The sequence below is a fragment of the Longimicrobium sp. genome, assembly GCA_036389795.1.
Lineage (GTDB): Bacteria > Gemmatimonadota > Gemmatimonadetes > Longimicrobiales > Longimicrobiaceae > Longimicrobium.
In genome coordinates this window covers 1-57,407 of the sequence record DASVWD010000246.1, presented here as the reverse complement: position 1 = coordinate 57,407, position 57,407 = coordinate 1, and the positions used below count along the sequence as shown (strand labels likewise).

48 protein-coding genes (1 of these 48 running past the window's edge) are annotated in these 57,407 nt (G+C 72.1%); 8 read left to right on the top strand and 40 right to left on the bottom strand.

Annotated elements, in window-relative coordinates; genetic code table 11:
* Positions 1-2,277, bottom strand: partial view of a glycogen debranching protein GlgX gene (gene glgX / locus VF746_29245; GenBank protein ID HEX8696541.1) — the 5' portion only. The gene continues 87 nt to the left of window position 1, outside the view; 2,277 of the gene's 2,364 nt are visible here — the first part of the coding sequence; it begins with the start codon at positions 2,275-2,277; its stop codon lies beyond the left edge, outside the window.
* 281 nt (positions 2,278-2,558) lie between these two features.
* Here glgX and treY point away from each other — a divergent pair, with 281 nt between their 5' ends.
* The gene (treY, locus tag VF746_29240) at positions 2,559-5,453 is read left to right on the top strand and encodes a malto-oligosyltrehalose synthase (GenBank protein ID HEX8696540.1); all 2,895 of its coding nucleotides are present in this window, start codon (positions 2,559-2,561) and stop codon (positions 5,451-5,453) included.
* 106 nt (positions 5,454-5,559) lie between these two features.
* Entirely contained in the window at positions 5,560-6,285 is a 726-nt protein-coding gene (locus VF746_29235; protein HEX8696539.1) for a DUF3800 domain-containing protein, read from the top strand.
* A 152-nt stretch (positions 6,286-6,437) separates the two neighbouring features.
* On the opposite strand, the gene VF746_29230 is transcribed toward VF746_29235, so the two are convergent.
* The 24 genes from VF746_29230 to VF746_29115 form a co-directional block, all read right to left on the bottom strand.
* Positions 6,438-7,319, bottom strand: a complete 882-nt coding sequence (locus VF746_29230; protein ID HEX8696538.1) for an anti-sigma factor — start codon at positions 7,317-7,319, stop codon at positions 6,438-6,440.
* Positions 7,316-7,945: a sigma-70 family RNA polymerase sigma factor gene (locus VF746_29225; GenBank protein HEX8696537.1), complete on the bottom strand. Its 630-nt coding sequence runs from the start codon at positions 7,943-7,945 to the stop codon at positions 7,316-7,318. Before VF746_29225 ends, VF746_29230 begins: the two co-directional genes overlap by 4 nt.
* A 356-nt stretch (positions 7,946-8,301) precedes the next feature.
* Positions 8,302-8,811, bottom strand: a complete 510-nt coding sequence (locus tag VF746_29220; GenBank protein HEX8696536.1) for a hypothetical protein — start codon at positions 8,809-8,811, stop codon at positions 8,302-8,304.
* Positions 8,808-10,337: a tetratricopeptide repeat protein gene (locus VF746_29215; GenBank protein ID HEX8696535.1), complete on the bottom strand. Its 1,530-nt coding sequence runs from the start codon at positions 10,335-10,337 to the stop codon at positions 8,808-8,810. The genes VF746_29220 and VF746_29215 overlap by 4 nt, the downstream gene beginning before the upstream one ends.
* A gap of 133 nt (positions 10,338-10,470) precedes the next feature.
* Entirely contained in the window at positions 10,471-11,097 is a 627-nt protein-coding gene (locus VF746_29210; protein ID HEX8696534.1) for an IS630 family transposase, read from the bottom strand.
* On the bottom strand, positions 10,988-11,551 hold the full coding sequence (locus VF746_29205) for a winged helix-turn-helix domain-containing protein (GenBank protein ID HEX8696533.1): 564 nt from the start codon (positions 11,549-11,551) through the stop codon (positions 10,988-10,990). Before VF746_29205 ends, VF746_29210 begins: the two co-directional genes overlap by 110 nt.
* 122 nt (positions 11,552-11,673) lie before the next feature.
* Positions 11,674-12,219 carry a DUF4331 family protein gene (locus VF746_29200; GenBank protein ID HEX8696532.1) on the bottom strand — a complete coding sequence of 182 codons (546 nt, stop codon included), beginning with the start codon at positions 12,217-12,219 and terminating at the stop codon, positions 11,674-11,676.
* A gap of 51 nt (positions 12,220-12,270) precedes the next feature.
* Positions 12,271-13,005, bottom strand: coding sequence for a DUF4331 family protein (locus tag VF746_29195; protein ID HEX8696531.1), 735 nt, complete (start codon positions 13,003-13,005; stop codon positions 12,271-12,273).
* A 310-nt stretch (positions 13,006-13,315) separates the two neighbouring features.
* Positions 13,316-16,225: a putative LPS assembly protein LptD gene (locus VF746_29190; protein ID HEX8696530.1), complete on the bottom strand. Its 2,910-nt coding sequence runs from the start codon at positions 16,223-16,225 to the stop codon at positions 13,316-13,318.
* Between the two features lie 374 nt (positions 16,226-16,599).
* Positions 16,600-17,388: a twin-arginine translocase subunit TatC gene (gene tatC, locus VF746_29185; GenBank protein HEX8696529.1), complete on the bottom strand. Its 789-nt coding sequence runs from the start codon at positions 17,386-17,388 to the stop codon at positions 16,600-16,602.
* Between the two features lie 232 nt (positions 17,389-17,620).
* Positions 17,621-18,169 carry a transcriptional regulator NrdR gene (gene nrdR, locus VF746_29180; protein ID HEX8696528.1) on the bottom strand — a complete coding sequence of 183 codons (549 nt, stop codon included), beginning with the start codon at positions 18,167-18,169 and terminating at the stop codon, positions 17,621-17,623.
* Positions 18,170-18,187: 18 nt separating this feature from the next.
* Entirely contained in the window at positions 18,188-18,979 is a 792-nt protein-coding gene (locus VF746_29175) for a tetratricopeptide repeat protein (protein ID HEX8696527.1), read from the bottom strand.
* Complete coding sequence (pal, locus tag VF746_29170) at positions 18,976-19,590, bottom strand: peptidoglycan-associated lipoprotein Pal (protein ID HEX8696526.1); 615 nt, start codon at positions 19,588-19,590, stop codon at positions 18,976-18,978. The genes VF746_29175 and pal overlap by 4 nt, the downstream gene beginning before the upstream one ends.
* Before the next feature lie 139 nt (positions 19,591-19,729).
* Positions 19,730-20,143: a nuclear transport factor 2 family protein gene (locus tag VF746_29165; GenBank protein ID HEX8696525.1), complete on the bottom strand. Its 414-nt coding sequence runs from the start codon at positions 20,141-20,143 to the stop codon at positions 19,730-19,732.
* Between the two features lie 152 nt (positions 20,144-20,295).
* Positions 20,296-21,606, bottom strand: a complete 1,311-nt coding sequence (locus tag VF746_29160) for a hypothetical protein (GenBank protein HEX8696524.1) — start codon at positions 21,604-21,606, stop codon at positions 20,296-20,298.
* A 9-nt stretch (positions 21,607-21,615) separates the two neighbouring features.
* Positions 21,616-22,584, bottom strand: a complete 969-nt coding sequence (locus tag VF746_29155; GenBank protein HEX8696523.1) for a hypothetical protein — start codon at positions 22,582-22,584, stop codon at positions 21,616-21,618.
* A gap of 3 nt (positions 22,585-22,587) precedes the next feature.
* Positions 22,588-23,007: a biopolymer transporter ExbD gene (locus VF746_29150; GenBank protein ID HEX8696522.1), complete on the bottom strand. Its 420-nt coding sequence runs from the start codon at positions 23,005-23,007 to the stop codon at positions 22,588-22,590.
* Entirely contained in the window at positions 23,007-23,705 is a 699-nt protein-coding gene (locus VF746_29145; GenBank protein ID HEX8696521.1) for a MotA/TolQ/ExbB proton channel family protein, read from the bottom strand. The genes VF746_29150 and VF746_29145 overlap by 1 nt, the downstream gene beginning before the upstream one ends.
* Before the next feature lie 230 nt (positions 23,706-23,935).
* On the bottom strand, positions 23,936-25,237 hold the full coding sequence (gene hemA / locus VF746_29140; protein ID HEX8696520.1) for a glutamyl-tRNA reductase: 1,302 nt from the start codon (positions 25,235-25,237) through the stop codon (positions 23,936-23,938).
* The gene (locus tag VF746_29135; GenBank protein HEX8696519.1) at positions 25,219-25,857 is read right to left on the bottom strand and encodes a bifunctional precorrin-2 dehydrogenase/sirohydrochlorin ferrochelatase; all 639 of its coding nucleotides are present in this window, start codon (positions 25,855-25,857) and stop codon (positions 25,219-25,221) included. The genes hemA and VF746_29135 overlap by 19 nt, the downstream gene beginning before the upstream one ends.
* A complete protein-coding gene (gene ccsA / locus VF746_29130) occupies positions 25,854-26,669 on the bottom strand; it encodes a cytochrome c biogenesis protein CcsA (GenBank protein HEX8696518.1) in 816 nt (271 codons plus the stop codon). Before ccsA ends, VF746_29135 begins: the two co-directional genes overlap by 4 nt.
* A 125-nt stretch (positions 26,670-26,794) precedes the next feature.
* A complete protein-coding gene (locus VF746_29125; protein HEX8696517.1) occupies positions 26,795-27,874 on the bottom strand; it encodes a LysM domain-containing protein in 1,080 nt (359 codons plus the stop codon).
* Between the two features lie 615 nt (positions 27,875-28,489).
* Positions 28,490-29,842, bottom strand: coding sequence for a hypothetical protein (locus VF746_29120; GenBank protein ID HEX8696516.1), 1,353 nt, complete (start codon positions 29,840-29,842; stop codon positions 28,490-28,492).
* Between the two features lie 240 nt (positions 29,843-30,082).
* Positions 30,083-30,484: a hypothetical protein gene (locus VF746_29115; protein HEX8696515.1), complete on the bottom strand. Its 402-nt coding sequence runs from the start codon at positions 30,482-30,484 to the stop codon at positions 30,083-30,085.
* 241 nt (positions 30,485-30,725) lie between these two features.
* On the opposite strand from VF746_29115, the gene VF746_29110 reads away from it, so the two are divergent.
* Positions 30,726-32,030 (top strand): family 10 glycosylhydrolase, encoded by a 1,305-nt coding sequence (locus VF746_29110; GenBank protein ID HEX8696514.1) that lies wholly within the window; start codon positions 30,726-30,728, stop codon positions 32,028-32,030.
* 308 nt (positions 32,031-32,338) lie between these two features.
* Here the strand turns inward: VF746_29110 and VF746_29105 are convergent, their stop codons facing one another.
* Positions 32,339-32,503 (bottom strand): hypothetical protein, encoded by a 165-nt coding sequence (locus VF746_29105; GenBank protein HEX8696513.1) that lies wholly within the window; start codon positions 32,501-32,503, stop codon positions 32,339-32,341.
* A gap of 221 nt (positions 32,504-32,724) precedes the next feature.
* On the opposite strand from VF746_29105, the gene VF746_29100 reads away from it, so the two are divergent.
* Entirely contained in the window at positions 32,725-33,513 is a 789-nt protein-coding gene (locus VF746_29100) for a hypothetical protein (protein HEX8696512.1), read from the top strand.
* 236 nt (positions 33,514-33,749) lie between these two features.
* On the opposite strand, the gene VF746_29095 is transcribed toward VF746_29100, so the two are convergent.
* A complete protein-coding gene (locus VF746_29095) occupies positions 33,750-35,087 on the bottom strand; it encodes a hypothetical protein (GenBank protein HEX8696511.1) in 1,338 nt (445 codons plus the stop codon).
* Positions 35,088-35,379: 292 nt separating this feature from the next.
* Between VF746_29095 and VF746_29090 the strand changes: the two genes are divergently transcribed.
* A complete protein-coding gene (locus tag VF746_29090; protein ID HEX8696510.1) occupies positions 35,380-36,357 on the top strand; it encodes an SIR2 family protein in 978 nt (325 codons plus the stop codon).
* A gap of 145 nt (positions 36,358-36,502) precedes the next feature.
* A complete protein-coding gene (locus VF746_29085) occupies positions 36,503-38,896 on the top strand; it encodes a hypothetical protein (GenBank protein HEX8696509.1) in 2,394 nt (797 codons plus the stop codon).
* A gap of 64 nt (positions 38,897-38,960) precedes the next feature.
* Here the strand turns inward: VF746_29085 and VF746_29080 are convergent, their stop codons facing one another.
* The 10 genes from VF746_29080 to VF746_29035 form a co-directional block, all read right to left on the bottom strand.
* Complete coding sequence (locus tag VF746_29080; protein HEX8696508.1) at positions 38,961-40,037, bottom strand: glycosyltransferase; 1,077 nt, start codon at positions 40,035-40,037, stop codon at positions 38,961-38,963.
* Positions 40,034-41,119: a glycosyltransferase gene (locus tag VF746_29075; GenBank protein ID HEX8696507.1), complete on the bottom strand. Its 1,086-nt coding sequence runs from the start codon at positions 41,117-41,119 to the stop codon at positions 40,034-40,036. Before VF746_29075 ends, VF746_29080 begins: the two co-directional genes overlap by 4 nt.
* A gap of 25 nt (positions 41,120-41,144) precedes the next feature.
* Entirely contained in the window at positions 41,145-41,477 is a 333-nt protein-coding gene (locus VF746_29070; protein ID HEX8696506.1) for a hypothetical protein, read from the bottom strand.
* Complete coding sequence (locus VF746_29065) at positions 41,477-42,622, bottom strand: glycosyltransferase (GenBank protein ID HEX8696505.1); 1,146 nt, start codon at positions 42,620-42,622, stop codon at positions 41,477-41,479. The genes VF746_29070 and VF746_29065 overlap by 1 nt, the downstream gene beginning before the upstream one ends.
* A gap of 142 nt (positions 42,623-42,764) precedes the next feature.
* Positions 42,765-43,886 carry a glycosyltransferase family 4 protein gene (locus VF746_29060; GenBank protein HEX8696504.1) on the bottom strand — a complete coding sequence of 374 codons (1,122 nt, stop codon included), beginning with the start codon at positions 43,884-43,886 and terminating at the stop codon, positions 42,765-42,767.
* Positions 43,883-44,938 carry a Gfo/Idh/MocA family oxidoreductase gene (locus VF746_29055; protein ID HEX8696503.1) on the bottom strand — a complete coding sequence of 352 codons (1,056 nt, stop codon included), beginning with the start codon at positions 44,936-44,938 and terminating at the stop codon, positions 43,883-43,885. Before VF746_29055 ends, VF746_29060 begins: the two co-directional genes overlap by 4 nt.
* Positions 44,939-45,138: 200 nt before the next feature.
* Positions 45,139-46,125, bottom strand: a complete 987-nt coding sequence (locus VF746_29050; protein ID HEX8696502.1) for a zinc-binding dehydrogenase — start codon at positions 46,123-46,125, stop codon at positions 45,139-45,141.
* 37 nt (positions 46,126-46,162) lie between these two features.
* Positions 46,163-47,251, bottom strand: coding sequence for a GDP-mannose 4,6-dehydratase (locus VF746_29045; GenBank protein ID HEX8696501.1), 1,089 nt, complete (start codon positions 47,249-47,251; stop codon positions 46,163-46,165).
* Between the two features lie 11 nt (positions 47,252-47,262).
* The gene (locus VF746_29040; GenBank protein ID HEX8696500.1) at positions 47,263-48,387 is read right to left on the bottom strand and encodes an NAD-dependent epimerase/dehydratase family protein; all 1,125 of its coding nucleotides are present in this window, start codon (positions 48,385-48,387) and stop codon (positions 47,263-47,265) included.
* Positions 48,388-48,849: 462 nt separating this feature from the next.
* Positions 48,850-49,131: a hypothetical protein gene (locus VF746_29035; protein ID HEX8696499.1), complete on the bottom strand. Its 282-nt coding sequence runs from the start codon at positions 49,129-49,131 to the stop codon at positions 48,850-48,852.
* Between the two features lie 599 nt (positions 49,132-49,730).
* Between VF746_29035 and VF746_29030 the strand changes: the two genes are divergently transcribed.
* Together VF746_29030 and VF746_29025 are read left to right on the top strand one after the other, a co-directional pair.
* Complete coding sequence (locus tag VF746_29030; protein HEX8696498.1) at positions 49,731-51,734, top strand: amidohydrolase family protein; 2,004 nt, start codon at positions 49,731-49,733, stop codon at positions 51,732-51,734.
* A gap of 487 nt (positions 51,735-52,221) precedes the next feature.
* The gene (locus VF746_29025) at positions 52,222-53,409 is read left to right on the top strand and encodes a YbhN family protein (protein ID HEX8696497.1); all 1,188 of its coding nucleotides are present in this window, start codon (positions 52,222-52,224) and stop codon (positions 53,407-53,409) included.
* Positions 53,410-53,508: 99 nt separating this feature from the next.
* Here the strand turns inward: VF746_29025 and VF746_29020 are convergent, their stop codons facing one another.
* The 3 genes from VF746_29020 to VF746_29010 form a co-directional block, all read right to left on the bottom strand.
* Positions 53,509-54,987 carry an MBL fold metallo-hydrolase gene (locus VF746_29020; protein ID HEX8696496.1) on the bottom strand — a complete coding sequence of 493 codons (1,479 nt, stop codon included), beginning with the start codon at positions 54,985-54,987 and terminating at the stop codon, positions 53,509-53,511.
* 330 nt (positions 54,988-55,317) lie between these two features.
* Positions 55,318-56,550, bottom strand: coding sequence for a 2,3-bisphosphoglycerate-independent phosphoglycerate mutase (locus VF746_29015; protein HEX8696495.1), 1,233 nt, complete (start codon positions 56,548-56,550; stop codon positions 55,318-55,320).
* Positions 56,547-57,119 (bottom strand): GGDEF domain-containing protein, encoded by a 573-nt coding sequence (locus tag VF746_29010; protein HEX8696494.1) that lies wholly within the window; start codon positions 57,117-57,119, stop codon positions 56,547-56,549. Before VF746_29010 ends, VF746_29015 begins: the two co-directional genes overlap by 4 nt.
* Positions 57,120-57,407: the final 288 nt, after the last annotated feature.

The window sequence follows — 57,407 nt, the reverse complement described above, 5'->3', positions numbered from 1 at the left end:
GCCTTCTTCCAGCTCGGGCTCGTTGGTGTCGAGTACCACCGTCCACCCGCTCGCCGGGCCGAAGTCGGGGAGGGTGAAGTCGATGCAGGCCCCGTCGGCGTTGAAGAGGAGGAGGAAGGTGTCGTCGGTCACCTGGCGCCCCTCGTCGTCCCACTCCTCCATGGCCTCGCCCCCCAGCGCCATCCCGAAGGCGCGGATGAAGCCCGACATCCACTCCACGTCGGTCATCTCCATCCCGTCGGGGCGGTACCAGGCCACGTCCTTCACGTCGGAGCCGCGGATCGGGCGGCCGCGGAAGAACTTGCGCCGGCGGAAGGTGCGGTGCTCCTTGCGGATGCGGGCCACCTTGCGGGTGAACTCCAGCAGCGCGCGGTCGTGCTCCGACAGGTCCCAGTGGGTCCAGGAGATCTCGTTGTCCTGGCAGTAGGCGTTGTTGTTCCCCCCCTGCGTGCGCCCCATCTCGTCCCCACCGCAGATCATGGGCACGCCCTGGGACAGCAGCAGCGTCGCGATGAAGTTGCGCTTCTGCCGCTCGCGCTGGCGCACGATGTCGGCCCGGTCGGTGGGGCCCTCCACGCCGAAGTTGTAGGAGAGGTTGTGGTCGGCGCCGTCGTGGTTGTTCTCCTTGTTGGCCTCGTTGTGCTTGTGGTTGTAGCTCACCAGGTCGGCCAGCGTGAAGCCGTCGTGCGCGGTGATGAAGTTGATGCTGGCGTGGGGGCGCCGCCCGTCGCTCTCGTACAGGTCGCTGGAGCCGGTGAGGCGGAAGCCCAGCTCGCCCAGCGTCCCCTGGTCGCCCCGCCAGTAGGCGCGCACGGTGTCGCGGTACTTGCCGTTCCACTCGGCCCACAGCACGGGGAAGTTCCCCACCTGGTAGCCGCCCTCGCCCACGTCCCACGGCTCGGCGATCAGCTTCACGCGGCTGATCACCGGGTCCTGGTGGATCACGTCGAAGAAGGAGGAGAGCCGGTCCACCTCGTGGAGCTCGCGCGCCAGCGTGGCCGCCAGGTCGAAGCGGAACCCGTCCACGTGCATCTCCTGCACCCAGTAGCGCAGGGAGTCCATCACCAGCTGCAGCGTCTGCGGGTGCACCAGGTTCAGCGAGTTCCCGGTGCCCGTGTAGTCCATGTAGTAGCGGGGGTCGTCCAGCTTCAGGCGGTAGTAGGTGGGGTTGTCGATCCCCTTGAAGGAGAGGGTGGGCCCCAGGTGGTTCCCCTCGGCGGTGTGGTTGTAGACCACGTCCAGGATCACCTCGATCCCCGCCAGGTGGAGGCGGCGCACCATCTCCTTGAACTCGCGCACCTGCTCGCCGTAGTCGCGCGCGTGGGCGTAGCGGCCGTCGGGCGCGAAGAAGCCGATGGTGCTGTACCCCCAGTAGTTGCTGAGGCCCTTCTGGATCAGGAAGAAGTCGTCGATGAACTCGTGCACGGGGAGCAGCTCGATGGCCGTGACCCCCAGCGACTTCAGGTGCTCGACGACCGCGGGGTGCGCCACGGCCGCGTAGGTGCCGCGCAGCTCCTCGGGGACGTCGGGGTGCAGCTTCGTGAGCCCCTTCACGTGGGCCTCGTAGATCACCGTCTCGTGCCAGGGGATCATCGGCGGCTCGTCGCCCCGCCAGTCGAACGCGTCGTCGACCACCACGCCCTTGGGCACCCCCCAGTCGTCGCGCTCGTCGTCCAGCACCCAGTCTTCGCCCGGCTGGTCGAACGGGTAGGCGAAGGGGTGCGCCTCCCAGCGCACCGGGCCGGCCAGCGCGCGGGCGTAGGGGTCGACCAGCAGCTTGAAGGGGTTGCAGCGGAAGCCCCGGTGCGGCTCGTACGGCCCGTTGACGCGGTAGCCGTAGAAGGTGCCCGGCCCGAGCCCGGGGACGTAGCCGTGCCAGACGAACGCGGTGCGCTCGCGCAGCCGGAAGGTGCGCGAGGGCTCGTGGTCGTCGGGGCGGTCGTAGATGCAGAGCTCCACCTCGTAGGCGCGCTCGGAGTAGACGGCGAAGTTGGTCCCGTGCCCGTCCCAGTGCGCGCCCAGCGGGTACGGCTTCCCCGGCCACGCCGTCTGCGCGTGCTCCAGGAACCCCGGGACCTGCGGGAACGCCGGCTTCTTCGCCCGCGGCGCGTCCGGGTGGGCCGGGCGCCCCCCGTCCGGCGTCTCGCCCGCGGCCGGGGCGGGCGCGGCGCCCCGCGCCTCCTCCGCCTCGGCGACGGCCGCCTCTCCGCCGGCTTCCGCGTGCTGCGCGCCGGTCCCCGCCTGCTCGTCGATTCCCATCTCTGCGTCGATGCCCATGCGTGCGTCGATTCCCATCCGTGCGGTGAATTTTCCGTTCCGCCGCCGCTTCACCCCGGTCGAAACCGGGGGCTGCGACAGCACAAAGTCCGCCTGCGCGGACTCGCGTCGCGATCCGCGCGTCGCGGCAGGTGTCGGTGCTCTCTGGGAGTTGTGACGATCCCCTTCGGGTCCGGCGCCGTGCGGACTGCCCCCTGCCGCGCCCGCTTCTTGCGCCAGCGCCGGGGCCGCCCGCGCCGCCCGGTCCCCGCGCGGGCCCCAACCCGTAGACCAGCGGACGGATGCCGGACGACACCGAGCAGAAAGCGGCGGCGAGCGCGCGCCGCGTGCCCCGGGCCACCTACCGGCTCCAGCTCAACCGCGGCTTCACCTTCCGCGACGCCGCGGAGATCGTGCCCTACCTGGCCGAGCTGGGCGTGTCGGACCTGTACGCCTCGCCGTACCTGCAGGCGCGCCCCGGGAGCCTGCACGGCTACGACATCACCAGCCACGCGGCGCTCAATCCCGAGATCGGCAGCGAGGACGACCACGCGCGCATGGCGGGGCTGCTGCGTGAGCATGGACTGGGCCACCTGCTGGACATCGTCCCCAACCACATGGGGATCGGCGCCGACAACCCCTGGTGGTGGGACGTGCTCCAGAACGGCTCGGGGTCGCCGTACGCCGCCTGCTTCGACATCGACTGGCGCCCGCGCAAGCCCGAGCTGGAGGGGAAGGTGCTGCTCCCGGTGCTGGGCGACCAGTACGGGCGGGTGCTGGAGCGGGGGGAGCTCAGGCTGGTGTACGACGACGGCGCCTTCCGCGTCGACTACTTCGACCACCGCTTCCCCGCCGCGCCCGCCTCCACGGCCGCCGTGCTGCGCGAGGCGCTCGCCGGGCTGGACGGCGTGCTCGACGAGGAGCACCCCGACCGCATGGAGCTGGAGTCGGTCGCCGTGGCCCTGGAGCGGCTCCCCGCGCGGCGCCACACCGACCCGCAGAGCGTGGCCGAGCGCCGCCGCGAGCGCCTGGTCACCCAGCGCCGCCTCTCGGCCCTCTACGGCGCCTCGCGCGAGGCGGCGCGGGCGATCGACCGGGCGGTGGCGGCGTTCAACGGGTGTCCGGACGACCCGCATTCGTTCGACCGGCTGGACGCGCTCCTGGCCGAGCAGCACTGGCGCCCGGCGTTCTGGCGGGTGGCGGCCGAGGAGATCAACTACCGGCGCTTCTTCGACGTCAACGAGCTGGCCGGGGTGCGCGTGGAGGTGCCGCGGGTGTTCCAGGACACCCACCGGCTGATCCTGCGCCTGGTGCGCGAGGGGAAGGTCACGGGCCTCAGGATCGACCACCCCGACGGGCTCTTCCACCCGCGCGCCTACCTGCGCGACCTGCAGGCGGAAGCCGTGGGGGTGGGCGCGCAGGAGCGCTTCTACGTCGTCGTCGAGAAGATCCTCACCGGCGACGAGGAGCTCCCCGCGGACTGGGCCGTCGCCGGGACGGTGGGCTACGAGTTCCTGAACCGCGTGGGCGGCCTCTTCGTGGACACGGCGAACGAGGAGGCGATGGACCTCGTCTACCGCCGCTTCACGGGGGTGCGCGACCGCTTCGCCGACCTGGTCTACGAGAAGAAGCGGCTGATCCTGCGCTTCGCGCTGGTGAGCGAGCTGACGGTGCTCACCACCATGCTCTCGCGCATGTCGGAGGCGAACCGCTGCTCGCGCGACTTCACCTGGGGGGCGCTGCGCGACGCCCTGCGCGAGGTGGTGGCGTGCTTCCCCGTCTACCGCAACTACGCCGACGCCTTCGCCGGCGAGGTGAGCCCGCGCGACCGCGAGTACGTCGAGCAGGCCATCCGCCGCGCCAAGCGCCGCAACCCGGGGGTGAGCGGGTCGATCTTCGACTTCGTGCGCTCGATCCTCCTGCTGCAGTGGCCCGAGGGGCTGGACCAGGCGGCGCGCGAGGAGCACGCGCGCTTCGTGATGAAGCTGCAGCAGCTCACCGGGCCGGTGATGGCCAAGGGGGTGGAGGACACGGCGTTCTACGTCTTCAACCGCCTGGTGTCGCTGAACGAGGTGGGCGGCGAGCCGGACCGCTTCGGCGTGCCGCCCGAGGAGCTGCACGCCTTCCTCTCCACCCGCGCCGAGCGCTGGCCGCACGCGCTCTCGGCCAGCTCCACGCACGACACCAAGCGCAGCGAGGACGTGCGCGCGCGCATCCACCTCCTCTCCGAGATCCCGGACCTCTGGGAGGCGCGCGTGGGGCGCTGGGCGGAGCTGAACCGGGCGAAGAAGGGAGACGAGGACGGCCAGCTGGTCCCCGACGCGAACGACGAGTACCTGCTCTACCAGACGCTGGTGGGGGCGTGGCCGCTGGGGGAGGCGGAAGACCAGGCGCACCAGGACTTCGTGGCGCGCGTGCGGCAGTACATGGACAAGGCCACGCGCGAGGCCAAGGTCCACACCAGCTGGATCGAGCCCAACGAGGTGTACGACCAGGGACTCAGCGACTTCGTCGGCCGGGTCCTGGAGCGCGGCGGCAACCCGTTCCTGGACGACTTCCTCGCGTTCCAGCCGCTGGTGGCCCGCCTGGGGATGGTGAACGCGCTGGCGCAGACGCTGGTGAAGCTCACCGCCCCCGGCGTGCCGGACGTCTACCAGGGGCAGGAGATCTGGGACTTCTCGCTGGTGGACCCCGACAACCGCCGACCGGTGGACTACGGCGTGCGCCGGCGGATGCTGGCGGAGCTGAAGGCGCGGCTGGTGGAGGACGACCTGCGCGAGCTCTGCCGCGAGCTGGTGGAGCGCTGGGAGGACGGGCGGATCAAGCTGTACGTGACGCACGCCGCGCTCGCCCTGCGCCAGGCGCTCCCCGACGTCTTCGGCGAGGGCGGTTACGTCCCGCTGGCCGCGTCGGGAGAGAAGGCGCGGCACGCGTTCGCCTTCGCCCGCCGCGCGGGCGGCGAGGCGGCGGTCACCGTGGTCCCGCGCCTGGTCGCCGGCCTCACCCGCGAGCACGACTTCGCGCTGCCGGCGGCGAAGCTGTGGAAGGGGACGGCGGTGGAGGTCCCCGCCGGCCGCTGGAGGAGCGTCTTCACCGGCGAGGAGCTGCACGCCCGCGAGCGCGGCGCCGCGGCCGAGCTGCCGCTGGAGCGCGTCTTCGCGCACTTCCCCGTGGCGCTGCTGGAGAAGGTGGGCTGAGCCGCGAGCCCGTTCGAGGAGAAGGAGCCGATCCCGCCGACGTTGCGCCGCCGTTCACTTCGTGTATTTTCGGCCGTCCCGCCCGGCTCTCCCGACACCGCGGCCGATGTACCTGATCTTCCTCGACGGCGCCGGCAACACCGGCGCGGACCTGGCGCACCCCACCAGCACCGTCCACTACCTCCTCGCGCTCGCCGTCCCGGGCGAGAACGCGCGCTCGCTCGAGGACCGGATCACCCGGGTCCTCGAGCGCCGCTTCGGCTCCGCCTGCCGCGCGCCCGCGTTCGAGTGCAAGGGCAGCGACATGTACCGCGGGGAGGGGCCGTGCGCGGCGATGCCGCCCGGAGACCGCACGGCGCTCTACCACGACCTGGTCCGGCTCGTCGTGGAGCACGACGCCTGGGTGCTCTGGCAGGGGATCGACAAGCCGCGCCTGGCGGCCCGCTACGTCCGCCCGCTGCACCCGCACAAGCTGGCGTTCCTCTACCTGGCGGAAGACGTGGAGAGGTTCCTGCGCGACCCGCGGGAGTACGGGCTGCTGGTCTCGGACGAGGAGAAGTCGGTCGAGCAGCAGGTGATCGAGGACCTGCCCCGCTACGAGGAGCTGGGCACCTCGTTCGGCCACAAGCCCATCGACCTCACCCGCATCGTGGACAACGTGCACTGGGTCAGGTCCCACGACAGCCGGCTGCTGCAGCTCGCGGACTGCTGCGTGTACCTGTGCCAGCGGTACCGGCGCGACCGGGACAAGGAGACGGCTTCGGCGAGGGAGGTCCAGCGGCTGTGGCAGGTGGTGGAGCCGCGGGTGTGGCGCGGGAGGGTGTGGCCGTAGGGTATACAAAAACACGTGCGCAGCCGGAGCTTTCGCTGGGGCTCCGCTGGTGCGGTGCCCACTTCCGGCTGCGCCTGACGTGTTGATACCAAGCTATCGAAGGCTGTCAGGTTTGTCAACTCTGTCAGATCTGGATCGACGATGAGCCGCCGTCACTCCGTCGTGCCGACGATGATCGGGGTGCCGCTGGGCTGCGGGAGGCCGCCCTCGGGCTCTTCGGTGACGGCGACGGCGCGGAGCTGGCCGGGGGGGAGACGGTAGGTGGCCTGGACGGCCGCGCGCCCGTCGCGCCCGGGCTTGAAGGTGCCGGCGCCGACGGGGCCGGCGGGGGTGATCAGCCAGAGCTGGTAGTCGCGCCCGGGGCGCAGCCGCGGCAGGTTCTGCGCGAAGAAGGTCCAGCGGTCGGTGCGCGGGTCCCAGTACATCCGCCCGGACGGCGCCCGCTGCTGCGTGGACGCCAGGTCGATCACCCGTACACCGGGGTTCGACAGCTCGGCGATGGTGGCGTCGCGCTCGCCGAGCGCGCGGGCCAGCTCCTGGCGCTCCGCCCGCAGCAAGGCCGCCCGGCCGCGCTCGACCTCGTAGCGGCCCCTGAGCGACAGCGCGTACGCGCCCACGGCCAGCAGCAGGAGGATGGACGCCGCCGCGGCCAGCCAGCCGACGTCGAACCGGCGCGCGCGCGCCTCCCGCGCCCGCGCGAGCGGGACCACGCCCGGCTCGGGCGGCGCGGACGCGGCGGGAGCCGGCGTGGGGGAGGCGGCCTCGGGCGCGGCGGCGGAGGCCTCGCGGTCGGCGCGGGCGCGGGCGAGCAGGCGCGCGCGCAGGCGGTCGGAGCGCGCGGGGTCCATGGGGCGGTGCGGCGCGGCGTGGGCCAGGAGCGCGGCGCTCTCGCGCAGCGCGGCCAGCTCGCGGCGGCACTCTTCGCACCCTTCCAGGTGTGCGCGCACGGCCCGGGCCTCCTCGCCGTCGAGGGCGTCGAGAGCCTCGGCGGCCAGCGCGGCCCGCACGTCGTCGTGCGTCATGTCGAGACTCATGGGGCGTCCTCGCGCAGCACGGCCAGCGCCTCCCTGAGCTTCATCAGGGCCAGCCTGGCCCGGGTCTTCACCGTCCCCAGCGGCTGGCCGGTGGCTTCCGCGATCTCCGACTGGCTCATCCCGCGGAAGTAGGCCATCTCCACCGTCTGCCGCTGCTCGGGCGGCAGCGTGGCCACCGCCTCCTTGACGATCCGCCGGACCTCTTCGTCTTCTGCCGCGCCCAGCGGGTCGGCTTCGCCGCGCTCCTCGTCCGCCGGCTCGGGGAGCTCGCCGCGGGCCTCCTCGCGGAAGCGGCGGCGCGAGCGCACGCGGTCCAGGGCGCGGCTCCGGGCCATCATCACCAGCCAGGTGGAGATGCCGCCGCGCGACTCCTCGTAGCGCGCCGCCTGCCGCCACGCCTGCCAGAAGGTCTCCTCCAGCACCTCCTCGGCGTCGCCGTCGTCGTCCAGGATGCGGCGGAGCACCGAGTGCAGCAGCGGCGAGAAGCGGTCGTACAGCGCTCCCAGCGCGGCCTCGTCGCCCGCGGCCATGCGCCGCACCAGCTCGCGGTCGACGTCGGCGGAGGCGGCCGCGGCGGGGCCGGATATCTCGTTGGCTCTTGTGGAATTGTACGCCGTGGGAGCCACGCGCGGATTCACCCCTGGGGATCGCCGGGAGACGGGCGCAATGTACCGGCGCCTCCCGGCCGCATCAAGCTGCGCGGGCGCGCTCGCGGCGAGGAGCGGGCCTCGGCGCGGCGGCGGAGAGCCCCTCACCCGCCGCCTTAGAGCGGCAACCCTCTCCCGACTTCGGGAGAGGGTGGACTTGACGGACCGGTGCGAGGGGGACGGGGCTATCGCCGGCTGTTCCCTGTACCCTGTACCCTGTGCCCTGTCCCCTGCAGTTGCATGAGGGATGCGCGCCCGGAGGGCCGGGACGCCGCGGCCACGGGGGTATCGTGGCCGCGGTGGCCCGGCGCCGTTGGCCTGCGTGGTTTGCAGGCCTACGGCGCGCGCAGCCCGGCCCCCGCCAGGGGGACATGCCCGAAGCGCCGTCCGGAAGCCGTTCCGGCCGCAACCTTCTCTTCGAGGGCGTACGGCTGGAACTCGCACCCGGGCCGCACCGGGAGGTAGACGACGGACGGACGGCCCGTCGTGCCGGCGTCGGCGTAAACCCCGAGGCCGTGGTACGTGCCGACCCGGACCACCCGGCCGATCTCCAGGACGCGCGGCAGCCCGTGGTGCAGGTACCGGCGCCCGTCGAAGGTGATCGGCTCGCGGTCGACGTAGAACGCCTCGCGGATCGCGTACCCCGGCATCGGAGGGCGCGACGCGGGAGGATGGGGGCCGGACACCGCCGTGTCGGGGATCGCCGGGTCGTACATCCGCGTCTCCGTCGCCAGCTCACCGTCGCGAACCACGCAGACGCGCACCTCCCGCTGCTGCGCCGCCGCCGGCGATGCGGGGAGCACCACGAGGAGGAGCGCGAGTCCGATCAGCACGCGGGCGTTCATGGGCCGGTCCCTCCGGCTGGGCGTCCACCGTCCAATGCTTGCGGTCTCTCCCCCGGATGGTAGGACGATTTCCCCCGCGTGTCACGCCCCCCGTCTACGATCCCGCCCGCCGCGCGTCGGCGGCGGCCGCGAACGCCCGCGGGGGGGCGGCCGCCCGTCACCAGCAGCGCCTCCGCGGCGGCCCCGACGCTCAGGCGCCCGGAGAGCGGCCGGGGCGCGGAATGCTCCAGCTCGCGCAGGGCGGCGCGGGCGGTGTCGGGGAAGGTGGGATGGAAGCGCGGGTTGAGCCCCAGCGCCCGCCGCAGGTGCGCGCGCGCGGCGGCGCGGTCGCCCAGCGCCCGCTCGATCATCCCGGCGTGGAAGTGGAGCGTGGCGTCCCGCGTCCCCATCCGGAGCGCCTGCCGCATCGCCTCGCGCGCGGCCGCGTCGTCGCCCGCGCGGTGGAGCGCCCAGGCGAGCAGGTCGCAGCCGAGCACGTCGCGCCGCTCGCCGGCCTCGCGGCGCAGGAGGGCGAGCGTCTCGGGGAGATGCCTTCCGTGGTCCACGCGAAACTGCGTCCACTGGCGCGCGAACGGCTCCGGGCGCGCGGCGTTCTTCGCCTCCAGCCGCGCGTACCAGCGCTCCGCCTCGCCTGCGCGGCCGAGTTGGGCCCACGCGTCGCCGACCAGCGCGAGCGTGGCCAGGTCGGCCCCGTCGCCCAGCCGCGCGCCGATCCGCGCGACCTCGCGCCAGCGGTGGCGGAGCGCGGCCAGGCGCGCCCGGGCGGCCCAGAGGCGCGGGTCGTTCGGCTCGACAGCGAGCCCGGCACGGAGCGCCTCGTCCGCGGCGCCGAGCCGGCCGGTGCGCAGCTCCAGGTCGGCCACGCGCAGGTGGAACCAGGCCACCTGCTCGCGCGGCAGGTCGATGCGCGCCGCCGCCTGGTCGCGCGCGGCGTAGAGGATGGCCCGCGCCCGCACGGGGTTGCCGCGCACCTCCTCCCAGCGCGCCAGCCGCGGCGCCACGGCCAGGTTGCCGCGCTCGGCCTCCAGCGCGCCGAAGGTGGCCGCGGCGGCGCCGTAGTCGCCCAGCTCCATCTGGATCTCGCCCAGGAGCGCCTGGTACGACGCCCTGTCCGGCGCCTCGGCAACCAGCGCCTCCGCCGCCGTCCGCGCCTCGGCGAAGCGGTGCTGCGCGAGGAGGCTGGAGGCCAGGGTGAGGCGGGCGCCCGTGTTGCGGCCGGCGCGCAGCGTCAGCGCCTCGCGGGCGGCGCGCTCGGCGCGGCGGAAGTCGTCCAGGCCGCCGCCCTCGCGCCCGCGCTGGAGGTAGAGCTGCGCCAGCCGCGAGCGGTCCGCCGCGCCCCACGGGTCTTCCGCCGCGCGCGCCCGGAAGAAGGCGATGTCGGCGTCGCGCCGGGCGAGCTCCGCCACCGGCTCCAGCGTCCCCGCCAGCGCCGGCTCCGCGTCTCCCGAGACCGCTGCCCCGACGGCCGTTATCGCAATCACCGAGGCGACGAGTGCGCCCACCGCCCAGCTCCATCTGCTCTTCATCGCTCCCACCTCTCCCGACGCGGGTTCACTGCATGGCTCACACAGAGACACAGAGAAACGGAGAACACCGGTCATCCCGAGGTTTTTCTCTGTTTCTCTGTTTCTCCGTTTCTCCGTGTGATACGGAATCCGGTTAAACACTGTGTGAATCCGGCAGCGTAGAAGGCCACCAGTGATAGAAGGTGAGGCCGCGCAGAAAATCCTGCATCTCTGCCATCTCGCGGCAACGCTGCGCAAGCACTTCTTCGAGCTCCTGAATGGACCGGAAGCAACGGTTGGCGAGGGGTTCGTCGCTGATCGACCAGAGCCTCTCCGTAGGCTGCAGTTCCGGGGAGTAGGGCGGCTGCGGGATCAGGGTAGTCCCCGGTGGGGCGCGCACCGGTTCGCCCGTATGCCAGCCGGCGCCGTCCAGGACGAGCAGCAGTCGTTTGCGCTCGTCAAACCCCTGCTCCTCGATGAAGGCGGCCAAGACGGCTGCGAAGACCGCTGCGGTGAGGCAGGGGACGATCCAGAACGAGGTGCGCCCGCTCTCCGGGTGAACGAAGGCGATCAGGTACAGCCATTCGTATCGGGGTCTGACCACAGCTCTGGGGCGCTTGCCCCGCGGTGCCCACACGCGCCGCAGAATGGGGATCAGGCCGATCCGGTGCTCATCCATCCCCCAGAGCTCGATCACGGCCTCGGGATGCGCTCGGCGTTCCTGGGCTACGCGCCCGGGGAGTTCTTGCTTGAAACGCCTCCTGGGCCTCGGGATCGGCATCCCCGTGCTTGGGTCGCGGGATCTGCGGAGTCTGTCCCGCCTTGCGCAGATACTCCCACCCGCGTTGCGGCCGCACTTTCTTGCCGAGCTTCTCGCTCATCCAGTGCGCTACTTCCGGCCCGCTCCACAGTCCGCCGCGCGGTGCCGCCCCGCCGAGCGCCTGCTCCAGTTCCTTCTGTTGCTCCTGCGAAAGGAGCCGCTGCCGACCCGAATGGCCACGGCGGCCGTCGCTGAGCGCTGCGGGTCCACCGCGGTTATAGCGACCTACCAGTTCCCGGACCCAGTTGATCGTGTAGCCGGTAACCTGCGCCACCTCCTCGCTGGGCTTTCCTGACGCGATCAACCACAACACCTGCCAGTGCGTCTTCTCCGTCGCATGCCGCGCGTTGCGATACCGCTCGTGCAACTCCTCCGTGCTCAAGTGCTCTTCTGCCACTCGGATCCGGCGGCCCATGAGGTCGCTCCTGACGAGGGTAGCGGGCAGATGCTGCTTCGTCCGGAGCTATTCTAAGCAGGTTACGAAAGTACTCCTAGTCTTTTTCCGGATTCCGTATGAGATCAAAGGGGTTCGTCCCGTCAGCTTGCGGGGGCGAGGTACGGGAAGGTGGCGGAGAACTGCTTGTCGTTGGCGCCCACGTTGTCGGTGGTGAGCCCCGGCGTGACGTTGCTCGCGTCCAGCAGCGGGCCGAAGATCGCCATCAGCCCGGCGTCGACCACGTCGTCGGTGAGCCTGCGGCCGCCGTAGCCGTCGGCCAGCGCCCAGCTGAGCCACCCGGCCGTGCTCGCCTGCCTGTCGGTCTGCACGATCAGCATGTCGGGCAGCAGCACCGTCGAGAGCGTGGTGGCCACCGTCTGATTCCGCCCGGCGACGTTGCGGACGAAGCCCTCCACGTCGTCCTTGAAGTTCGCCGCGTCCTCGCTGGGGATGTCGGCGTTGTGGTGCGCGTGCTCGCGCTTCTCGATCGTCACCTCGCTCACCAGCGGGTTGCCCAGCCGCTCCACCTGCACGTACACGCGGTCGAAGCTGGTTCCCGTCAGGCCGTCGTCCCCGTCGTCGCACGCCGCCGCGGCCAGCGCGAGCAGGCAGGCGGCGAGCACGGCGGGCGTCTTCCTCGTCCACATGGCGGTCTCCTTCGGTTCAGAGAATTCGTTCGGTCGATGCGAAAGCCGCTCTCAGCGACTGATGGTCCCCCACACGCCGATCCTGCCCGTGCCGCCGCCGGTGAGCTGCGACTCGGGGAGCTCGATGACGATGGCCAGCGCGTTGAAGGTGCGCAGGTAGTCCACCGCCTGCCCCGCGGGGCGGAACGACGACGCGCTAGGCGTGGCCGGCAGCTGCGAGAGCGCCCCGTGCGAGGGGCGCCGGTCGGGGACGATCCGGAAGAACTGCTCGAGGTCGATGAAGAACGGGTCGTCGCGGATGCCGGCGAACACCTGCATCCCCGCGGCCGAGCCCAGGCTGGTGTCGACCGGGCCGCGGAGCGACGGGGCGGCGCGCACGAGGGTGTTGCGGCTGCCCACCGAGGCCGGGGCCACGGGGCCGCGCACCACCACGCGCTGGTCGGCGTCCGAGCCCTCGAAGGTCACCTGGAACACCAGGTCCTCGCGGGCGTCGCCGGTGTTGTCGACCTTGATCTGGTAGAGGAGGTTGGGGTCGAAGCGCGCCGACGCCGCCTCGGCGGGGGTGATCGGCGACGAGGTGGTCATCGCCAGCACGATGCGGTCGGCGCCGGCGGGGCTGGGGAACGCGTACACGTCGTTGATGTCCATGCGCGGGCTCAGCTCCACCTCCGGGGTGTCCTGGTGGTCGGAGCCGAGCCCTTCGCCGACCATCACGACGGCGCCGCACGCGAGCGCCGCCGCCAGGGTGAGCGCCGCGCGGGCGCGCCCGTGCCGCGGGATCTTCATACCGCCCTCTCTTTCGCTGTCGGTGTGCACCTTCACCGGGGACAGCAGGGGATACGGAGTGCGCGGCGCGGGTGGATGCATGGGGAGACTTCGGCCAGCCGTACCGCCGGGTTCTGAGCCCGATCAAGAACCCTGTTGCAAGCACGGCTGAGTTGATGCCTCACACGGAGTCAACGGAGTCAACGGAGGGTTTTCTCTGTTGACTCCGTTGACTCCGTGTGAGATTCGATCGGTTGGGAAGCGAAGAGCCCGGCCACTCGGGTGAGTGGCCGGGCTCCTTCGCGTCCGTCTCCGGCGTTTCCAGGCTCCGCTACGGCTTCGCCGTCGTGTCCTGGGGCAGCACGGGCGGCGGCAGGGCAGGCGGCGGGCGCGACCAGTTGAACACCGGGCCGCTTGACCCGGTCCGGGTGCCCTCGGGGCGGTCCACGCCCAGGCTGCGCTCGTTGTAGTCGGCCTTCAGGTCCGGCAGGTCGATCAGGTGCACCGAGAACGAGAACGACGTGTTCCCGTTGGGCGCCAGGATGTAGTCGAAGTTCGCCTGCCAGCGGTACAGGTCGCGCTTCAGGTTCACCCGGTGCACGCTGAACTCGCCGGTGGTGGTCGAGTACTGCGTGTTCCAGCTCACCGCCCAGTTCTTGGTGGGCGTGAACGAGAGCGTGCCGCCCAGCGTGGAGTTGCCGCGGTCGAAGAGCCCCGGGATGGTGTCTCGCACGCTCCGGCGCGCCCGCGTGAGCGAGTAGTTGAGCGACAGGTTCCACGCCCCCGCGCCCGCCTGCTGGTTGTTCCCGGTGAAGTTGGCCCCCCCAGGCGGCGTGGCCGGCGTCACCCCCGCCGAGTCGGGCGTCTGCCCGCGCTCGGGGCGGCGCTCCTCCTCGGTCTGCCGCGCGAAGCCCAGCCAGCGGAAGAGCGCCGAGTTCTGCCCCAGGCTGAACGAGGTGTTGAACGAGGTCAGGAACGGGCTCAGCCGCCCCCGCACCACGCGCGCCCCCTCGAAGCGGTCGTCGAACAGGTCGTGCGTCACCGTGAACTGCAGCCCGCCCAGCAGGTCGGTGCGCACCGAGTTGCTGATCTCCTCGTTGCGGAAGCGCGTCCCCAGCGAGTCCAGGTCCTCGAAGCTGAACGAGAGCACCGAGGTGTTGATGGCCAGCAGCGTGACCTTGCGCGGCTGGCTGGGCTGCGCCTGGTTCCCCGTGTTCAGGTTGGCCGTGTCGCCGGGGACGCTCGCCGAGTCGCCCACGGGCCGAGCCTGCGCGGGGCCCCGCACCGGCTCGGGGTCGCGCACCTTGGCCTCGATGGTCTGGTCCAGCCCGATCTCCAGCGTGTTCTCGGTGCGGCCGCTGAACGCCCCGAAGATCCTCCGCTGCACGTGCGCGCGCGCCGAGTCGCGCTCCTCGGCCGCCGGCGAGTAGCGCCAGGTGAAGATCGGCTTGACGTGGTGCCGGATCGCCGAGTAGCCGCCGAAGCCGGGGAAGAAGCCGTACAGGTCGGTGCTGAGCGATGCGCCCACGTTCAGCCGCGCCGGCCCCGCCACCAGGTGGCCGAAGACCTCCTCGTCGCCGGGCAGGATGGTCCCCGTGGTGTCGCGCCGCGCCAGCTCGCGCGAGAAGCTCACGCTGGGCGAGAGCCGCGTGGAGGCGAAGAGCGGGATCTGGTAGGCGGTCCCCACGCTGAACTGGATGCGCTCGTTCCCGAAGCCGGGGAGCGCTCCCAGCCGCAGGGTGTCGGCCTCGGGGTCCAGCAGCTCGCGGGGGATCGAGTCCAGCGCCCTGGTGGAGTTCTGCGTGTAGGCGGCGTTGCCGCTGATGGTGAGGTTGCCGATGGTGAGCCCCAGCCCGGCGCCCAGGTTGGCCTGCTCGGTGCCCTGCAGCCGCCGCTCGAAGGCGCTCCCCGGCGTGCTGGTGGTGCGGCTGCCGTTGGCCGAGACGTTCAGCACCACCGACGGCAGGATGTTGATCGGGTTGACGTTCAGCGAGAGGCGCGGCGTGAAGGTCACGTCGTCGTCGGCGATCGACTGCCGGCGCTCGGCGTTCAGCGACAGGCTCCCCCAGTCGAAGCGGCGGGTGAGCGCCCCGTTCGAGGAGAGGTCCGACACCTGGCGCAGCGGGTCCACCGTGCGGTTCCGCTCGAACTCCGACGACGAGGCGAAGCGCAGCGACCCGGACACGTCGGTGCGCTCGTTCATCTTCCACGACGCCTGGCCGTCGGCCGTGAGCCGGGTGCCGCCGTCGGTCTCCCAGAACTCCTCGAAGCCGATGCTCCCGTTCAGGAAGCGGCGGCGGAAGTTGAACCCCAGGTTGCCCCGCAGCGCGCTGTACGTCTGGCTGCGCCAGCGGCCGGCCAGCTCCAGGCCCAGGTACTGGTTGATGGCCCAGTAGTAGCCGATGTTCGAGAACTCTCTCCCCGTCCCCCGCGAGTTCCTCCCCCCGCCGCGGGTGCGGACGATGTCGTTGATCTCGAACTGGGGGATCAGGAAGCCGCTGCGGCGCCCGCGCTCCAGGTCCTGCACGATGAAGGGCAGGGCCATCACGGGGACGTCCTTGAAGTACAGGTAGGCGGGCCGGCCCACCAGGATCCGGTTGCGGATCACCATGATCTTGTCGGCCCGGAAGTGGTACGCCGGCTGCTCGCGGTCGTCGGAGGTGAAGGTGCTGTTCTCGGCGTAGACGCGCTGCCCGCGCTCGTCGGTGACGTTGCCCGACACGTACCAGGTGGCGCTCTCGGTGATCTTGGTGCGCGCGCCCCGCACCGTGGAGCGGCGCAGCGCCAGGTCGTACCAGAAGACGTCGCCGGTGATCTCCTCGCCCTGCTGCGGGTTGCCCCTGGGGTTGCCGAAGGCGCCGATCAACTCGGCGCGCTCCATGTAGACGATGGAGTCTTCGGCCGTCATCACGTTCCCCTCGCGCTCCACCCGCGAGCCGCCGCGCAGCCGGAGCGTGCGGTCCTCCGCCCGGTACTCGGCGCTGTCGGCCTCGTACTGCACGGGGACGTACCCCTCCAGCCGCAGCAGCCGGTCGATCAGGGTGTCCTGCACCTGGGGCCGGCCCGGGGTGGTGTCGTTGGGCGCGCGCTGCCCCTCCCGCGGGCGCACCTGCTCGCGCGGCGGCTGCACGCGCGGACGCTGCTGCGGCCGCGGCAGCCCGGGGATCACCTGGGCGGCGGCCCGCGCGGCGCCGAGCGCCAGCAGCAGGGCGAGGAGTACGGGGACGGCTCTGGACTTCACGTGGACGTTCCCGCTGGGGGGAGATTCGGGATCAGGGTACAAGTATGCGTGGCGCGCCGCGCGGAGGGAACGGCCGCGGGCGCCCCTTAACGGAAACCTCACGGGCGCCTCATGTCAAACCCCAGCGCCCGGAAAGGCGGTCTTCAGGACGATTTCTCCATCCGAAACGGTGTCATCCTGAGGCCGGCCAGGCCGTACCCGCGTGCGCACGAATCCACGCAGGCCGAAGGATCTATGGCCGGCCCTGCGAAGAAGCCGGCCGTGCAGGGCTGCCCATGGATCCTTCGTCGCCGCCACGGGTTCGCTCACTCCGGCGGTTCGGCGCGGCGGCTCCTCAGGACGACAACGTTCGGGACGAGGTGGGCCGCACTCCCTCACGCTTCCACCGAGGCCGCCGCCTCCGCCTCGGCGGCGGCGGCGATGCGCTTCTTCGAGACCAGGCGGGAGAGGACGATGGAGAGCTCGTAGAGGAGCACGAGCGGCACCATCATCATCACCGTCACCGTGATCACGTCGCCGGGGGTGAGCACCGAGGCCAGCACGGTGATGACCACGATGGCGTGGCGGCGCTTCGAAGCCAGGAACTGCGGCGTCACCAGCCCCAGCGCCGACAGGATCAGCACCACCACCGGCAGCTCGAAGACGATGCCGAACGCCAGCAGGAGCCGCGTGACCACGGCCAGGTACGGCCCGATGGTGATGGACTGCTCCAGGCTCTCGGTCTGGAACCCCATGGTGAAGCGCAGCGTCACCGGGAGCACGACGGTGTACGCCATGGCCACGCCGGCGGCGAAGAGCACCAGCCCCATGTACAGCGCCGGCACGATCACCCGCTTCTCCGACGGCAGCAGCGCCGGCGAGAGGAACGCCCACACCTGGTAGATGACGATCGGCGAGGCGAGGACCAGCCCCACCAGGATCGCCAGCTTGAGGGTGATGAAGAACGGCTCGGTGGGGCTCAGGTACTTGAGCCGGGTCCCGTTCAGGAGCGGCTCGATCGGCGCCACCAGGATCCCCAGCACGTCGAGCCGCGTCACCAGGAAGAAGCCGACGACGGCGCACACCGTGACGGCCAGCAGGCTCCACAGGATGCGCCAGCGCAGCTCCTCGAGGTGGTCGAGGAACGGCATCTCGCCGGTGGGGGTCTTCGCGAACTTCGCCATCTATCCCTGCTGAAGGTCGGATCCTGGTAAGATCAGAAAACCGAAAGCCTCACACGGAGTCAACGGAGTTAACGGAGAACGACGAGGAAGTCCCTCTGTTGACTCCGTTGACTCCGTGTGAGGCTCTTCACGGAACCTGCCCAGTCGCGGACGCCGCTGAAATGTGCGAAGGGAGGCCCGGCGGGGCAATCGCCGGACCTCCCGGGGCCGCCGTGGGGAACCCCCCGACCGGCTACGAGGGCGAGGGGTCGGGGCCGGGAACCTCGGTTTCGTCGTCGGCGTCGGGGAGGGGAAGCTCGCGCTGGAAGCGGCGGATCTCGCGCAGGGCGGCCAGGTTGCGCAGCTCCTTGAGCTCCTCCTCGAACTCGCCCACGTCGGCGAAGTTGCGGTAGACGCTGGCGTAGCGCACGTACGCCACGTGGTCGCGCGCCTTCAGCCGCTCCATCACCATCTCGCCGATCTCGCGGCTGGTCACCTCGCCGCTCTCGCGCCGGTCCAGCTCGCGCTCGATGTCCTCGACGAAGGTCACGATCTCGGCGGGGGTGATCGGGCGCTTGGCGACGGCCACCTCGATGCTCCCCACCAGCTTGCGGTGGTCGAACGGCTCGGTCTCGCCGTCGCGCTTGAGCACCTGGAGGGTGCGCTCCTCGATGTACTCGTACGTGGTGAACCTCCGCCCGCAGCGCAGGCACTCGCGCCGGCGCCGCACCGCCCGCCCCTCGCGGCTGGTGCGGGAGTCGACCACGCGGTCGTCCTGGTGGTGGCAGAACGGGCAGCGCACGGCGTCGGTGCTCCGGCGTCAGTCGTTGGAGGCGCGCGGGAGCCGCGCCAGCTCGGTGCGGGCCTCCTCGGCCTCGGGGCTGCGCGGGTAGGCGCGCACCACCTGGTTGAAGCGCGCCCGCGCCTCGGTGCGGTTCCCGCGCTCCAGCTCCAGCCGGCCGATCCGGAGCAGCGCCGTGGGCGCCCGCGCGGAGGTCGGGTACTGCTCGACCACGCGCTCGTAGGCGGGGATGGCGTTGTCGGGCTCGCGCGCGTACGTCTCGCCGATGTAGAACTGCGCGTCGGCCGCCCGCCGGTCGCGCGGGGCCACGCGCAGGAACTCCTGGAAGCCGAGCCGCGCCGTGCCCATCGAGCCGCGGCGGAAGGCGGCGAGCGCCGCGTTGTACGCCTCGTCGCCGCTGGTGGGGGCGGCGGCGCCCGCGCCCCCGGTCCCGCCCGTCTCGGCGCCGGCCTCGCGGGCGCTGTCGGCGGCCTCGGCGGCGCGGCGGGCCTCCTCGGCGCGCTGGGCGATCTGGCGGCGCAGCTCCGTCAGCTGGGCCTGGCTCTGCCCCGAGAGCTCCTGGATCTGCACCAGCTGCCGCTCGATCTGCACCAGCCGGTTGGCCACGTCGCCGCGGAGCCGCACGTTCTGGCCGGCGATGCTGTCCAGCATGGCCTCGGTGCGGCGGATGAGCTGCTGGATCATCTGCTCCTGCGACTGGCGGTTCGTCTGCATCTCCAGCCGCAGGTCCTCGATGTCGCGCTTGGTGGCCAGGCACCCCGCCAGGAGGGGGACGGCCAGGAGGCCGGCCGCGAGTCGGGTGGGCTTCATCGCCTCAGCTCCGCGGGAACGGTGGTGATCTCGCCGCCGGTGATGGCGAACTCGGCGCGGCGGTTGCGCGACCAGGACTCTTCGCCCTCGCCCTCCACCAGCGGGCGCTCCTTGCCGTAGCTGATGGTGGCGAAGCGGTCGGCGTCGATCCCGTAGTTGGCCAGGAAGGCGCGCACCGCCTCGGCGCGGCGCTGGCCGAGCGCCAGGTTGTACTCGGTGGAGCCGCGCTGGTCGGCGTGCCCCTCGATGCGGATGCGCACCGTGGGGTTGTCGCGCAGCACGGCGGCCTTCAGCACCAGGCGCCGCTCGGCCTCGGGGGTGATCTGGTCGCTGTCGTAGTCGAAGAAGACGATCTCGGTGAGCGCCTCGCGCGCCGCGGCGGTGGCGGCCTCGCGGCCTCGCCGCTCGCGCTCCAGGCGCTCCCGCTCGGCCTCTTCCATGGCCAGGCGGATCGAGTCCTCCCGGGCGGAGCCCGCGTCCCCGCCGTCCACCCCCGCCGTCGCGGCCGTCGTCGTGTCGTTCGGGGCCGGGCCGTCGGCGGGGCGGCGCTTGCGGCAGCCGAGGACCACCAGCGGGGTCAGGAGGAGCACAGCCAGTCGGCGAAGTCTCATCTCGTCGTCTCTCCCTCGGTTCGCGCGGGGGCTGCGGACGGCGGGCGCGGGGCCTCGCGTCCTGCGAATCTACTACATATAGCGGGTCGGGGGGAAGGACGCCACAACTACAGGTGCAGCTACTCACGTCGGGGAGATTTCACCCGGCCGGGTCGGGAATCATCTGCCGCCAGACGGCGCGCCAGCCGCCCTCGCCCCGCGCCACGACGAAGAGGTCGCGGCCCGATTCCCGGTACTCCGTCCCGCCCAGCTCGTACGTCATCTCCCACCTGTACGAGGCGACCGCGGTGTCGCCCGCCAGGTCGATCTCGGGTTCGGAGAGGGTGCACTCGCGCACCGTCGCCTGGCGGAGGAAGCCGGCGTAGCTCCCCGCGCAGACATCCCGGCCGCGGCCCAGGAGCTCCATGCCGGGGCCGCGGAAGACGACGTCCTCGTGGAAGCACCCGTCCAGCGCCGCCTCGACGGTCTCCGGCGTCCCCCGCAGCCAGGCGCCGTTGATCCGCTCCAGCAGGCGACGGACGTCTTCCCGGTCCTGCTCGGTGGTGGGAGGCATGGCGATCTTCCTGACTCGGAGAATGTCGAGATCACGCCTTCGGCGCCGGAGGCCGACCTCGCGCCGGACCAGCCTGCGCAGGCAGGCTTCTCGCCGTTGTTGCCGCGGGTTCACCCGCCTTTGGATCGGAGGCCTGGGTCCGGGCTCCCACCTCACCGCGTCCCCGTCGCCCGCACCAGGATCGGCGACCAGTCGGGCAGCCCCACGCGGCCGCTCGCCAGCCTGCGCACCTTGCCGCTCACGGTGTCGAGCACGAACAGGCCGCCGCCCTCGCGGTCGGGCGAGGCGAACACCAGGTGGCGCCCGTCGGGGGCCCAGCTGGGGTCCTCGTTGCGGCCGCGGTCGGTCAGCAGCCGCGCGCCCTCGCCGTCGGCGCCCACCATCACGATCTGCGGCACGCCGTTCACCCGCGACGAGTAGGCGATCCACGGCCCCGTGGGCGACCAGTCGGGCGAGGTGCTGTAGCCGCCGCGCCCGTAGCGGTACTCCGACACCAGCCGCGCCTCGCCGCCCGGCATCCCCATCACGTACACGCCCGGCTCCCCCAGCCGGTCGGAGACGAAGGCGATCCGCCCCCCGTCGGGCGAGAAGCTGGGCGAGAGGTTCTCCGCGCGGCGGCTCTGCGTGTGCTGCCGGAGCCCGCCCGGCCCCACCGTGGCGATCTCGGTGTTCCCCCCCGCCGTGGTCCCGAAGGCGATGGTGCGCCCGTCCGGCGAGTACGAGGGGGTGATGTTGATCCCGCTGCGGTTGGAGACCACGCGCTCGGCGCCGGTCCCCAGGTCGCGCTCGTAGAGGAAGGGCGCGCCGCTCTTGTACGAGGTGTAGGCCAGCTTGCGCCCGTCGGGCGACCAGGCGGGCGAGAGGGCGATCGACCCGTCCAAGGTCACGCGCGTGGGGTTCTCGCCGTCGGAGTCGACCACGTAGATCTCCTTCGACCCGCGCCCCTGCACCACGTAGGCGATGCGCGAGGCGGCCATCCCCGGCTCGCCGGTGGCCCAGCGCACCACGGCGTCCGACGCGGCGTGCACGGCCATGCGGAAGCCGCGGCTCCCCATGGCGGGGAGCGGGAAGGTGCCCGAGCCCTTCTGCTGCCCGTAGACGGCGTCGGTGAGGGTGAGCCGGAGCACGAGCCCGCCGGCCGAGGACTCGACCGAGCCGTCCAGCACCCAGTCGGCGCCGCGCTCGCGCCAGGCGGCCGCGTCCACGGGGTCGCCGGGGCGGGCGCCGGCGGCGTCCTTCAGCTCGAAGCGGTCGCTGTACTCCAGGTCCTGCCGCACGACCTCGCGCGCGGCCCGGGCGGCCACGTCGTTCCCCCCGAAGGGGAGGACGACGAAGCCGGGCTCGTAGCGGGGCTCGTAGCGGAGTCGGAGTCGGACGCCGACGCTGTCCTGGGCGGCGGCGGGCGCCACGGCGGCGCAGAGGATCGCGAGGGGGACGGCGATGAGGAGCGGGGAACGACGCAAGCGCACTCGCTAGATCTGGGGTGACACGTCCACGCACACCGGCAGGGTGGCGGCGCCGAAGGCCTCGGGGAGCGCGCCGAACGCCCTGCGCATCCCCGCCTGCTCCACGGCCTCCTGCACGGCCAGCCGGAAGGCGAAGCCGCCGCGCACGCGGTTGACCGTGATGGCGTCCTGGTCCACGCCGCCGTCTTCCAGGATGCGGAAGCACACCTCGGCGCTCCCGTTGACGCCCTCGGGGCGGCGGAAGTAGCGCCGCACCTGCCGCACGATGTTCTCGCAGTAGCCGGCGCTCGGGCACTCCATCCTCGCCTGCCGGATGGTGAGCCCCTCGCCGCCGGGGGAGCTGGGATCGGGATTCCGCCCCGTCGCCTGCCCGCGCGTCCCCGTCCCCGTGCTCCGCGGCGCGCCCGAGCCGTTGGACGTCGTGCGGTCGCGCGAAGTTGGCTGCGTCCGGCTCCCGGTCGTCGTCGAGGGCGTCCGGTCCTTCGGCGGCGTGCGGTCCTTTGCAGGAGTCCGGTCCGTGGTCCGCGACGGCTCGCTCGCCTTGGGGCGCTCGGGGGTGCGCTCGGGGGTCCGGGGTGGAGACGGCCTCCTTGTAGGCTCGGGGACCCGCGCGGGTTCCTCCCGGGCCGGCGGCCTGGGCGGCGCGGCCTTCGGGGGCTCCGGCGCGGGCGGGGGCGGCGCGGGAGGAGCCGGAGCCGGCGGCGCGGGAGCCGGCGCGGGCGCGGGGGCCGCGGGGCCGGAGGACGGGGCGGGCGGCTCCGACGGGGGGTCGCCGCGCAGGTTCGGGGGCGGGGAGACGATGTTGACGGCGTAGACGCGCATCCGCGGGGCGCGGGGCGCGCGGCCCGCCCCCTCGGCCAGGACGACGAGGAGGACGAGCAGCAGGTGGATGCCGAGCGACGCGGCCGCGGCGGTCTCCACCGCGCCGCGCTTCTGCCGCTTCTTGATCTCCATCGCCCGCTTCCGCACGTCCATCGGCTACCTCCGCGCGGGTTCTTCTTCTTCGGCGATCAGGCTGACGCTGGCGACGTTGGCCGCCTTCATCGCCCCCAGCACCTGCACCACCCGGCCGTAGGGGAGCGACCGGTCGGCGCGGAGGTACACCGTCCGCGCGCCTCTGCTCCGCACCGCCTCCGGGAAGCGCGTGTCGAACTCCTCCCAGGCCACCCGCTCCTGGCCGATGAAGATGGCGCCCGTGCGGTCGAGCGAGACCACGACGCCCTCGGAGGAGGGGACCGACTCGGTGCGGGCGCGGGGGACGCTCACCTCCACCCCGCCCTGCAGCATCGGCGCGGTGATCATGAAGATCACCAGCAGGGTGAGGACGACGTCCACCAGCGAGGTGACGTTGATCTCCGCGCTCACCGAGAGCTCGCCCGAGCCGCGTCGGCGGGGCATCAGATCCGCCCCTCGCGGGCCAGCGCGCCGATGAACTCGCTGGAGAAGCCCTCCAGCTCGCCCATCAGCACGGCCAGCTTGCCGGTGAGGTAGTTGTAGCCCATCGCCGCCGGGATGGCGACCACCAGGCCGCCGGCGGTCGCCACCAGCGCCTCGGCGATCCCCGGCGCCACCGCGGTGATGTTGCTCGACCCGGCCTCGGCCACGCCGATGAACGAGTTCATCACCCCGATCACCGTCCCCAGCAGCCCCAGCAGCGGCGAGGTGGTGGCGAAGATCGCCAGCCAGTAGAGGCCGCGCGTGAGCGAGTCGCGCTCCTCGCCCTCCTCCTTCTCGAGCACGAGGCGGAGGACCTCGAGCTGGGTGGGCAGCAGGCCGCGCAGCTCGCCGCCGCGCGCGGGGCGCAGCTCCGAGTAGAAGGTCATCCCCCGCTTGAAGACGCGGGTGAAGGGGCTCTCGGGGAGCGCCATGATGGAGGTGTAGGCGTCTTCCAGCCGCTCGGAGCGCTCCAGGCGCTCGACGAAGCGGTCCGACTCGCGGCGGAGGCGGCGGAACTGGATCAGCTTGAGCACGATGATCCCCCAGGAGACCAGGGAGAAGACCGCCAGCAGCAGCATGATCAGCTTGGTGGAGAGCGTCCCGGCGGCGATCATCCGCCAGACGTTCCCGAACTCCCCGGCTTGGGCCTGGATCAGCATCTATTCGGCTGGTGAGGAATCAGAGGTCGAGGGGTGGACCGGCAGCATGGGTCCCGAGTCGATCTCGCAACAATCTTCGTAGGGGCGAGGCCTGCCTCGCCCGGCTGGCCGAATGCCATCGGCAGGGGACCGGGCCGGCATCCCGTCCCTTCGCAACCGCCCTCGCAGGCGCGACCTCCCGCCGGGCGAGGCAGGCCTCGCCCCTACGGTGGTTCCGTGGCGGGAGACGTTCATTCGCCGCCCTCGCCGTGGGCGTCTTCGGCATCGAGGTGGAAGAGGTAGCGCGCGGTGTCGAGCACGCCGGTGCCGCGGCCGTTGCTGGTGGCCTCGCGCAGGCGCGCGGTGGGCGCGTGCAGCAGCTTGTTGGTGAGCGCGCGGGTGAGCGCGTCGATGGCCAGCTGGTCGTCGGCCGACAGGTGCTGCAGCTGCCTGAGCGCCCGCTCCATCTCAGCCTGCCGCACCTGCTCGACCCGCTCGCGCAGCGCCCGGATCGTCGGCACCACGGCGAGCGAGGCGTACCACTTCCAGAAGTCCTCCACCCCCGCCGCGACGATGGCCTCGGCCTTGGGCAGCTCGGCGCGGCGGCGGCCCAGGCTGTCGTCCACGATCTGCTGCAGGTCGTCCAGGTTGTAGAGGAAGACGTTGTGCTGGTCGCCCACCGCCGGCTCCACGTCGCGCGGGACGGCGATGTCCAGGATGCACAGGGGGCGGCGCGGGCCCTGGGGGAGCGCCTCGCGGAAGCGCTGCACGGTGAGCACGGGGTGCGGGGCCGCGGTGGAGGAGACCACGATGTCCACCTGCGCCAGCGCCGCCGCGAAGCCGTCCCAGCGCACCGCCGCGCCGCCCCAGCGCTCGGCCAGCTCGCGGGCGCGCTCCCAGGTGCGGTTGGCCACGATCGCGGTGTCGACCCCCTCGCCGCGCAGGCACTCCAGCGTCACCTCGCTCATCTCCCCCGCGCCCAGCACCAGGGCGCGCCGGCCCCGGAGCGAGCCGAAGATCTTGCGGGCCAGCTCCACGGACGCGGAGGGAACGGAGGCCGCACCCTGCCCCAGCGAGGTCTCGCTGCGCACCCGCCCGCCCACGCCCAGCGCCGTCTGGAAGAGGCGGTTGAGCGCCGGGCCCACGACGGGCCCCTCCACGGTGGTGGCCTCGCGGGCCAGCGCGTACGCCTCCTTCACCTGCCCCTGGATCTGCGGCTCGCCCACGATCATCGAGTCGAGCCCCGACACCACGCGGAAGAGGTGCTCGGCCGCCTGGCGGTCGCGGTGCACGTAGAGGTGGCGCGACGGGCTCGCGCCGGGCCCCAGGCGCCGGGCGAGGACCTCCGCCGCCCGCTCCACCCCGGCGTCGCCCCCCAGCGAGGCCAGGTAGAACTCGGTGCGGTTGCAGGTGGAGAGCAGCACCGCCTCGGCCTCCACCTCGGCGGCGAGCGCCGCGAGCGCGCCCGCGTGCTCGGCGCGCCCGAAGGCGGCCCGCTCGCGCAGCTCGATCGGCGTCGTGCGGTGGCTCAGGCCTACGACTGCGACAGGCATCGGGCGATGCGGGACTCGACTTCGTGGTCGCGGCCGGCGATGGCCGCGTCGAGGAACTCGGGGGTGACCAGGCCGAGCCAGGCCTCCCGGCGCCGGGCGGGGTCGCCGGGGAAGCGCGCGCGCAGGTGGTCGCGCAGGCGCGCCAGGCGCCCGGCGGCGCGGCCCAGGCCGGGGGTGACGACCGCCTCCAGCCGCTCGCGCAGCCGCCGCGCCAGGAGCGGCGAGGCGCCGCCGGTGGAGAACGCCACCACCACGTCGTCCCGGCGGATGGAGGCCGGCACGTGGAACGCGGAGCCCGGCCCGTCGTCGGCCACGCTCACCAGCGCGCCGGCGGCCTCGGCCTCGCGCGCGACCGCGGCGTTCACCCCGGGCGCGTCGGTGGCCGCGAAGACCAGGTGGTACCCCGACGCGTCGCCCGGCTGGAAGACCCGCGGATGCCAGACGAGCCGCAGGCGCCCGATCAGCGCCCGCAGCTCGTCGTGGACCTCGGGGGCCACAACGACGGGCGCCCCGCCGGCCTCGGCCACCCCGGCCGCCTTGCGCAGCGCCACCCGCCCCCCGCCCACCACCAGCACGCGCAGGCGGGCGACGTCGAGGAGCACGGGGTAGCGCCCGCTCACAGGAACCCTCCCCCGGACCCCTCGCCCACGCGCAGGAGGAGGTACCAGACCACCACCACCGCGAAGCCGAGCACGCTCGCCAGCGCCGCCCGCCGGGCGCGCCGCCCGCCACCCGCGCGCGCCGCCAGCGCGGCGGCGAACACGAGCCAGGAGAGTACGCCCCACACGACTTTGGGGTTCCCGGGCGACATCGGCGGCCCGAACTGCGCCGACCACGCCCACCCCAGCAGGAGCGCCAGCGTGAGCGCGGGCATCCCCACCAGGAGCGCCCCGCGGCCGATGCGGTCGAGGGTGTCGAGCGGGGGGAAGAAGCGGAAGACGGCGCCGAAGCGCTTGCTCTTGAGCTCGCGGAACTGGACCAGGTACATGAGCCCCGCCGCGAAGGCCACGGTGAGCCCCGCGTAGCCCAGGAAGGCGAGCACCACGTGGAGGACGAACCAGGGCCCGCGGAACGCCGCCGAGTCGCCCGAGGGGTGCACCCCGGCGATCTCGGCGATCGCGGCGATCGCCGCTGCGACGGGGACCAGCACCAGGCCCACGGGCCCGGTGCGCCCGAGGGTGGCCAGCCCCAGCGACCCGGCGGCGATCAGGAAGGCCAGGACGGAGAGCGAGGGCCCCAGCCCCACCAGGGGGAGGACGCCGTGCTCGCCGCGGTAGAGCACGAGCGCGGCGGCGTGCAGCACCAGCGCGCCGCCCAGCACCGCGGTGGCCACGGCGGGGAGGCGGCGGTGGCTCCTGGCCAGGGAGAGGCCGAGCAGGGCGGCGGCCAGCGCGTACAGCGCCAGGGCGGCGAGGTGGAGCGTCGCGGTCATCGCCCCCGAAAATGCGACGACGCCCCTCCTTTCGGAAGGGCGTCGAGAAAAAACCAGTGCCCAGTTCCAAGTGCCCAGTGCCCGGTCGGGCCGTTCCTGGGCACTGGGGACTGGGCACTATTCGGTCACCGCCCGCCCGAGCTCCCGCCCCCGCCCCCCGGCATCGCGGCGACGCGGCGCACGGGGAGGCCCACGGCCACGGCGGGCTGCTCGATGGAGGTGATGCGGGCCGAGGCGGTGGTGCGCGTGACCTTCACCACCTGCATGCGCGCGACGGCGATCTCGGGGCGCGTCCCCCAGGTGCGGCCCTGGCGCGGGAGGTAGACCTCGAACTCGTCGCCCTCGCGCACGCCGGCCTCGCGGCCCACGTCCAGGAAGGTGATCTCCTCCACGGCCTGCACCGGGTGCGGCCTCTCGAAGCCCAGGATGGAGCCCTGCAGCCCGCGCGAGGGGGCCGGCCGCGCGCCCACGGCCACGGGGAAGCGCTCGAAGGGGACCGCCAGGTCGTTCACCGCCACCTGGTCGTACATCCGCACGATCACCACGGTGGCCACGCCCTCCTCCACCGCGGCCACGGTGCCCACGCCGGTGGAGACGTAGACGCGCCCGTGCGGCCGCAGCTCGCGCCCCTGCCGCACGAACTGCAGGCGGTCGCCGATGGCCGGGGCCGTGCCGGCCAGGGCCACGTACACCCTGTCGTAGACCTGGATGGCGGGCGGGCGCTCCAGCGGCACCACGGTGGGCGAGATCAGCTCGGCCAGGCGGCCGACCGCCGGCACCTCGCCGTCGCGGGCCAGGAACGAGGCGCGGTAGAAGTCGCCCACGCGCACCACGGGGAACTGCGCGGTCCCCAGCGGGAGCACGGTGAGCCGGTCTTCCTGCTTCACCTGGCGCTCGCCGCGGAAGAAGATGGTGCGGCCGGGCTGGGCGCCGGGGGCCGCCGCCGCGGTGGCGCCGAAGGGCAGCACCAGGCGCTCGCGCGGGTAGATGAGCGCCGGGTCCTCGACCACGCCGGTGTTCAGGCGGAAGATCTCCGGCCAGAGGAACGGGTCGTTCAGGTAGACGCGCGCGAGGTCCCACAGCGTCTCGCCGGGCTGCACGACGTGCACGCGCTGCTGCGGCACGGTGTCGCGCTGGGCGAAGAGCGGCGGCGCGGCGGCGAGCGCGGCGGCGGCGAGCAGGGCGGCTCTGGAAACGGGTCTCACGTGGCCTCGCAGGCTGGTGCGTGCGGCGGGTTCGAAAAGGCGTGGCGCCGGGGACGGACGCAGTGCGCCCGCGCGGGATCCCGGGCGCTTCAGCGGGAAGCGCCGGGGCTGGAGCAATACGGTGTGGGGAACGCTCTATGGTAAGGCGCGGCAGTGCCGCCCGCAAGAACAACGCGCGCCGGGGCGTGCGCGGTCCGTGTCGGCGCGACATGGCGGCTCGTCTTGTACCCGGAACGTGCGCGCGACATGCCAGCGCCGTGCCGGGATCTCCCGGGCATGCCGGCGGTCGATGCAAGTCGAAGAGGAGGAACGAGATCGGGAGGAATCGGCGCGGGAGGGAAGGGATCGGGGGTCTACGACCGGATTGCCGGAAAGTGAAAAGTTTGCGGGCGTTTTGCAGGGTCGATCAGAGCCCCTCGGCGCCTCGCGCGGCGAAGAGGATGCGGGACGTCTCGCGCGTTCCGGCGGATCCCGGCGCGGCGGCGGGGGCCCTCACCCGCCGCCTTGGAGCGGCAACCCTCTCCCAACTTCGGGAGAGGGTGGACTTTACGAGTCGGAGCGAGGGTGGGTGTGGCGCCGGCTGTCCCCTGAACCTGTTCCCTGCCCCTGCGGTTCCTACTCGTCGCTCCGGAGCAGGCCCAGGCCGGCGCCGAAGCGGCACTCGGTGACGTAGCCCCGCTCGGCGGCGGCGCACTCGCGCTCGCGCCTGGGGCTGGCGGCGTGCAGGATGCCGATCTGCTGCCCGACGGCCCGGTAGCACGCCGGCTTGCTTGCGTCGGGGACCTCCTTGCAGAAGCCCAGCCCGTCGGAGGCCTTGGCCGTGACGTCGACGATGTTCTTCACCACGCCCACGATGCAGTACGCCTGCACGTCGGCGGGGGCCTGGCCGCAGTAGGCGATGGCCTGCTCCTGGCTGCCGCGCGCCCACGAGTTGGCGTCGCGCCCCAGGCTCTGGAAGCAGGTCTGCCGCATGTCCTCGGGCGCCCGCAGGCACTGCTCGGAGGCCGCGGCGAAGTCGCCGCCGTTGCGCCACAGGATGGCCGAGGTCTGCATCAGGTAGCACTGCCGGCGGTGGTGCTCCCGCACGACGGTGCACGGGTAGAGCGGCTCCGCCTCGTCCAGCGCCTTGAACGGCTCGGCGGCCGCTTCGCCGTGCGCGTGGGGCGCCGCCCCGCCGTGCTCCGCGTGTCCGCCCTCCGCCGCCGCCTGCGCCCCTCCGTGCTCGCCGTGGCCGCCATCGGCCTGCTGCGTGGTAGCCGTGTGGTGGGGGTGGGTGACGTTGATGATGTTCTCCATGAAGGCGCCGCCCCAGCACCCCTGCTTCTCGAAGGTCTCGGTGAGCAGGTCGCAGGCGTCGAGCGCCGTGAGGAGGTTGTGCGCGTTGACGGCCATCAGCCCGTGCCCCATCCCGTGCGAGCACTGGAAGTCCAGCCAGCGCCGCTCGGGGGTGCGGTAGTCGGTGCAGAGGGTGTTGAGCTTCTCGGCGGTCACCCCCCCGCCGCCCGCGCGGTCGTCGGCGAAGTAGGCCTGGATGACGCCGTGGTAGCAGCCGGACTGGAAATCGGTGGTGCACAGCGCGAAGGTCTGGCTCACCGTCTCGGGCCCCTTGTAGGCGGCGATGCCGATGCCGTGCGCGTAGACGTGCCCGTCGCGGTCGATGTCCGGGTCCCTGGCGGTGATGAGGAGGAGCGCGGCCATGGCCTTGTCGACCCCGGCGGGCTCGATCACCGACACCAGCGCCTTCTCGACGCACTGGCCCTTGTCCTCCCCGCGGCACCCGGCCAGCACCCAGTCGGCGATCTGCCGGGGCGACGAGCCGCGCGTCCAGGTGCGGGCCTCCAGGCGGCTGGCGGCGGGCGCCTCCTCGGCCGGGGCGGAGGAGCCGCGGGAGGCGGTGCACTGCGACGCGGCGAGCGAGCACGCGGCGCAGAGAGCGACGAGGGCGACGTTCCTGAGCTTCGACGGCATGATGGTGCGTGGTCTGGAGATAACGATCTCGCCGGACACTCCGACGCCTGGAAAACTGTGCACGCGCACGCCCGCGCGCAATCCGGGGAGGGCGCGCGCCGGGCACGCGAACCGGAACCCCAACGGCAACTGCAATCTCACGCAGAGGAGCAGAGTCAGCAGAGAACTCATCGCCCGGCGCGGTTCTCTCTGCTCCCTCTGCTTCCTCTGCGCGAGGCCGGGCCGTTGAAAGGCGGCGGGCTACTCCCGGCGGAGGACGACGCGCCTGGGGATCGGCTCCAGGTAGACCAGGCCCTCGATGCGGTCGCGGCCGGTGACGTGGCCTTCGAAGACGATCAGGCCGCTGGAGCCGGCTTCGTCGGAGTAGAAGACGACGCGGCTCCCGTCGCGCTCGCCGTCGACGAAGAGGTCGGACGACGACCGGCCGCGGAGGAAGCCGGCCCGGCCGTAGAGCCCGTAGACGTCGTCGTCCAGGTCCAGGTAGAAGTCCAGCTCGGAGTCGTACCGCCCCACCCAGAAGCCCGACAGGTCGGAGAGCCCGGCCACGGCGAGGAGGTCGGAGCACCCGGAGAGCGCCACGACGAGAATCCCGTAGACCGCCGCCCGGAGCACGGTGCGCCGCGCGCGAACGCCACGCAACATCGTTCCCTCCGTTTCGCCGCTGGTCGAACTCCCGCCGCGGACGGGCTGCTGATACCGGGCGCCCTCGCCGGTTTGTTCCCTGATCGGGGACCTCCGCGGAACCCTCCGTTCAGCCGCCCCTCGCGCGGAGCGGAGACTCGCGTATAGATTGGATGCGATCCAACCCCCTCGCATACGCGCGCCGCCGACGGCGCTCTCCCGCACGACCCCGTGGCCGCTCCGGCCCCATCCCGTTGAAAGCATGAAGTCCATCCCGAGGCGAGCCCTCCTCGCCTGCGCGCCCGCGCTCCTGCTCGGCACCCTGGCGGGGACGAGGGTCCTGCGCCCCGCGGCCGCGGCCCCCGCGCCGGGCTTCCTCCCGGCCGCCGCCGCCGCGCCGCCCGCCCGGCCCGCGCTCCGCGAGGAGGCGCGCGCGCTGTGGGTCAACCGCTGGGACTACGGCTCCGAGGCCACCATCCGGCAGGTGATGGAGAACGCCCGGCGCGCCCACTTCAACATCGTCTACTTCCAGGTCCGCGGCCCCTCCGACGCGCGCTACCCCTCGCGGCTGGACCCGTGCTCGCCGCGGCTGTGCGGCGTGCTGGGCGGGGTGCCCACCTGGGACCCGCTGGAGGTGGCGGTGCGCGAGGCGCACGCGCGCGGGCTGCAGCTCCACGCCTGGATCAACGCGCTCTCCGGGTGGGAGTCGAAGAGCGCCGACGACTGCCGCGCCCTGGTGCGGAGCGCCCCCGGCCAGCCCAACCACGTGCTGCTGGACCACCCCGAGTGGGCCATGCACACCCGGAGCGGGCGGCCGCAGGGGTGCCCCAACGGCCAGGAGTACGTCTACCTCTCCCCCGGCCACCCCGGCGTGCGCACGCACCTGGCCCGCGTGGCCGCCGACGTGGTGCGCCGCTACGCGGTGGACGGCGTGCACCTGGACCGCATCCGCTACCCCGAGGCCGACTTCGGGTGGGACCCCGCGTCGCTGGCGGCGTTCGGGCGCGACCCCAGGGACGACCCGGCCGGGTGGGCGCGCTTCCGCCGCGAGCTGGTGAGCCGGGCGGTGCGCGAGGTCCACGACAGCATCCACGCCGTCCGCCCCGTGCCCCTCTCCGCGGCCGTGTGGCCGATCTACGACCGCGAGCGCTTCGGGTGGCGGCGCTCGTCCAGCGGGATCGCCGAGTACTTCCAGGACACCTGGGGGTGGGCGAGCGGCGGCTACCTGGACGCCGCCGTCCCCATGACCTACTTCTACGTGGCCGACCGGCGCTGCACGTACGAGCCGCGCCGCCCCGGCGAGGTGGCCGTCCCCGACTGGGACTGCATGGTGGCCGACCACGTGGACGGGATGCGCCCGAGCGGCCGCCACGTGTACGCCGCCGTGCTGGCCGGCCTCCCCTTCGCCGAGATGGAGAAGCAGATCCGCATCGGCCGCGAGCGCGGGGTGAACGGCTTCGCCTTCTACTCGTACAGCGTCCTGGCCGGCCGCGGCGGCCTGCGCTTCCTGGCCGAGGGCCCTTTCCGCGAGCCCGCCGCCGCCCCCCGCATGGCGTGGCTGCACTGACCGGACGTCCCCTCGCGCCAGCGCGGCGAAGGGCGCATCCCCCCGGGAGGATGCGCCCTTCGTCTTTCCGCCCCGCACCGTGGGTGAGGCGCTACTTCATATCACGTTGCAGACCTGATGTTTTCTTCTCTTGTCGTTACCTTGATGTCGTACCCCGGTCGCAGCCTTCCCTTGCAGGACATTTCCATGCGCATCCGCGGTCCTTGCGGACGCAAAGTCTTGTAAGTGAAGACAAAGCAGCGAGATGCGCTGTCGTGGCTCTTCCGTCGATGGGGCCGGGTGGTACTGTTTGTGGGACTAGGTTTGGATCACGCCGCAATCGCGTCGAGCTCCGCCGCGTTCGGGTCCATCAGGTACTGCCGCATGGACCTGCGCGTCTTCGCGGCACGGGCGCGCACCCGCTCGTTCTCCTTGTCCTGATAAACCTGCTCACGCGTGGCGCTGTAGGCGTGGCCGGAGATGCTGTTAAGCACCCGTGTCCTGGGAGAATTCGGGTGCTGGGTCGGTCGCCTGTCTGCGCAGCCCGTAGAACGAGCGTCCGCGCCGGTGCTCGACGCCCGCAATCCGCTCCAGATCAACGAATATCGCGCGGACTTCGCGTGGTTGTTGCAGCGAATTCATTCGCCCTTGGCTGGACCTCTGCCGCCGGGGCGGGTGACGTTCACCGATCCACATTGCAACCCGGAAGCGCTTCATGCCACGAATCCTCTTCATCCTCCCGCTTCTCCTCGCGATCCCGCTCCGCGCCGCCGCCCAGGATGGGCTCGAGAGCCGGAACGAAGCCTTTCTCCGAGCGGTGACGCGTGCGCCGAATGACAGCGTGGCGAAGTTCTTCCCGCGCCGCGGCGATTGGACGTGGACGCAGGTGGTGGAGGGCGCGCCACCCGGGCGGGGGTTGACGGTCTGGCGCTTCGCGGCCCCGGAGACGCTGCGGACCGTCTTGCACTACGGTCCTGTGTGCGAGTCCTTCCAGGGGTTCTCGGGGCCGTACGGGACCGAACTGGAGATGAGGATTGAGGCGGACGGGACGCGCTGGCGGCGGGTCGCCGGAAACCGCTTCGTGCCGCCGGGAGAATCCGCGCGGTCTCCGATGTTCGTGCAATGGCGGCGCGAGGATGGCCGCTGGGTGGTCTCCGCCTTCGGTCACGCGACCTCCTGGTCCCCGCGCGTGCTCGGGTACTCCCGTGGCGACGACGTGGTGCCCGACACGGTGCTGCCGCTCCCGTCCACGCCGGTCTACGCCGCGGAGGCGCCCTGGTACGTGGAGAGCCGGACGATCTACTTCAAGGACCGATCGTACACCAAGTACGGCCTGCCGCGAGCGGTTCCCGACTCCCTTTCGTTACGGCGCGTCGGACGCTTCGGGCTGATCGGCGTCTATACTGACAACGGGGACACCGACATCCTCTACATTCCCTTGGCCCCCGGACAGTACCAGCTCTACCAGATAGGCCATGGTCCTGTTCGCTGCCCGAAGAGCTGAGCTCCGGGAACAACGACCATGTTCGGCGGGCGCGGACCTCGGCAGCCGTTCAATTGCTTTCAGTTTTGGGCGCGTGACACACGCGCCAGTGGGCTAGATCATGAGATAGGTGTGCCGGTAAAGTCGGGCGTTTCGGCCCGCGAAGTCCGGTAGGCACTTTCGGAACATCAAGGATTTACAACAACTTTCCAGACTCTCAGCGATTCTTTAGCTGACTCCGTGTGAGCAGATCGGCGTCACGTCTTCCGCGCGGGGAGGGAGGCGGCGAGGCGGCAGGTCTCGACGTAGCCCGCCTCGACGGTGGCGCAGGCCTCCTCGCGGCGCGCCGGCTCGCTGGCGAAGCCGACCATCCGGCCCACGGCCTGGTAGCACTCGGTCTTCGACTCCGGGCGCGTGACGACGCGGCAGAGCGCGAACCCGTCCTCCGGGTCCGACTCCACGTCCACCAGCGCGGTGGCGGCGCCGCTGACGCAGTGGGGCTCGGCCTTCTCGCCCGCGGTGGCGCACATCTGGGCGCTGCGCGCGGGGTCGCGCCGGGCGTAGGCGGTGATGTCGCGGCCCAGGCTGCGCCAGCACACCTCCACCAGCGTGTTCCCCGCCCCCTCGCACGCCTTCGCGGTGGCGGGGAAGTCGCCCCCGTTGAAGAACAGGATGGCGGAGGTCTGGATGCCGTAGCAGGCGTAGCGGTACTGGTGCGCGACCGCGTTGCACGGGTAGAGCGGGTCGGACCGGTCCACCGCTTTCCACGGCTCGCGCGCGGCGCCGTCGCCCGCGGCGTGGTCGCCGTGGCCCTCGCCGCCGCCGTGCGCCGCGTGGCCGCCGTGCTCCCCCTCGCCGAGCGCCGCGTGCGAGTGGGCGGTGTGCTCGGGGTGCGTGGCGCTGACGATGTTCTCCATGAAGGCGCCGCCCTGGCAGCCCAGGCGCGCGTACGGGTCGCGCACCGAGTCGCAGGCGGCCAGCGCGTCGGGGAGGCGGTAGTCCACCACCGCCATGATCCCGTGCCCCATCCCGTGCGAGCACTCGCCGAACATCGGGTTGCCGCGCGCCCGGTGCGGCTCGCAGAGCGCGTTCAGCGCCTCGGCGGAGAGCCGGCCCTCGCGCCGCTGCACGTCGAGGAAGTAGCCCTGGATGACGCCGTGGTAGCACCCGGCGATCTGCGTGTCGGGGCACTGGGCGAAGGTCTCGGCCACGGTCTCGGGCGAGCGGTAGGCGGCGATCCCCAGCCCGTGCGCCAGCCCGTGCGCCTCGGGGAGCAGGCTGGTGTCGCGCTCGACGATGCGGTCCAGCGCCGCCATCGCCTTGGCGATCCCCGCAGCGTCCAGCACGGTGCGCAGCCCCCGCTCCACGCAGTCGCGCCGCTGGTTCACCCCGCCCCTGCGGCACCCCCTGATCGCCCACGTGGCGATCGAGTCCGGCACCGAGGCCGAGTCCCACGCCACCGGCGCGAGCCTGCTGGGCTCCGCCTCGGGCTCGGGCTGCGCGCGCGGGGCCGTGCGCTGCGGCCCGCACGCGGCGAGGGCGAGGAAGGCGGCGAGGATGGCGATGACGGACGTCGTCGGGCGCTGCGGCTTCATGGGATCCGTGGCTCGGGAAAAGTGAAGCGGTCGGACACAGTCTGGAGGTAAGGATAGCAGGGCGGCCCCCGGCGCGCACGATCGGCCGCCAGACGCTGGCTCGCCCTCAGTTCACCTTGGCTCCAAGCAGCGGCGTGAAGCCGCTTTATAATAGCTAATGCCGGAAGGCGCTCTCGGATTTCCTTACAAAGGCATTGACATGCAAGAATTCTGAATACAAGGTTGCGCTGTCGTCAGCATGTGCTCGCTCAGCAGTCGCGCATTCCGGGTTGCATCTTGTTAAGCTTCCAAAATGGGTGAGATCAAGCGTATCCTCGACACGGACGGGAAGCCGACGTTCGACTACCGCGGTGCCTTGCGGTCGCTCGCGCGGCAACTCCTCAATGGTGAAGGACTAATCTTTCTGGGTGCGGGCGCCGCTGCTGGCACCGTTGACGGAACCAGCCTGCCCACGGCCAGTGACCTGTCCCGCAAGTTTGCCAAGGAATGCCGGTTGGAGTGGCACGAGTACGTTCCACTCTCCACCGTCGCGTTCTATTACGAATCGTTCTTTTCTCGCGACGAACTCAATGCTTTCCTGCGTGAAAACCTGAACAACCCCAAAGCAAAGCCCTCAAAGACGATCACCACGCTCGTTGAACTCGTAGCTCTGTTCGAACGGAAGGGTGTCCAGGCATTGATCGTCACAACCAATTACGACGATCACTTCGAGCGAGCATACGAGAAGGTGTTCGGTTACCGGCCAGAAGTGATCATCTACAATGGTGGTACTGATGCAAACGACGACGCCGCTCATCTGCACCCCGGTATCCGCCACCCCCATCTCTGGCTCCCGAAGAAGCCGACGTATCTCTACAAGATGCACGGCTGCATCTCGCAGGCGACCGGCAGGAACTTGGTCATCACGGAGGAGGACTACATCAACTTTCTATCCAATGCATTGAGCCACAATGAGCATAAGCGCTTGCTCCCCTATGTGCTGGCCAACATCACGGAATGGCCCACGCTATTCGTCGGCTACAGTCTCTCCGATTGGAACTTCCGCGTCATCTACAAGGCCACGGCGGAGCGCTCGGGCACCAGAAGTTATGCGGTGCAGCTCTTCACGCCGAAGGAAGGCGACGAGACCCAGAGCGCGCGCTGGAACGCCACAGTAGGTTTCTGGGGAAAGAAGAACGTAGACATCATCAACGTTGATGCATCGACTTTCATGCAGGATCTGCTCGCAAGTGTCCAGGAATTGGTCGAATCCTCCCCCGACAGGACGTGAAAGAATCGGAGAGAGACCGGGGCGCTTGAAATGTTCGATGATCCTGTGGATGCGGCACGGTGGAACGTCGCTGGAAGAGGCGTGCAGGTCGATGGCTGCACGCAGTGCATAGTCTGATCTACTCGGGATTACACTGACCAACTCAATGCCATCCACCAGCCCCTGGCGCTTTCTCACGGCGCTTGAGAGCGACAACCCTGCTGACCAAGAGCTCATCCGGCTGACGCGAGCGGACGAACTCGCGATCGTGGCCAACATGATCTCGGCCTCGCGGGTCTCGCTTCTCTATTCATTCTCGGGGAACGGCAAAACTTCCCTCATTCGCGCGGGCGTTGTCCCGCTCTTCCGCGAGCGCGGCTATGCGGTATTCACTACGCGGCCACGGCCGCCATGGTGCCTGGACGATCCCGTACGGGCATTCAAGGAATCGGTGATCCGCGAAGCCACGCTACCCTTGTTCAGAGGCGAGGACCTGAAGTCCCTGCAGGACGTGAGGGTGCACCTCTCGCCCTTGCTAGTCGAGCAGCCCGGGCTCGATACCGTCCTCACCAGGCTGGAATCGCTGATCGAACGGCTGAAAAGCACGTCCGCATACGCGGAACGGTTCGCGAAACACATGCTGGAGAGGAGTGACCTCCCGCTGGTGGAGTTCGTTCGGGAGACGCGAAACTTCCTCGGGGACGAAGCACGCATCCTGATCATCTGCGACCAGTTCGAAGAGCTCTTCGTCCACTTCGGCAACACGCCCGTCTTTCAGAACTTCGTCGCGGAACTCGGGAGGGTATGGCAGGACACTTCGCTGAAATGTCACCTGCTCTTCTCAATGCGCGAAGACTCGGTGGGCAGCATGATCGAGTTCCGGAGCGCGATCCCCGACATCTTCTCGCACTACTTCAAGCTGAACCCGATCCGGAAGAGCCAGGCGGCAAGCGCTCTCACGGTCCCACTCACGCGATTGGGGCTGGCCCTGCCGGAGGAGACACGGGATGCAATCCTTGCAGACCTGATCCAGGCTTACGGCGAGATTCAGAGAGGCCGCTTCGACGGAATCGGGCTCGCCCCACCGCCTTCCGACGATCCGTTTCTCGAGCTTCCGGCTCTTCAGGTGGTGGCGGAGCGCCTCTGGGACACCCGGGACGCGTGCGAGACTCCTTTCGGACTGGCACACTACCGCAGCCTCGGGGAACACCTGTCCGCGACAGAGTCCGGTGCCGCATCACAGCCGTCCGCGTCGCAGCCTTCACCCGCCGACGTGGTTCTCGACCACTACATCGACGACATGCTCACGGAACTGCGGAACGACGCGCGGCTCGAGCCCGTGGCCTGGAGGGAGTTGCGGCTGGACTGCCTCTACCTGCTGACCGACCGCGTCCGCCACCGGCGCGCGCTGTCGGATCGACTGCTGCTGCGAGAACTGCGGTCAATTCGGCCTTCCGATCTGGATCTTCCCTCCCCCGACGCCGATCTGCTGCGGACCGCTCTGGAGCCCCTCCTCGAACGAGGGGTGGTCCGGTCCCACATCGGTGCCGGGGGGCAGACGCACTACGAACTCGCACACGATTTTGCGGTGCGATCGGTGGTGCGGTCGTGGCGCACTCTGGACCGCGCGCGGGCTGGCGAGATCGCTGTGCGAAAGCAGCGGGACCAAGAGGAACGGAAGAGGTCGGGACAGGCACTCGCAGCGGAGCGACGGGCACTGCGTCTGCTCGGGGCCGGACCGATGGTCACCATAGGCTTGGCTCTCCTGTTCATCCTGGGACCAGCGGCAGAAGGCGTTTTCTGGCTGTCGCTCGCCGTCGGACTGACAACCATCCTTTTAGCCGTACTTCACCGCGCTTTCTACTCCGCAGCGGCCGTGGCGAGCGTTCTAATCGCGGCCGTCACGGTACTGGACACGGACCCCTTCTCGGGTACTCGAATGGGGGTGATGGTGGCGTGCGTAGCCCTTGTCACAATGCCCCTCTACCTGTGGAGCTGTCTACAGGTTGCTCACCGAGTCGGGCTAGGGGGACACTCAACATGGATTATTCGCCTGATTTTCGCCGAATACATCGACGCGGCCCTCACGGTGGTTATAGCGCTGTGGAGTTTTCTGATCCTGCTGGTAGTAGTCTTCGATGCCCTCGCGCTATTTCGGTTTGGAATGCAGGGTGCGGCATTGTTGGTTGGGGTGGGTACCTCCACATTCATTCAGTTCGAGTACCTGCGACGAGCTGGGAGTACGGTCGGATTCAGAATGGCCGGACTGTGGATTGCAGACCGGGCAGGGAGTTCACCCAGTCGAGGCCGTATGCTAGCCCGTCAGTGCCTGTTCACGATATGGGCTATTCTGGATCTGTTCATAGCGATTCCAACCCTCCTGCTTTCGCCTGCAATCATTCGCAGTACGTCCGAGCACCAGACCGCTTACGATGCACTCGCTGGTACTCGCGCTAGGGCAGAATCTGACTCAACGAGCCTGAGAGTACCCGATCTGTTGTTTTACTGTGCCGCAGTACTTGCGTTGGGTATTACCGTTCTTCTCTTCAGTTTTCTCTGACCGCTGAGCCGCTGAGCTACCCCACTCCGGCTTTTTCTTTCCCCACACTAACCCATATAGCCTGCTACATCGCCGTCGCCGGCGCGGTGATCAGCTGCTCCAGCTCCCCGGCGCGGTGCTCGGCGGTGTGGGCGGCGAGGATGCGCGCGCGGGCGGCGGCGCCGAGGGCGCGGCGGTCGTCGGGGTGCGTGGAGCGGACGATCTCGACCACTTCCCCGGTGGACTCCGGGAGGAGGATCTCCTTCCCCGGGGTGAAGAAGTGGTCCAGGCCCGGCCAGCGGTCGGAGAGCATCGCCGCGCCGCAGGCCGCCGCCTCGAAGAGCCGCACCGAGGGCGACCACCCGGCGGCCACCATGTCGGCGCGGGTGGCGTTCAGCTGCCAGGCGGCGCTGCTGTAGAAGCGCGGGTGCCGCTGCGGGGGCAGGTGCGTCAGGTGCCGCACGTTCCCCGGCCAGAGGATGTCCGCCGGATACTGCGGCCCGGCCACGATGAAGCGCTGGCGCGGCAGCCGCTCGGCCACCTCCAGCAGGAAGCGCTCGACCACCGGCTGCCGGTCTTCCGCGTACGTCCCCATGTAGGCCAGGTCGCAGCGCAGCTCGGGGTCGGGCTCGGTGGGGTGGTAGCGCCCGGTGTCGACCGAGCAGTAGAGCGGCACCGCCTCGCGCGCGCCCAGCTCGCCCTCCACCACGCCCTGCAGGAACGGGCCGCCGGTGAACGACAGGTAGCGGGTGAAGAGCGGCACCTGGTCGGTGCGCAGGTACTCGGCCCCGCCGCTGCGGAGCGCGGCGACGGTGACGGGCGTGTCGATGTCGTAGAAGAAGAGCGGGTCCACGCCGGCCCCGGCCAGCGCGTCGATCACCCGCGGGCCCTCGTTCACGTAGCTGCCGACGATGGCCGCGTCCGCCTCGCGCGCCTCGGCGACGGCCTCCGCGGCCACCGCGTCCCAGTCGGCGTACAGCTTCAGCTCGCAGTAGCGGGGCTCGGGGTGGTCGCGGTTGGCGGCGTACCAGGGCGCGTCCCACTCCCAGAAGACGACCTCGTGGCCGCGCGCGGCGAAGGCCCGGAGCAGCGCGCGGTAGGTGGTGGCGTGCCCGTTCCCCCAGCTCGACGAGAGGGAGAGGCCGAAGACCACCAGCTTCATGCGACGCCCTCCGCCACCGGCGCGCGCAGCACGGCGTCCATCTGCGCGGCGCGCTGGGCGTAGGTGTGGCTCGTGAGCGCCCGCCGCCTGGCCGCCTGGCCGATGCGGCGCGCCTGGTCGTCGCCCGTCTCGCGCACCAGGCGGGCGACCTCGGCGCCGTCGGCGGCCAGCAGGATCTCCTCGCCGGGGGCGAAGAAGTCCTCGATCCCCCGCATCACGTCGGTCACCTGGCAGCAGGCGGCGCCGGCGGCCTCGAACATCCGCGTGGCCGGGCTCCACCCGTTCTCCACCATCGACTGGCGGTGGATGTTGAGCACCAGCCGCGCCGACGCGTTCACCTCGTTGTGCCGCGCGGTGGGGACGTGGCCCAGGCAGGTGACGTTGGGCGGCATCGGCTTGTCGCCCCACCCCTCGCCGCCCAGCACGAAGCGGTGCTCGGGGCAGAGGGCGGCGGCACGCAGGAAGAACTCCTCGACGCGCGCCTCGCGGTCCGGCAGCCGGTTCCCCATGAAGAGCAGGTCGAACCCGGGGCGCTCGGGGCGCTCCAGCGGCCGGTGCTCGTCGGGGTCCAGGCCGTTGTAGATGCAGGTGCACCCCCGCGCGCCCCACCGCTCGTACGCCTCGACCACGGGCGGGCCGCCGCCGTAGGTGAAGACGTGGTCGTAGCGGGGGACGTGCGCGCGGAAGGGGTCGGCCGCGTCGGCGGCCATGCGGGCGAGGGTGGCGGGCGCGTCCACGTCCAGGAACGCCGTCCGCGCGCGGCCGCCGGAGCGCTCGGCCAGCGCCTCCTCCAGCTCGGCGTCCCACACGCCCACGCCGCTGCACTTGATCACCCAGTCGCTGGTCTCGAACGCGGCGGCCACCAGCGTGCCGCGCTCGGCCTCGGAGCGGTAGACGATCACCCGCGCGTAGTCCGGGTCCTCCGCCAGGTCGCGGTTCTGCTGGCGGTCGTAGGCGTCGGGCTCGCAGAAGGTGACGCGGTGCCCGCGGTCCGAGAGCGCGCGCAGCAGCCCGCGGTAGTAGGTGGCCGCGCCGTTCCAGTACGACGAGACGAGGGACGATCCGAAGAAGGTCAGCTCCACGTGGCCTCCGCCGCTGCGGTGGATTTCATGCCGGCTCCTCGCTCTCGCCGTCGGGACCGTAGAGCTTCGGGAGGTCGAGCAGGTGATGGCCGACCACCCGTTCCGCCCGGAGGTCGAGGACCACCGCCATGAAGACGTCGCGGGCCTCCGAGTCGATCAGCACGTGCTGGTAGCGCCCGCTTTCGTCGCGGTAGGCGTACGTCACGGACCCGGGGGAGCAGTCGTGGCCCTCGAAGTCCTCCGCCGGGATGGCGTCGACGTACGGCCAGAAGTCGAACGGCGGCCCTTCGTCCATGCCCACCCGCTGCATCGGCGCGTCGAACGTCGCCCTGAACTCCGCCTCCGAAAGCCGCGCCATCATCCGCTCGCGGCGACGGCGGTCCCTGCCAGCGTTCCCGCGCTCCCGGCCGCGCCCAGCCCGGCGACGATGTCCAGCAGCTCCAGGGCGCGGTGGTCGCAGGTGTGCCGCGCCAGGATCGTCTCCAGCCCGCGCTCGGCCTGCGCGCGCGCCGCGTCTTCGTCCGCCGCCAGCCGCTTCAGCGCGTCGCGCATCTCCGCCGGGGTGCGGGCGACGGCGTAGTCGCCCGCGCGGAAGAGCTCCTCGGCGTCGTGCCAGGGGGCGCTGACCAGGGGGATGCCGCACGCCAGCGCCTCGAAGACGCGGATGGTGGGGATCCCGGCCAGCGCCTGGGCGTAGGCGCGCCGCGGCACGTGCAGGGTCGCGCGGCTGCGGGCGAAGATCTCCGGGACGCGGGCCGAGGGCGCCCAGCCGCGGAACTCCACCCCGGCGTCCGCCAGCTCGGCGAGCGCGTACTCGGGGTAGCGGACGCCGTGCGCGACGAACCGGAGCTCCGGCAGCGCCCGCGCGGAGTCGAGCCAGAAGGCGCGCAGCTCCCCGGTGCGCTCCTCGTCGCCCCAGTTGCCGATCCAGACCACGTCCTGCTCCTTCTCGCGCGCCAGGGGGCGGAAGCGCACGACGTCGGCGGCCTCGTGGAAGGTCCAGGCGCGCGCCACGCCGAAGCGGGCGCGGTAGACGTCGCGCAGCACGCGCCCGAAGGCGAGCACGGCGTCGAAGGCCAGGAGGTCGAAGCGGGCGATCGCCTCGGGCTGGCTCCAGGGCCGGTGGTGCGTGTCGAGGAAGACGGCGAGCGCCCCGGCCCGCGGCGCGAGGCGGGCGAGCGCGTTCACCACGTGCGGCTCGTTCCACTCGTGCACGACCACCACGTCCGCGCCCGCGGCCGCCGCTGCCAGCTCCTCCTGCAGCGCGGGGGACGCGGGGTCGAACGCGTGGACGTCGATCTCCGGGTAGGCGCGGGCGAACTCGACCACCGGGCCCACGCCGTGGTCGGCCAGCAGGTTCGCGAGCGACCAGGCGCCGCGGGGCTCGTGCGAGGAGACGTCGTGCCCCAGCCGGGTGAGCGAGCTCATCAGCCCGCGCAGGAAGTGCGCGTTCCCGTGGTTCCAGTCCGAGACGATGCTGTGGACGAAGAAGACGATGCGCATCGTCAGGGGCGGGCTCGGGGGAAGGCCGGGCGAAGGGCGGATGAATCCGCGGCAACAACGGCGCAAAGTCCGCCTTCGCGGACTCCTTCGGCGCGGACGAGGGGGCGGCGCGGAGGGGCTGGCCTCACGCGGAACTTCATCTTCATGAGGCCACCGCCAGCGGGGGGAGCGGCTCGGGGGGGCGGCCGGCGGCGCGCTGCTGGACGAGCTGGCGGTACAGGGCCAGGTACTCCTCGGCCATGCGCGGCGCGGTGTAGCGGCGCAGCGCCCGCTTGCGCGCGCCCTCGGCCAGGCGGGCGCGGCGCACCGGGTCGGCGGCCAGCTTCGCCAGCACGTCCGCGAGGGCCCGTGCGTCGCCCGGCGGGAAGAACTCGGCGCAGCCGTCCCACAGCTCGCGGAAGGTGCCGATGTCGCTCAAGACCAGCGCGCAGCCGGAGAGCGCGGCCTCCAGCGGGGCCAGCCCGAACGGCTCGTAGCGCGAGGGGCCCACGTAGATCGACGCGCGCCGCATCCACGCGTCCACCTCGGCGCGCTCCACGCGGCCGTGGACGACGAGGCTCGACGCGGTGAAGACCTCGCCGTGGGGGGCCACCGTCTCGCCCAGCACGTGCACGGGCGGGAAGTCCGGGCCCAGCATCCCCGCCGCCTCGTCCAGCACGTCGACGCCCTTGCCGCGGTCCCACAGCCGGCCCACGCTGAGGACGACGGTCTCCCCGCGCGCGGCGGGCTCTCCGGGCGGCGGCTCGATGCCGTTGTGGATCACGCGCGTGGGACGGACGCCGTAGTGATCCCGTAGCAGCGCCGCCTGGTACCCGGTGGGCGTGACGACGGCGGTGGCGGCGCGCAGGCCGTCGCCCACCCAGCGGGCGTACGCGGCCCACCCGGGGGGCGCCTCGCAGCCGTGCACGTGCGTCCACCAGGAGAGGACGTCGCTGTGCGCGGCGGTCACCACCGGCGCGGGGAAGCCGTACGCGGCGTAGGCGAGCTGGTTCAGGTGCACCACGTCGGCCGCCCAGAGCGCCGCCAGCTCGGCCAGCCAGGCGGCCGCGGCGGGGACGTCTGCCTCCGCGCCCTGCATCCACTCCAGCCGGTAGGGGCGCGAGACGACCTGCACGCCCGCGGGGATGCGCGCCAGCCGCTCGTCGCGCGGCTCGCCGATCACCGCCAGCAGCACCTCGTGGCCGGCGGCGTCCAGCTCGCGCGCCAGGGTGACGCCGTGGTCCCAGACGCCGCCGACGGTGTCGGTGGTGAGCAGGATCTTCATCGGCCGTAGATCCGGTCGAGGACTTCCGCCACGTCCACCAGCCGCTCGCACGCGGGGTCGAAGCGCTCGCCGGCGGCCAGGCGCTCCGCCCACTCCACCGCGGCGCGGCCGCCCCACGCGTCGGGCGGCGCGGCCAGCGTCTCGCGCGCGGTGCCGCGGTACAGCTCGGCGGTGAAGTCGTAGAACGAGCCGTCGACGTTGCGCAGCGCCGCGCCGCCGCCCGTGCCGTAGAACGCGGCCTCGATCACCGCGTCGCGCCCGGCGGACACCTTCCACGAGCACGCCAGCCGCACCTCCGTCCCCCCTTCCAGCGAGATGCCGGCGACCGCGTAGTCCTCGCAGCGGTCGGGGCTCGGGCCCAGCGGCTCGCCGCCGGCGAAGAGGCGGCCGGCGACACCCTCCACGCGCGGGAAGCCGAGCGTCCACAGGGCCAGGTCCACCAGGTGCACGCCCAGGTCCATCACGCACCCGCCGCCGGAGAGCGCGGGGTCGTAGAACCACGGCTTGTCGGGCCCGTACGCGTTGTGGAAGACCAGGTCGACGGCGAACACCTTCCCCAGCTCGCCCGCGCGCACCCGCTCGCGGATCGCGCGCATCCCCTCGGTGCAGCGGTAGGAGAGGTCGACGGCGAGCAGCCGGTCCGCCGCCCCCGCGGCGTCGACCACGCGGCGGACCTCGCCGGCCGTGCGCCCCAGCGGCTTCTGGCAGAACACGGCGGCGCCGGCCTCGAGCGCGCGCACCGACTGCCCGGCGTGCAGCGCGCTCGGCGTGGCGATCACGACGCCGTCCACCCCCAGCGCCAGCAGGTCGTCGAGCGATTCGACCACCTCCGCGTCCGGCGCCGCCTCCCTCGCCGCCGCGACCATCTCGGGCGACGTGTCGGCGACCGCCGCGACCTCGGCCACGCCGGCGTTGGCGATCGCCTCCATGCGGTGCCGGCCGATCCAGCCGACGCCGAGGAAGCCGAGACGGGGCGTGAGGATGTCCGAGGGTTCGAGGCTGCGGTCGGCGTCGAGCGTGGACGCGGTTGGGATGGAGAGGGTGTCGGTCACGTCGAAAGTCCTTGGTGCTTTAGTCCTTAGTGCTTTAGTCCTCGAGTCCCGAGCGACAAAACGCGGTCATCCTGAGGGCTCGGTGCGGAGGCGAGTCCAGCGCGCGGGCTCCCTCGGAATGACATCCGATGGATGTCGCGGGGGCCGTTCGCACTTTGCACCTCGCACCTCGCACCTCGCACCTCGCACCTCGCACTTCCTCACCCCGGCACCACCAGCGCCTTCAGGAACCCGTCCGGCCGGTCCCGCGTGGCGTCCAGCGCGTCGCCCAGGCGGTCGAGCGGGAAGGTGTGCGTGTAGAGCGGCGTGGGATCCAGGCGCCCCGAGGCGACGGCGTCCACGGCGGCGCGGATGCCGTCCAGGTAGACCTGCGGGTCGCGCTCGTGGGCGTTGACCACATCGAGCCCGCGCCAGTTCCAGAGCTGCATGTTCACCTGGCGCGGCCCGTCCTGGTGGTAGCCCGCGACCACCAGCCGCCCCCGCTCCTTCGTGATCTCCGCCGCCAGGTCCAGCGGCCACTGCTTCCCCACCGCCTCGATCACCCGCTCGCAGAAGGCGCCGCCGGTCAGCTCCTTCACCCGCTCGATGATCCGCCAGTGGTCGTCCATCGGCACCAGCTCGTCGGCGCCCATCTCGCGCGCCACGTCCAGCGAGAAGGGGCGGCGCGAGACGGCGATCACCCGCGCGCCGGCGTCCTTCGCCAGCCGGACGAGGAGCGCGCCCAGGAAGCCGACGCCCACCACGGCCACCGTCTGCCCGGCGTGGACGCCGCTCCTGCGGAAGATGTTCATCGCGCACCCCAGCGGCTCGCCGGGGAAGGGCCGCCCGTCCAGCTCCGGCGGCAGGGGGACCACGCTCGCCGCGTCGGCCAGGTCGTACTCGGCGTAGGAGCGGTAGGAGAGCGCGGCCACCCGTTGCCCGACGGCGATCCCCTCGACGCCCTCGCCCACCGCGTCGACCACGCCCCACCCCTCGTGCCCCAGGTCGCCGGGCTCCAGCGGGTAGCGCATCCACTCGGCGCCGCCCCAGGGCACGAGGTTCGACGCGCAGACGCCGCACCCCTCCAGGCGGATGCGCACCTGCCCCGGCCCGGGCTCGGGGAGCGGCACCTCCTCGAGGCGCAGCTCGCCGGGGCCCACGAGCCGCGCGGCCTTCATCGTGGTGGTGATCGTGTCGGTGACCGTCATTCCGTGGTCGGCAGAGGTCGATGATGACGTCGATGCGTCAGCGGGCGGCCTGGACGAGCGCGGGCTCCTCCACCGCCGGCTCGGAGAGCGCCAGCACGGGGGTGGCCAGCCGGGCCTCGTGCAGCCACTCCACCAGCCGGCCCAGCCCCTCCTCCCACGGCGTCTCCGCGCGCCAGCCGAGGACGCGCTCCGCCTTCGCGGTGTCGGAGACGTAGATCCGCTGGTCGCCCGGGCGCCAGTCGGCATGGGAGACGGGGACGGCGGAGTCGGTGAGCTCGCGCAGGCGCTCGATCACGCCGCGCACGCTGACGGCGTTGGCCGCGCCCCCGCCGATGTTGAAGACCTCGCCGGCCACCGTGTCGATGCGGTCCATCGCCAGGCGCATCGCCCGCACCAGGTCGTCGATCCAGAGGACGTCGCGCACCTGGCGGCCGTCTCCGTAGATGGTGACCGGCTCGCCGGAGAGGAGCGAGCGGGCGAAGTGCGCCACCCACCCCTGGTCCTCCGTGCCGAACTGCCGGGTGCCGTAGATGCAGCTCATGCGGAAGACCACCGTCGGCAGTCCGTAGATGCGCGCGTAGTCGTGCACGTACTGGTCGGCCGCGCCCTTGGAGCAGCCGTACGGCGAGTGGAAGTCGAGCCGCGCGTCCTCGGCGATCCCCTCGCGCCCGTCGGCGTAGGCGTAGCGGTCGCCCTCGAGCACCACCTCCACGTCCTCCATCGCCCCGTACACCTTGTTGGTGGAGGTGAAGAGGACCGCCGGCGGGTTCAGCATGGTGCGGGCGGCCTCGAGCACGTGGAAGGTGCCCAGGACGTTGGTCTCCAGGTCGTCCAGCGGGTCCACGAGCGAGGTGGTGACCGCCACCTGCGCCGCCAGGTGGTAGACGCGCTTCGACTCGCGCACCAGCGAGCGGATGCGGGCCCCGTCGCGCACGTCCACGGTCTCGATGCGCACCCGCTCTCCGTGCTTCCGCTTGAGCCACGCCGCGTTCTGCCGCACGCCGTCGCGTGAGAAGTTGTCGGCCACGATGACCTTCTCGCCCTCGGAGAGGAGCGCGTCGGCCAGGTTGGAGCCGACGAACCCCGCGCCCCCGGTGACGAGCGTGCAGTCTCGCTTCCCCTTCATCGTCCCCCTCCTCACAGCGTGAGTCCGCGGGCGGCGAGCTCGGCCGCGTGCGCTTCCACGTGGGTCTCGGGCGGCTCCTGCCCCTCGAGCCAGGCCACCAGCTCCTCCATCCCCTCCTCGAACGCGACGCGCGGCTCGTAGCCCAGGACCTCGCGCGCCAGCGAGATGTCGGCGTAGCAGTTCCGGATGTCGCCCACCCGGCAGCGCCCGGTGACCACGGGCTCCAGGTCGCTCCCCAGCACGCGGGCCAGCGTGGAGGCCACCTCGCGCACGCTCACCGCGCGCCCCGAGCCCAGGTTGAGCGCCTTCCCCACCGCGGCCTCCTCGTCGGCGGCCAGGAGGAGGCCCTGCACCACGTCGTGCACCGAGACGAAGTCGCGCCGCTGCTCGCCGTCTTCGTAGATGAGCGGCGGCTCGCCGTTCAGGAGCCGCGCGCTGAAGATGGCGGCCACGCCCGTGTACGGGTTCGAGAGCGCCTGGCGCGGCCCGTAGATGTTGAAGAACCTGAGCGCCACCGCGGGGATGCCGTACGCGGCGCCGATCTGGAGCACCATCCGCTCCTGGTCGGCCTTGGTGAGCGCGTAGATGGAGGTGGGGTCGAGCGGCTTGCCCTCGTCGGTGGGCGCGGGCGAGAGCACCACGCCGTCGGGGTCCACCAGCTCCCACTCGTGGCGGCGCAGCTGGTCGGCGGAGCGGCTGTTGACGCGCGGCTCCTTCCCGTCGGGGCGGGTGTAGCGCCCCTCGCCGTAGATGGACATGGAGCTGGCGACCACCACGCGCTCCACGCTACCGCGGTCGTCCACCAGCGCCTGCAGGAGGTGCGCGGTGCCCAGCGTGTTGGTGGCGGTGTAGTCGGCCACCTGGTACATCGACTGGCCCACGCCCACCGCGGCGGCCAGGTGGTAGACCACCTCGACGCCGTAGAGGCTGCGGCGCACCGCGTCGGGGTCGCGCACGTCGCCCACCATGGTCTCGGCGTCGGCGGGGACCCACTCGGGGAGCCGCCGCCCGGGGCCGTGCACCTGCGGGTCGAGGTTGTCGAGGATGCGCACGCGGTCGCCGCGTGCCAGGAGCGCGTCCACCAGGTGGCTCCCCACGAACCCCGCCCCTCCCGTCACCAGGACCTTGCGAGCCACTCCACCCCTCCCGTTGCAGTGATTACGCCGTTCGGCGCGGGACCCGCCCAACACGCCGCCCTCCCCGGGCCCGCACTGCACCGGCCCGGCGCTCCCCCGCTCTCCTCTGGCTGCGATGCTCGGCCGGGGCGTCCCTCGCTCCCGCGCCGTCGACGTGCGCGCCACCTCGCCCACACCCGCGCGGCCGGTCGCGGCCGCCCCCGCCGCGGCTCCCGGCGGCGGACCCCGGCGCGGCGCCCTACGCCGCGCGCTCTCTCCCACCCTGGCCGGCGCGCGCACCCGCGGCGCGCCCGGCGTGGCGCCCACCCATGTGGAAGCGCCGCCCGGGACGCGGGCCCCGGCGGCCCGCCGCCGGGGCGGCGCGAGAAGTCGCGTTGTCCCACACGGCCGCGCGGGTGCGCGCCGCGTGGGCTTCCACGCGGGGACCCGGCCCCGCCGCCTGCGCCCGCCGCGCCGGGGCGGTCATGGCGCCGCCGGGGCCAGGCGTGCCTCGTACTCGGCGGCCCAGCGCCGGAGCCGGAGGTCCACCTCGTCGGCCCACACGCCGGCCACCAGCCGCTGCGCCAGCCGCACGCCCAGGCGCTGCTCCTGCGTGCGGGCGGCCTCGGCCTCGCGCCCCTGCTCGAGGTGCTCGGCGGCCTCCATCTCCAGCGCGAACGCCAGCCGGTCGAGGTCGGTGAAGATCCTGCCGCGCAGCTCCGCCGCTTCGGGTGCTTCGACCGGAGGTGGAGTGCTGAGCATCATGACCGGATCGCCGGGTGAGGTCCGAGCCGCCTGCGCGGGTGTCCACGGTGGACGTTTCCGCAAAAGCGCCGGGCACGGCGAAGCAACATGCATGCCGAGGGGTTATTCCAGGCGCCGCAAGCACTTCCCCGGCTTCGGCCAGGGATCATCTAAGTAGATGCTGGAACCGGGTTTGTAGATGAAGAAGAAGGTTGCGGCGGGTGCCGGCGGAAGGCCCCTGTACAAAAAAACGAGGGCCGCTATGCAGGTTGCGTGCTAGATCGGGGATACAGATGGCCATACTGCACGACGTGATACGGCTTCGTCCTTTGTAGAAGCCAATCCAGGAACGGAAAAGACTCTCTTTGCGCCACGTGCGCCTCGAAAGAAAACCGTATGCAATGGTAAGAGCATGCCATTGAGTCCGTAGAATTCATGCGTTTGGGACCGGAGAGAAGGCTGGATCCTCCGCCAGGGAGGGCCACCCCGTGGCCGTCGTCCGGTTTCGCGGGCCCCCGGTCCGGACGCGAATCCCTTGCGGCGCGCGCGGTCGCGCGGGCACCTTGGGAACCGCCGGTCCGATCCTCCGTCTCCCGATCATCCTCCACCCCACCCGACCCATGCTCGCGCTCCTGCTCACGCTCGCGGCGGCCTCGCCCGCGGAGTCGACGACGGTCCAGGCGGACACCCAGCGCTACGCGGTGATGATGGGCAGCGGGACCCGCGCGGCGGGGAGCGGGCGGGCGTGGAGGACGGCGGACGGGGAGCTGCGCTACACCTACGAGTTCAACGACCGCGGGCGCGGGCCGAAGCTGGAGACGCGCGTGCGGCTGGACGCGGACGGCCGCCCGGTGCTGATCGAGACGTCGGGGGTGGACTACTACAAGAACGCGGTGACGGACCGCTTCACGCTGGAGAACGGCCGCGCGAGCTGGAAGAACAGCACCGAGGAGGGGCAGAAGGCGGTCTCCGCGCCGGCGGCCTACCTGCCGATCTACTCCGCCACGCCCGGAGACGAGCTGGTGCGGGCGCTGCTGGCGGCCGGCGGCGCGCTGGACCTGCTCCCGGAGGGGCGCGCCACGCTGGAGCGCGCGGGCGAGCTGGAGGTGAGCGCGGGCGGGCGCACGCAGCGGGTGGTGCAGTACCTGGTCTCGGGGCTGGGCTTCGAGCCGCAGCCCGTGTGGCTCACCCCCGAGGGCGAGTTCTTCATGTCCGGCGGCGAGTGGATCGCCACCGTGCGCGAGGGGTGGGAGGCGGCGCTCCCGGCGCTCTTCGCGGCGCAGCGCGCGGCCGAGGAGGCGCGCGCGGGCGAGCTGGCCCGCCGCCTGGCGCGGCGGCCCGCGCGGCCGCTGGTGTTCCGCGGCGTCTCGCTCTTCGACCCCGAGTCGCGCCAGAGCCGGCCCGGGACGACGGTGGTGGTGCGCGGCGGCCGCATCGAGGCGGTGGGGCCCGACGCGTCGACCGCCGTCCCCGCGGACGCGGAGGTGGTGGACGGGCGGGGGAAGACGCTGCTGCCGGGGCTGTGGGACATGCACGCGCACGTGAGCCCGCTGGACGGGCCGCTGAACCTGGCGGCGGGGGTCACCTCGGTGCGCGACCTGGCCAACGACACGGCCACGGTGCTGGGGCTCAGGCGCCGCTGGGACGCGGGCGAGTCGCTCGGGCCGCGGCTGCCGGTGATGGCGGGGTTCATCGACGGCCCCGGCCCCTTCACCGGGCCGGTGGGACCGAAGCCGACGACGCCCGACGAGGCGCGCGCGGCGGTCGACGAGTACGCGCGGCTCGGCTTCCAGCAGATCAAGGTCTACAGCTCGCTGGACACGGCGCTCCTGCCGGTGGTGATCGAGCACGCGCACCGGCGGGGCCTGCGGGTGAGCGGGCACATCCCCTGGCCGATGACGGCGGAGCGGGCGGTGCGGCTGGGGATCGACGAGCTGCAGCACGCCAACTTCCTGGCGCTGAACTTCCTGGGCGACTCGCTCGACACGCGCACCCCGGCGCGCTTCACGGCGGTGGCGCGGGGCGCGGCGGGGCTGGACCTGCGGGGCGAGGCGTGGCGCGGCTTCGTGCGGCTGCTGAAGGAGCGCGACGTGGTGGTGGACCCCACGCTGGCGGTGTTCGAGGACATGTTCACGGCGCGGCTGGGGGAGGTGTCGCCGTCGTTCGCGTCGGTGGTCGGCCGCTTCCCGCCGAACGTGCGGCGCGGGGTGCGCCTGGGCGGTCTGCCGGTTCCCGACGGGATGGACGCGCGCTACCGCGAGAGCCACCGCCGGCTGATGCAGATGACGGCCGACCTGCACCGCGCGGGGGTGCGCCTGGTGGCGGGCACCGACGGGCTGGCGGGCTTCACCCTGCACCGCGAGCTGGAGCTGTACGCCGAGGCCGGCATCCCGCCCGGCGACGTGCTCTACATCGCCACGCTGGGCGCCGCGCGCGTGGCGAAGCAGGACGACCGGCTGGGAACGATCGCGCCGGGGAAGCTGGCGGACCTGGTGCTGGTGGACGGCGACCCGCTCACGCGCATCTCCGACATCCGCCGCACGCGGCTGGTGGTGAAGGACGGCGTGGTGTACGAGCCCGACGCGCTTTACTCCGCGATCGGGGTGGGGCCGGTGGGGAGGTAGGGGAGTACGAAAGTACGGAACTGCGGATCGGGGGGCTCGGGGCGGGGGGCCCTCACCCGCCGCCTTAGAGCGGCAACCCTCTCCCAACTTCGGGAGAGGGTGGACTTTACGAGGCTTGGCGCGGAATTGGGTTGTCGGCTGTTCCCTGTTCCCTGTCCCCTGAGGTTGCGTGAGGGATGCGCGCCCGGAGGGCCGGGACACGGGCGCGCCGGGGGTTTGGCGCGACCGGGGCCCGGCGCGGTTGGGCACAGTCGTATCGTGCCCTACCGCGCGCGCAGCCCGGCCCGGAGCGCAGCGGAGGGACACGCCCAAACCCGCAGTTCGTCCTGTCGGCGAAACCCGCTCGCTTCCGGCGGAGAGGGCGCCTAGATTGGCCGCGAAACGCGGCGGGGCCGCCCTCCGTAGACGCACCCGGCGCGCTCCCTGCGTCGCCTGCCTTTCGCGCGCCCCGGCCCGCGCGCTCCCGTCCACCCCCGAAGCCGACGACGTGACTCCGCACCGCAACCCCTTCCATCGCGACCCGGCGGCGGACCCGCCGATGGAGCCGCTCCCGCCGGACGAGGTGGAGCAGCTGCGCGCCTTCTGGGAGGAGACCGAGGAGGAGGCGGAGGAGGTCGAGAAGGGGCGCTCGCACTGGGTGCGCCACCTGGTGCTGATCGTCATCCTGGGGCTGGGCGTGTACGTGCTCTTCCCCAAGCTGGGTAACCTGCGCGACTCCGTGCGCGTGCTGCGTAGCTTCCGCTACGGGTACGTGGGGCTCGCCGTGCTGGCCGAGGTGCTCAGCTACGTGGCGCTCGGCTACATGATGCGGCGCATCGTGCTGCTCACCGGGCAGGTGCTGCCGCTCGCGCGGGCGGTGGTGGTGACGGTGGCCGCCGGGGCGGTGGGGCTGGTGGCCGGCGGGCTGGTGGGAATGGGCGGCTCCAGCTACCGGTGGCTGCGCGACGGCGGGGTGCGAGCCGAGGGCGCGGTGCTGGCCGGCTGGCTCCCCGCGCTGCTGAACGCGGGGGTGGTGGCGGCCGCGGCGGTGCTGGGAATGATCCAGCTCATGCTGCTGCGGCGCCTGACGACCGCGCTCTGGGGGGCGTTCATCTTCTCGATGCTGGTGGTGGTCGTGGCCGGAAGTCTCGCCTGGTGGGGATCGCGCCACCACGCGGGGGCCGAGCGGCTGGCGGTGAAGATCCAGGCCAGGTGGGCGCGCATGCGCCGCAAGCCGGCCCGCCCGGAGCAGCTGCGCACCACGCTGGAGGGGATGTTCGACGCCATGGGGCTGCTCAAGCGCCGCGGGTGGAAGGGCCCGCTGCTGGGTTCGGCGCTGGGCGTTGCGCTCGACGCCACCTGCCTGTACCTGATGTTCATGGCGGCGCGCACCCCGGTGGGGTTCGGGGTGCTGCTGGCGGGCTACGGGATCCCGCTCCTGGTGGGAAAGGTGGGGGTGATCCCCGGCGGGGTGGGGCTGGTGGAGGTGATGATGATCGGCATCTTCACGGGCGTGGGGGTGCCCATGGCCACGGCGTCGCCCGTGGTGCTGGGCTTCCGCGTGCTGGCGTTCTGGTTCCCCAACCTGGCCGGCTTCGCGCTGATGCCGGCGCTGCAGGCCACCCGCCGCGTGCGCACCCCGCTCCCCGAGCAACGCTCCGCCACGCGCCGGGCGAAAGGGTCTCCGGCGGGCTGAAGACGACCGCAACTGCATGTCTCACACGGAGTAAACGGAGTTAACGGAGGAACAACTCCGTTGACTCCGTTAACTCCGTGTGAGGCTTTTCGATCTTGCTCAGGCGGGGACGGCGGCTCCGGTCTCGACCGGACGGCCGGCCGCCTTCCAGCCGGCGAAGTCGCCCGCCAGGTGCGCCACCTCGAAGCCGTGCGCCTGGAGGAGGCCGGCGCCCACCCAGGCGCGGCCGCCGCCCTGGCAGTGCACCACCAGCGTCTTCCCGCGCGGCAGATCGCCCAGGCGCTCGGCCAGGCGCCCCAGCGGGAAGTTCAGCGCGCCGGGGAGGTGCCCCGCCTCGAACTCCGACGAGTTGCGCACGTCCACCACCTCGACCTCGCCCGTCACCCGCCGCCGCTCCATCTCTTCGGCGCTCCAGTCGGGGATCGCGGCGCGGCGGCCGTGCCCCTCCGCCCAGGCGTCCACCGCGCGGGCGCCGAACCAGCCGACGGGGTGGTCCAGCCCGATCAGCGCCAGGTCGCGCACGGCGGCCTGTACCGCGCCGGGCTGCTCTTCGTCCACGACCAGGTAGAAGGGGCGGTCGTAGGCGACCACCGAGCCGGCGTAGGTGGGGAAGCTCTTCACCAGCGGCGCGCTCAGCGTTCCCGCGGCGTGGCGGCGCGCGAACTCGGCTCCCGGGCGCGTGTCGATCACCGTGGCCCCGCGGGCCAGGACCGCCTCCAGCTCCGCCTCGGGGAGGCGCGGCGGGACATGGAAGCCGCCGAGCGGGGGCGGGCCGTCGCGGTTGATCCGCTTCATCTGGGCGAAGTACATCGGCGGCTCGGGCTGGCCGGCCAGCACGGCGCGCACGAACTCGTCTTCGTCCTCCGCCGCCAGCCCCCAGTTGAAGAGCTTCTCGTAGCCGAGCGTGGAGGACGGGACCGCGCCCAGCGCCTTGCCGCACGCGGAGCCGGCGCCGTGCGCGGGCCAGAGCTGCACCCAGTCCGGCAGCGCGCCCTTGAAGCGCCGCAGCGAGCGGAAGAGGGTGCGGGCGCCCTGCTCCATCGTGCCCTCGACGCGGGCGGCGCGCTCCAGCAGGTCGGGGCGCCCCACGTCGCCCACGAAGACGAAGTCGCCGGTGAAGACGCCCATCGGCCGGTCGGCGGCGGCGGTGTCGGTGACGACGAACGCCAGGTGCTCGGGGGTGTGCCCCGGCGTGTGCAGCACGTCCACGCGCACCCGGCCCACGTCGATGCGGTCGCCGTCCCTGACCAGCACTGCGCCGTCACCCTTCGCGTAGCCGTACCTCCAGTCGTCGCCGCCCTCGTCGGAGAGGTAGAGGCGCGCCTGCGTGCGGGCGGCCAGCTCGCGCGCGCCGGAGACGAAGTCGGCGTGGATGTGCGTCTCAGTGACGTGCGCGATGCGCAGTCCCTCCTTCGCCGCGGCGGCCACGTACCGCTCCACGTCGCGGTTGGGGTCCACCACCAGCGCCTCGCCGGTGGCGTCGCACCCCACCATCCAGCTCGCCTGCGCCAGCTTGTCGTCGTAGAAGCGCTTCAGGAGCATCGTCGTCCCCGTGTGACAATCGAGAGGCGTGTCCATCCCGGGCACCGGACGCGCATTCTACACGGCCCGGGCGGAAGGCGCGAGAGATCCGGGGCCGCTTCGGCGCGCGGAAGGACAAACAACGTCATTCTGCTTCGGCCGGCTCCAGCGCGGCCGCCGGCAGCCCCCGCCCCGGCGCCTGGCGCGCCTGTCCCTCCCCGAACGGAAACAGATTGGAATCACACAGAGAAACAGAGGAACAGAGAACCCCGAGTCCTCTGTTCCTCTGTTTCTCTGTTTCTCTGTGTGAGATCCTTTCAGAGCCAATCCCTGAACAGTTCTCTACCAGACAGTGCTCATCCTTCGACCCTGGATGCCCCCTCGGGTTCACGCCCCATACTTCTTCAGCCGGCCGGCGTGGGCGAGGGCGAGGGGCATCACCTCGGCGGCGCGCAGGCGGCCGAGCCCGCCGCGGATGCAGGCGCGCTCGCCGAACGCCGTCACCTCGTCGGGGAGGACGGTGGCGGGGGCCCAGAGGAGGAGCGGCACGGGGTGGAAGCTGTGCGACTTCATCCGGCTGGGCGTCGAGTGGTCGCCGGTGACCACCAGCACGTCGGGCTCCAGCGCCAGGATCGCCGGGAGCGCCGCGTCCAGCGCCTCGATCGCCTGCACCTTGCGCTGGAAGGCGCCGTCCTCGCCCGTGCTGTCGGTGGGCTTGTGGTGGACGAAGAAGAAGTCGTAGCCGCCCCACAGCCGCCGGAGCGCGGCCGTCTGCTCCTCGACGGTCGTCACTTCCTCGACCACCGTCATCCCCACCAGCCGCGCCAGGCCGCGGTACGTCGGGTAGAGCGCGAGCGCCGCGCCCTTCAGCCCGTACGCCTCGTCCATCGGCACGAAGTGGGGGAGGCGCGAGAAGCCGCGCAGCAGCAGGAAGTTGGCGGGGTGCTCGTCCTCGAGCGCCTCGCGCGCCTGGCCCAGCAGCGCGGCCGCGACCCCGGCGGTGCGCCGCGACGGCCCGTCCTCGCCGCGCGGCTCCAGCGGGGGGACGCCGGTCCGCTCGGGGTCGGTGTCCTCCACGCGGTCGCCCAGGCCGGGGCCGCGCAGGCGCAGGGCGACGCGGTAGTCGCGCACGGGCTCGAGGGTGACCTCGACGCCCTCGGCGCGCAGCACGGGGCGGAGCTTCTCGACCAGGCGCCGGTTCTCTTCGGTGGGGATGCGGCCGGCGCGGCGGTCGGCCACGGTGCCGTCCGCGGCCAGCGTGCAGAAGTTGCCGCGGACGGCCACGTCGCCGGGTCCCACCTCCATCCCGATCCCCAGCGCCTCCAGCACGCCGCGCCCCACCGGCGTGGCCACCGGGTCGTAGCCGAAGAGCGCCAGGTGCCCCACGCCGGAGCCGGGCGTGATCCCGGGCGCCACGGGGACGGAGAGCCCCACGGCGCCCTCGGCGGCCAGGCGGTCCAGGTTGGGCGTGGCGGCCGTCTCCAGCTCCGTCTTCCCCCCGGGCTCCACGGGGAGCCCGCCCAGCCCGTCGGCCACCACCAGCACGATGCGGCCGCCGGGCTGGTGCAGTTCGGCGGCCAGGGCCTGCGCGGGGGTGAGGGGGACGCGCTCCCCGCTCACCCGCCGCCCCCGGACCGCGCCGCCGACAGCGCGGCCGCCTGGCCGTCCAGCACCCCCAGCCGGTCGCGGCCCGCGCGCCGGGCGGACTCCAGGGCGGCGTCGGCGCGCGCGTGCAGGTCTCCCGGCGCGGTGCATCCCTCCTCGGTGGACGCGACCCCCGCCGAGGCGGTGACGCGGACCTCCTCCTCGGGGAGCTCGACGCGCACCTCGCGGACGGCGCGCAGGATCCGCTCGCCCACACCGATGGCCGCCACCAGCCCGGCGCCCGGGAGCAGCACCGCGAACTCCTCGCCGCCGGTGTGGGCGGCCGTCCCGCCCAGGCGCGCGGCGGTGTCGGTGCCGCGGACGGCGCGCGACACCGCGTGCGCCGCCTCGGCCAGGACCTGCTCGGCGGCGGAGCGGCCGTGGCGGTCGGCGACGGCCTCGAAGCGGTCGAGGCCGACCACCAGCAGCGACAGCGGGGTGCCGTCGCGCGCGGCCGCCGCGCACGCCTCCTCCAGGCGCGCGTGGAAGTAGCGCAGGTTCTTCAGCCCGGTGAGCGGGTCGGAGACGGAGAGCGCGTCGAGCATCTTGCCTCGCGCAGGCGGTGCCGCCGCGGCCCGGGCCGCGCGCTCGGAATGAGACGGCGCGGCCGGAGCCGGGGAAGGTGACGTCGGATTTCGGTTGCGCTACGAATCTGTGGCGCGGCGTCCCGCTCCGCCAGCACCTCCCGGCGGCTGATACCACTTTGCAGAGCATCGTTCGGGTACAGCTTTCTGATAGAGCATCACACAGAGGACACAGAGGACACAGAGAAACTTCAATCGCGTCTTCAGTTCCTCCGTGTTCTCTGTGTCCTCTGTGTGATTCCAATCTGT

What these genes read in the sequence shown, in the direction of transcription:
- treY (HEX8696540.1), top strand. Translation starts at nt 2,559, where the DNA reads ATGCCGGACGACACCGAGCAGAAAGCGGCGGCGAGCGCGCGCCGCGTG.
- VF746_29235 (HEX8696539.1), top strand. Translation starts at nt 5,560, where the DNA reads ATGTACCTGATCTTCCTCGACGGCGCCGGCAACACCGGCGCGGACCTG.
- VF746_29230 (HEX8696538.1), bottom strand. Translation starts at nt 7,319, where the DNA reads ATGAGTCTCGACATGACGCACGACGACGTGCGGGCCGCGCTGGCCGCC.
- VF746_29220 (HEX8696536.1), bottom strand. Translation starts at nt 8,811, where the DNA reads ATGAACGCCCGCGTGCTGATCGGACTCGCGCTCCTCCTCGTGGTGCTC.
- VF746_29215 (HEX8696535.1), bottom strand. Translation starts at nt 10,337, where the DNA reads ATGAAGAGCAGATGGAGCTGGGCGGTGGGCGCACTCGTCGCCTCGGTG.
- VF746_29210 (HEX8696534.1), bottom strand. Translation starts at nt 11,097, where the DNA reads ATGCCGATCCCGAGGCCCAGGAGGCGTTTCAAGCAAGAACTCCCCGGG.
- VF746_29205 (HEX8696533.1), bottom strand. Translation starts at nt 11,551, where the DNA reads ATGGGCCGCCGGATCCGAGTGGCAGAAGAGCACTTGAGCACGGAGGAG.
- VF746_29200 (HEX8696532.1), bottom strand. Translation starts at nt 12,219, where the DNA reads ATGTGGACGAGGAAGACGCCCGCCGTGCTCGCCGCCTGCCTGCTCGCG.
- VF746_29195 (HEX8696531.1), bottom strand. Translation starts at nt 13,005, where the DNA reads ATGAAGATCCCGCGGCACGGGCGCGCCCGCGCGGCGCTCACCCTGGCG.
- tatC (HEX8696529.1), bottom strand. Translation starts at nt 17,388, where the DNA reads ATGGCGAAGTTCGCGAAGACCCCCACCGGCGAGATGCCGTTCCTCGAC.
- VF746_29175 (HEX8696527.1), bottom strand. Translation starts at nt 18,979, where the DNA reads ATGAAGCCCACCCGACTCGCGGCCGGCCTCCTGGCCGTCCCCCTCCTG.
- pal (HEX8696526.1), bottom strand. Translation starts at nt 19,590, where the DNA reads ATGAGACTTCGCCGACTGGCTGTGCTCCTCCTGACCCCGCTGGTGGTC.
- VF746_29165 (HEX8696525.1), bottom strand. Translation starts at nt 20,143, where the DNA reads ATGCCTCCCACCACCGAGCAGGACCGGGAAGACGTCCGTCGCCTGCTG.
- VF746_29155 (HEX8696523.1), bottom strand. Translation starts at nt 22,584, where the DNA reads ATGGACGTGCGGAAGCGGGCGATGGAGATCAAGAAGCGGCAGAAGCGC.
- VF746_29150 (HEX8696522.1), bottom strand. Translation starts at nt 23,007, where the DNA reads ATGCCCCGCCGACGCGGCTCGGGCGAGCTCTCGGTGAGCGCGGAGATC.
- VF746_29145 (HEX8696521.1), bottom strand. Translation starts at nt 23,705, where the DNA reads ATGCTGATCCAGGCCCAAGCCGGGGAGTTCGGGAACGTCTGGCGGATG.
- hemA (HEX8696520.1), bottom strand. Translation starts at nt 25,237, where the DNA reads ATGCCTGTCGCAGTCGTAGGCCTGAGCCACCGCACGACGCCGATCGAG.
- ccsA (HEX8696518.1), bottom strand. Translation starts at nt 26,669, where the DNA reads ATGACCGCGACGCTCCACCTCGCCGCCCTGGCGCTGTACGCGCTGGCC.
- VF746_29120 (HEX8696516.1), bottom strand. Translation starts at nt 29,842, where the DNA reads ATGCCGTCGAAGCTCAGGAACGTCGCCCTCGTCGCTCTCTGCGCCGCG.
- VF746_29115 (HEX8696515.1), bottom strand. Translation starts at nt 30,484, where the DNA reads ATGTTGCGTGGCGTTCGCGCGCGGCGCACCGTGCTCCGGGCGGCGGTC.
- VF746_29110 (HEX8696514.1), top strand. Translation starts at nt 30,726, where the DNA reads ATGAAGTCCATCCCGAGGCGAGCCCTCCTCGCCTGCGCGCCCGCGCTC.
- VF746_29100 (HEX8696512.1), top strand. Translation starts at nt 32,725, where the DNA reads ATGCCACGAATCCTCTTCATCCTCCCGCTTCTCCTCGCGATCCCGCTC.
- VF746_29095 (HEX8696511.1), bottom strand. Translation starts at nt 35,087, where the DNA reads ATGAAGCCGCAGCGCCCGACGACGTCCGTCATCGCCATCCTCGCCGCC.
- VF746_29090 (HEX8696510.1), top strand. Translation starts at nt 35,380, where the DNA reads ATGGGTGAGATCAAGCGTATCCTCGACACGGACGGGAAGCCGACGTTC.
- VF746_29085 (HEX8696509.1), top strand. Translation starts at nt 36,503, where the DNA reads ATGCCATCCACCAGCCCCTGGCGCTTTCTCACGGCGCTTGAGAGCGAC.
- VF746_29080 (HEX8696508.1), bottom strand. Translation starts at nt 40,037, where the DNA reads ATGAAGCTGGTGGTCTTCGGCCTCTCCCTCTCGTCGAGCTGGGGGAAC.
- VF746_29070 (HEX8696506.1), bottom strand. Translation starts at nt 41,477, where the DNA reads ATGGCGCGGCTTTCGGAGGCGGAGTTCAGGGCGACGTTCGACGCGCCG.
- VF746_29065 (HEX8696505.1), bottom strand. Translation starts at nt 42,622, where the DNA reads ATGCGCATCGTCTTCTTCGTCCACAGCATCGTCTCGGACTGGAACCAC.
- VF746_29060 (HEX8696504.1), bottom strand. Translation starts at nt 43,886, where the DNA reads ATGAAGATCCTGCTCACCACCGACACCGTCGGCGGCGTCTGGGACCAC.
- VF746_29050 (HEX8696502.1), bottom strand. Translation starts at nt 46,125, where the DNA reads ATGACGGTCACCGACACGATCACCACCACGATGAAGGCCGCGCGGCTC.
- VF746_29045 (HEX8696501.1), bottom strand. Translation starts at nt 47,251, where the DNA reads ATGAAGGGGAAGCGAGACTGCACGCTCGTCACCGGGGGCGCGGGGTTC.
- VF746_29035 (HEX8696499.1), bottom strand. Translation starts at nt 49,131, where the DNA reads ATGATGCTCAGCACTCCACCTCCGGTCGAAGCACCCGAAGCGGCGGAG.
- VF746_29030 (HEX8696498.1), top strand. Translation starts at nt 49,731, where the DNA reads ATGCTCGCGCTCCTGCTCACGCTCGCGGCGGCCTCGCCCGCGGAGTCG.
- VF746_29020 (HEX8696496.1), bottom strand. Translation starts at nt 54,987, where the DNA reads ATGGACACGCCTCTCGATTGTCACACGGGGACGACGATGCTCCTGAAG.
- VF746_29010 (HEX8696494.1), bottom strand. Translation starts at nt 57,119, where the DNA reads ATGCTCGACGCGCTCTCCGTCTCCGACCCGCTCACCGGGCTGAAGAAC.